The organism is Variovorax sp. MPBD4-3 (assembly GCF_058809745.1).
This window is the reverse complement of sequence record NZ_JBXASW010000054.1, coordinates 1-41,351: the sequence shown is the minus strand read 5'-3', so window position 1 is coordinate 41,351 and position 41,351 is coordinate 1. Positions and strand designations below refer to the sequence as shown.

Here is a 41,351-nt window from a genome sequence, read left to right as displayed (position 1 = left end):
CCACCCAGTCGTTCGAGGTCAAGGCGACGGGGTCGCTCGTTGGCGGCAATGGCGGCAACGGCGGCGGCGTGGTCGCGAACACATCGTCGCTGACCGGTGCCGGCGGCGGGGGCGGCGCGGGCGTGCTGGTGGTGCCCGTGGGCGGCGTGACGATCACCAACGCCGGCACCATCACGGGCGGAAACGGCGGCACGGGCCTGGCGACCCGGGGAACCCACCCCGTCACCAGGGCGACGGTCTACGGCGGCGCGGGCGGCAATGGCGAAGGCGGCGCGCTGGGCGGCACGCAGCTGGGCGCGTATGCGCAGGGCGGGGCCGGCATCGTCGGCAGCAATCTCACCATCGTCAACAGCGGCACCATTTCCGGCGGCCTGGCGGGCGACAAGTCCACCCGCGCCAATTCGATCCAGCTAGGCGGTGGCAACAACTCGCTCACTCTCAAGGCCGGCTCGGTGCTCAACGGCGGCGTGGTCGCCCAAGGCACCGGCAACAAGCTGTTCCTGGAAGGCACGAATACAGAGGACGCCGCGTTCCAGGGCTTCTCGAGCATCAATGCCGCCAGCGGCAGCAAGTGGACGCTGACGGGCAAGTTCCAGCCCACGGGCAACCTCGCGGTCAACGTGGAAGGCACCGGCGCTACGCCTGCGCAGCTCACCATGAACGGCGTCATCTCCGGCGCCGGCAGCCTCACGGCCGACGGCGGCGGCACGCTGGCGCTGGGCGCCACCAACACCTACGCCGGCGGCACCACCATCAGGAACGGCACCACGGTGCAGATCGGCACGGCCGGCGCGCTCGGCTCCGGCACGGTCACGCTCGACGGCGGCAAGCTCGCCGCCACGTCGAGCCTCAGCCTGACCAACAACCTGGCTTTCGCGGCCGGCCAGCGCAGCACCGTGGCCGCCGCTACCGGCCGGACACTCGACATCGATGGCAACCTGGCCTTGAACGGCAGTGCGACCGCCGTCTTCGGCAGCACGACCGAAACCGGCACCGTCCGCCTGGACGATGGCACCACCATCGTCTCCAGCACCGCGGCGGTCGTCGTGGCCGGCGGCACGCTGCAGGTGGCGGACGCCACCCGCGCCGCGACGATCTTCCCCAACGTTGCCTCCACCACGGTCAATACCGGGGCCACGCTGGACCTGAACGGCTACAACGTCACCATCGGCAACCTGCAGGGCGCCGGAACGCTGAAGACCCGGACCGGCAACTTCCCCGCGCAGACCACCACGGTGCAGTCGGGCAACTTCTCGGGCTCCATCACCGGCACCGGCCAGCTCGTGAAGACGACGGCGGGCACGCTGGTGCTCAGTGGCGCCAACAGCTACACCGGCAACACCACCATCAGCGGCGGCACGCTGCAACTGGGCGACGGCGGCACCACCGGCAGCATCGACAACAGCAACATCACCAACAACGCGGCGCTCGTGTTCAACCGCTCCAATGCGACGAACTTCACGCGCACCATCAGCGGCAGCGGCAGCGTGACCCAGAGCGGCACGGGCACGCTCACGCTCTCGGGCGCCAACACGTATGGCGGCGGCACCAGGGTCAACAGCGGCACGCTGCAGGTTGCGGCGGCCAACGCGCTCGGAAGCGGCGGCCTGACGATGGCCGGCGGCAAGCTGGCCGCGACGTCGACCATGAACCTCTCGAACGGCGTGAGCTTCGCGGCCGGAACGGCCAGCACCGTCGCCGCCGCCACCAACCGCACGCTGGCGCTGGGCGGCGCGCTGAACCTGGGGGCGAACGCCACCGCCACCTTCGGCAGCGCCACCGAGACCGGCGTCGTCAACGTTGCCAGCAACAGCGCCACGGTGGACAGCAGCGCCGCCGTGGTCGTTGCCGGAGGCACGTTGCGCGTGGGCAACGGGCCGCTGATGAGCACAGTCCTCGGCAACATCGCCTCGACCACCGTGAACGGCGGCGCCACGCTCGACCTGAACGGCCAGAACGTCTCCATCCGCAACATCCAGGGCGCCGGCACGCTGCAGACCGGCTTCAAGAGCGCGCAGGCCACCACGATCGCAAGCGGCCTGTTCGGCGGCGCCATCGCGGGCGCGGGCAAGCTGGTGAAGAGCGGCGCCGGCACGCTGACGCTGACCGGCACCAACACCTACGGCGGCGGCACGACCATCGACGCGGGCACGCTGCAGGTCGGCAACGGCGGCACCACCGGCAGCATCAGCGGCGACATCGTCGACAACGGCGTGCTGCAGTTCAACCGCTCCGACGACATCGCATATGCCGGCGGCATCACCGGCACCGGCAGCCTGACGAAGTCGGGCGCCGGCAAGCTCACGCTCACCGGCACCAGCACGTACGGCGGCGGCACCACCATCGACGCGGGCACGCTGCAGGTCGGCAACGGCGGCACCAAGGGCAGCATCGCCGGCAACATCACCAACAACGCCGCGCTGGTGTTCAACCGCTCCGACAGCTACACCGTGGCCGGCGACATCGGCGGCACCGGCAGCCTGAGCGACAACGGCACCGGCACGCTGATCCTGGCCGGCACCAACAGCTACAGCGGCGGCACCACCATCGGCAAGGGCGCGACGCTGCAGGTCGGCAACGGCGGCAAGAGCGGCACGCTCTCGGGAGCGGTCACGGCCAACGGCAACCTGGTCTTCGACCGCTCCGACGACTCGAGCTTCACCGGCACCGTCGGCGGCGCGGGCAGCCTGACCAAGAACGGCGCGGGCGAGCTCGAGATCACCGGCGCCAACACCTACACCGGCAACACATTGGTGAACGGCGGCACGCTGCGGGTGAACAACACCAGCGGCAGCGCGACCGGCAGCGGCACCGTGCAGGTCGGCGCCGGCGCCACGCTGGCCGGCGGCGGCACCATCAGCGGCGCGGTCAACGTGGCCAGCGGCGGTTCGCTCGCGCCGGGCAACAGCCCCGGCACCCTGACGACCGGCGACCTGAGCATGGACAAGGGCTCGTTCCTGAACCACCACCTCGGCGCCGTCGGCGAAGACCCGCTCAACGACCTGGTCCAGGTCAACGGCAACCTGGTGCTAGGCGGCACGCTGAACGTCACCGAGACGGCCGGCGGCAGCTTCGGCCCGGGGCTGTACCGCCTCGTCAAGTACACCGGCTCGCTGACCGACAACGGCCTGAATATCGGCAACACCCCGGTCACGGCCGGCGACCTGTACGTGCAGACCAGCGTGGCCAAGGAAGTCAACCTGATCAACAGCACCGGCGTGCAGCTCGGCTTCTGGGACGGCGGCGACACGGTCAACAACGGCAACGTGGGCGGCGGCTCGGGCACCTGGCGCATCGGCAGCCCCGGCAGCCCCAACGACACCTGGACCAACAGCGAAGGCGGCTACAACGCCACCTGGAAGCCCAACCAGTTCGCCATGTTCGGCGGCACCGCGGGCACCGTCACGGTGGACAACAGCGGCGGCGACATCAGCATCGGCGGCGCGCAGTTCTTCTCCGACGGCTACGTGGTGCAGGGCGATGCGCTGACGCTGGGCAACGCGCACACCGTCATCAAGGTGGGCGACGGCACGCGCTCGGGCGCTTCGATGACGGCGACCATCGCCTCGCAGCTCACCGGCGCGGGCGGCCTGACCAAGGACGACTACGGCACGCTGGTGCTGACCGGCGCCAACAACTACACCGGCGGCACCGTCGTGTCGGCCGGCGTGCTGCAGGGCAACACCACCAGCCTGCAGGGCGAGATCGTCAACAACGCCAACGTCACCTTCGACCAGTCGACCGACGGCACCTTCGGCGGCACGATGAGCGGCTCGGGCAGCCTGCGCAAGATCGGCACCGGCGACCTGGCGCTGGCAACCGCCAACACCTACACAGGCGGCACCAGCATCGACGCCGGCAGCGTGAGCGCGAGCGTCAGCGGCGCGCTGGGCACCGGCCCGGTGAACGTCAATGCCAGCGGCTACCTGGCCTTCACCGGCAATGCCGGCGCGGGCGACCTGCGCTTCACCACCGCCGCCGCCAGCCCCGGCATCAACGGCGGCGCCATCGAGTTCAGGGACGACACCTCGGCCGGGCGCGCGAGCTTCCTGAACTACAAGGGCGGCAGCGTCACCTTCGCCGGCAATTCGACGGCGGGCGATGCCGTGTTCGACAACCGCGGCGGCAGCGTCACGGTGTGGAACAACGCCACCGCGGGCAATGCACGCATCGTCAACTCTGCGGGCGGCTCGACCAACATCTGGGACGACGGCTCGGCCGGCCGCGCGACCATCGTCAACGAGGCGACCGCTTCGCTCGACATCCGAGACCGCGCCACGGCCGCGCAGGCCACGGTGGTCAACAAGACGGGCGCGGTGGTCAACATCCGCGGCCTCACCACGGCTGGCACTTCGATCGGCTCGCTGGAGGGCGGCGGCCGCGTGCTGCTGGGCAACAAGACGCTGACCACGGGCGGCCTGAACACCAGCACCGAAATCTCGGGCGTGATCTCGGGCGTCGGCGGCTCGCTGGTTAAGGAAGGCACGGGCACGCTCACGCTGTCGGGCGCCAACACCTACACCGGCGGCACCGCGCTGCTCAAGGGGCGCCTGAACCTCGGCAACGCGCAGGCGCTGGGCACCGGCGAACTGGCGATGGACGACGGCACCGCGATCGGCTTCACCGCGCCCGGCATGACGATTGCCAACGCGATCCGCTTCACCGGCAACAGCGACCCGATCATCGACACGGGCGCCTTCGACGCCGGCCTGAGCGGCGCCATCAGCGGTGCGGGCTTCATCACCAAGATCGGCACCGGCACGCTGACGCTTTCGGGCGCCAACAGCTACACCGGCGCGACCGACGTGGCGCAGGGCACGCTGCGTGCAGGCGCGGCCAACACCTTCAGCGTCGCTTCGGCGCACAACGTGGCCGCGGGCGCGACGCTGGACCTGGCGGGCTACAGCCAGACCGTGGCTTCGCTGAGCAACAGCGGCACCGTGTCGCTGGTGGGCACCGTGCCCGGCACCACGCTGACGGTGAACGGCGCGTACGTGGGCAACGGCGGCGTGCTCAAGCTCGGCACCACGCTGTACTTCAACGGCCCGCCCTCGGACCGGCTGATCCTCAACGGCCCCGCCGCTTCGGCCAGCGGCAACACCACGGTGCAGATCACCAACATCGGCGGCCTGGGCGCGCTGACCAACGGCAACGGCATCGAGGTGATCACCGCGCAGAACGGCGCGAAGACCACCGCGCAGACCACCAAGGACGCGTTCTCGCTCGCGGGCGGCCATGTGGATGCCGGCGCCTTCGAGTACCGCCTGTATGCCGCCGACGCGCTCGGCCAGGGCGAGAACTGGTATCTGCGCTCGGCGCAGAAGGGCGTGACCTACTACCGCCCCGAGACCTCGCTCTACGCCGCGCTGCCCAACCAGCTGCGCCAGGGCAGCCTCGCGATGCTGGGCGACGTGCGCAAGCGCGTGGGCGACGACGACGTGAAGGGCACCGCGCCCAGCGCGACCGGCTCCGACCGCCGTGCCTGGGCCCGCGTGCTGTCGACCGACATCGACATCCAGCAGGGCGGCACCGTCTCGCCCACCAGCAAGGGCCGCCTGACCGGCTTCCAGGCCGGCACCGACCTGCTCGCCACGCCCAACTGGCGCGCCGGCATCTACGTCGGCCAGCTCGACGGCGATGCGCGTGTCAGCGGCTATGCCAGCGGCGTGAGCAACCTGAGCGTGGGCCGCAACGACCTGCGCAGCCAGTACGTGGGCGTGTACGGCACCTACACCAGCGACAGCGGCTTCTATGCCGACGCCGTGGTGCAGTCGGGCCGCCATCGCTACACGGTCGAGCCGCTGATGGGCATCGGCGCGGCCGGCAAGGGCAACAGCCTGCTGGGCTCTATCGAAGTGGGCCAGGCCTTCCCGATCGGCGCCAGCGGCTGGACCGTCGAGCCGCAGTTGCAATTGATCCACCAGCACATGGACCTGAGCAACTCGGCCATCCTGGGCGCGGTGGTCCAGCCCCAGGTCGACAGCGGCTGGCTGGCCCGTGCGGGCGTGCGGGTCAAGGGCGAGATCGATACCGGCATGGGCATGCTGCAGCCGTACGGCCGCGTGAACGTCTACAAGACTTCCCGTGGCACCGACGTGGCGCGCTTCGTCAACGGCGCGACCTCGACCGACATCGCGGCGCCGATCGGCGGCACCAGCACCGAACTGGCGGGCGGCTTCACGCTGACCCTGAACCAGTCGACGAGCCTCTATGGCGAAATCGGCAAGCTGTGGTCTTCGGGTGGCGACACCAAGGTCAGGAGCGGCATCAACGGCTCGCTGGGCGTGCGGGTGAAGTGGTGACGGCCGGGGGCTGAATCACGAGATGAAGAGGGCTACTCCTCGGAGCCCGCTTCGCGGCGCCCCCCCCGCCGGTACGAGCCCGGCGCGCCGCCCGTCCAGGCCTTGAAGGCCCGCTGGAACGCGGCGCTGTCCGCGAAGCCCAGCTCTTCCGCCAGCGCCGCGAGCGGCACGGTGCTGGTGTTGAGCCGCACGATGGCAAGGTCGCGCCGCAGCTGGTCCTTCAGCGACTGGAACGACGTGCCTTCGGTCGCCAGGTGCCGCTGCAGCGTGCTGACCGACATGTGCAGGCTGCTCGCGGCCGTCGCGAGGTCGGCCCATGCCGGCCGGTTCTGCTGCAGCACGGAGCGCACCCGCGCGCTCACCGCCTGCTCCGCCAGCCGGGGCAGTATCACGTTGGCCGGCGCCGCTGCCAGGAACACGTTCATGGCCTGGGTGTCGCGATGCACCGGCGTCTGCAGCGCGCCGGCGTCGAACCACACGGCGGTGCAGGGCTGGCCGAACTGCAGCGGCCCCGGGAACACCTTGGCGTAGCCGTCCGCATAGGGCGGCAGCTCGAAGCCGAAATCGAAGCGCCGCGCCGCCAGCCGGCCGCCATGCAACCAGGCGAGCAGCCGCCAGTACACGCGCAGCATCAGCTCGTGCAGGAAGTTCTGCTGCACCGCAGCGCGATCGTTCAGCCGCAGCCCGAAGCCGGCCAGCGGCCCTTCGTGCAGCAGCACCAGCGTCAGGTCGTCCTGCAGCAGGCCGAAGGTATGGGCCACGCGGCGCAGCGCCACTTCGAAGGTGGGCGCGCCCAGGGTGGCGCGCGTCATCAGCGCGAAGCTGCCGCGCTTCAGGCGGCGCGAGAGGAAGCCCAGCGCCTCGTCGTCGAGCCGCTCCATCAGCAGCGCGAACAGCGCCACGTATTGCTCGGCAGTGACGCGCGCGCCCGGCGCGTCGAGCAGCGCGGGCGCGATGCCCGCGTCTTCCAGCGCCGCGTTCGCATCGACGGGCGCGGCCTGGCCCCGGGCACGGATGCCCGAGAGCATGCCCTGGACGAAGGCGATCGGAATGGTGACTGGCGGTTGCAGCATGGGCGCGAGGCGATCAGGCCCCAAGCATGCCACCGTGTCGATTGACGTTTTCTGCAATGCGATCGAAGCGAAAGGCAATCGCCGCGGCGCGGCCGGCTTCCTACGATGCGGCCACACAAGAAAGAGACGGAGACACTCGCCATGTACCTGACCCAGTCCCTGCACCGCAGCGTGCAGCAGCATCCCGACAAGGTGGCCGTGCGCTTCGCCGGCCGCACCCGCAGCTTCCGCGAATACGCAGACCGGGTGGCCCGCCTGGCGGGCGCCTTGCAGCGGCTGGGCATGCAGCCTGGCGACCGCGTGGCCATGCTGGCGCTCAATTCCGGGCGCTACCTCGAATACCAGATGGCCGTGCCGTGGGGCGGCGGCGTGCTCAACCCCTGCAACATCCGCTGGTCGGCCGCGGAGATCCTGTATTCGCTGGAAGACTCCGGCTCCACCATCCTGCTGGTGGACGAGACCTTCCGCGCGCTGGTCGAGCAGATGCGCGGCCAGGCCACCAGCCTGCGCGAGGTGATCTATTGCGGCGACGGCGCGCAACCCGCCGGCATGCACGGCTACGAGGCGCTGATCGACGCCGCCGCGCCGGTGCCCGACGCCGCGCGCCGCGACGAAGACCTGGCCGGCATCTTCTACACCGGCGGCACCACCGGCTTTCCCAAGGGCGTGATGCTGAGCCACGCCAACATCTGCGCCTCGGGCTTCGCGGCGCTCGGCGAAGGCCTGGCGCCGCCCGGCTCCTGCTACCTGCACGCCGCGCCGATGTTCCACCTGGCCGACATGGGCCTGGCCACGCCGCACTGGTTCCAGGGCAGCACCCATGCCATCGTGCCGGCGTTCAGCCCGGAAGCCGTGCTCAACGCCATTGCCGCCGACCGCGTCACCCATGCGCTGCTGGTGCCGACCATGATCCAGATGCTGGTCGACCACCCTTCGATGCGCGAGCCGCGCGACCTGGGCAGCCTGCGCTGCATCACCTACGGCGCCTCGCCGATTTCCGAGGCGGTGCTGAACCGCGCGATGGAGGCTTTTCCGGGCGTGGAGTTCGCGCAGGCCTACGGCATGACCGAGCTGTCGCCCATCGCCACCATCAATCCGCCTTGCAACCACACGGCCGAAGGGCGCAAGCGCGGCAAGCTGCGCTCGGCCGGGCGCGCGAGCTATTGCATGGAAGTGCGCATCGTCGATGCGGACGGCGCCGAAGTGCCGCGCGGCACCGTCGGCGAAGTGGCCGTGCGCGGCCCCAACGTGATGCAGGGCTACTGGAACAAGCCGGAGCAGACGGCCGCCGCCGTGCGCGACGGCTGGATGCACACCGGCGATGGCGCCTACATGGACGACGACGGCTACATCTTCGTGGTCGACCGGCTCAAGGACATGATCATCAGCGGCGGGGAGAACGTGTACTCGGCCGAAGTGGAGAACGCCATCAACCAGCATCCGGCCGTGGCGGCCTGCGCGGTCATCGGCATACCGAGCGAGGAGTGGGGCGAGGCCGTGCATGCGGCGCTGGTGCTCAAGCCGGGCCAGGGCATACGCCCGGAAGAGCTGATCGCCCACTGCAAGACGCTGATCGCCAGCTACAAGTGCCCGCGCAGCGTGGCCGTGCTCGAAGCGCTGCCGCTGTCGGGCGCGGGCAAGGTGCTCAAGACCAAGCTGCGCGAACCCTTCTGGCAGGGGCGCCAGCGCGGCGTCGCCTGAACCCGGCCTTCTTCCATTCAATCCATCAATTTCCCAGGAGCCTCTTATGAGTCAGGACGCCTATGTAGCCGGGGTCGGCATGATCCCCTTCACCAAGCCCGGCGCGAACCAGCCGTACCCGCAGATGGCCAGCCACGCCGCCAATGCCGCCCTGAAAGACGCCGGCATCGGGTACGAGCTGGTGCAGCAGGCCTACGTGGGCTACGTCTACGGCGACTCCACCGCCGGCCAGCGCGCGCTCTACGAAGTGGGCATGACCGGCATTCCGGTCGTCAACGTCAACAACAATTGCTCCACGGGGTCGACTGCGCTGTTCCTGGCGCGCCAGGCCGTGGCCAGCGGCGCCGCCGACTGCGTGCTGGCTTTGGGCTTCGAGCACATGAGCCCCGGTGCGCTCGGTGCGGTGTTCAACGACCGGCCCAGCCCATTCGACCACTTCGAGAACATCACCGACGAACTGGTCGGCAATGAGCAGGTGCCGCTCGCGCTGCGCTACTTCGGCGGCGCGGGCCTGGCGCACATGCAGCAGTACGGCACGCAGATGTCCACCTTCGCGAAGATCCGCGCCAAGGCCAGCCGCCATGCGTCGAACAATCCGGTGGCGCTGTTCCGAACGGTGGTCACCGAAGGCGAGGTGATGGCCGCGCCCGTCATGTGGCCCGGCGTGATGACGCGGCTGATGGCCTGCCCGCCCACCTGCGGCGCGGCGGCGGCCATCGTGTGCTCGGCGCGCTTCGCCGAGCGCCACGGGCTGGACCGCAGCGTGCGCATCAAGGCGCAGGCCATGACCACCGACCGGCCCATCACCTTCGAGAGCCGCGACATGCGCGAGGTGGTCGGCTTCAGCATGGCGCAGGAAGCCGCACAGAAGGTGTACGACGCGGCCGGCGTCGGCCCGCAGGACGTCGACGTGGTCGAGCTGCACGACTGCTTCGCGCACAACGAACTCATCAGCTACGAGGCGCTGGGCCTGTGCCCGGTGGGCGGCGCGGAGAAGTTCGTGCTCGACGGCGACAACACCTACGGCGGCAAGGTCGTCACCAACCCCTCGGGCGGGCTGCTGTCGAAAGGGCATCCGCTCGGCGCGACCGGGCTCGCGCAATGCACGGAGCTGGTCCAGCAGTTGCGCGGCACGGCGGACAAGCGGCAGGTGGAAGGCGCACGGCTGGCGCTGCAGCACAACCTCGGCCTGGGCGGCGCCTGCGTGGTGACGCTCTACGAGCGCGTTTGAAAGGCCTGGCGATGATCGACAAGAAGTGGATCGGACACGAGCTGCCCGCATCGGTGCTGCCGATCGAGCGCACCCGCCTGCAGTTCTTCGCCAAGGCCATCGGCGAGACCGACCCCGTCTACACCGATGCCGCCGCCGCGCGCGATGCCGGCTACTCCGACCTGCCCGCGCCGCCGACTTTCCTTTTCGCGGCCGAACTGGACTCGGGCGCTTCCGACCGGTTGCTGGCCGACCTGGGGATTCCGCTGTCGAATCTGCTGCACGGCGAGCAGGGCTTCAGCTACCACCGGCCAGCCTGCGTGGGCGACACGGTGACGGTGCGCTCCACCATCACCGACATCTACGACAAGAAGAACGGCGCGCTCGAATTCGTCGTCAAGACCTCGCGCGCCACCAACCAGCGCGACGAACTGGTGGCCGAGCTGCGCACCGTGATCGTCTGCCGCCATTGATGAAGGAGCCCGCGCCCATGACCGCACCGACCTACGACGCCGTGAACATCGGCGACGAGCTGCCCGCGCTGCAACTGCCGCCGGTGACCCGCACCACGCTCGCGCTGTTCGCGGGCGCCTCGGGCGACCACAACCCGATTCACATCGACACCGACTTCGCGCGCAAGTCCGGCATGCCCGACGTGTTCGCCCAAGGCATGCTGGGCATGGCCTGGCTCGGCCGCTTGATCACGCAGTGGGCGCCGCAGTCGCAGCTGCGCCGCTTCGACGTGCGCTTCCAGGGCATCACGCACCTGGGGCACGCGGTGCGGTGCAGCGGGCGGGTGGTCGAGAAGCTGGAGCACGACGGCGAGCGCTGCGTGCGCGTCGAGGTGCTCAGCGCCAACCAGTACGGCCAGACGCGCATCGCGGGCGAGGCGCTCGTCGCGCTGCGCTGAGATCAACCGAAGAAGGACCAGAGACATGACACCCAAGCTCGGCGGCAAGGTCGCCCTCATCACGGGTTCGGGCCGCGGCATCGGCCGGGCCATTGCGCTCAAGCTGGCGTCGGAAGGCGCGCGCATCGTCGTCAACGATCTTGACGAGGCCCCGGCGGAAGAGACCGTGCAGGCCATCCGCGCGGCGGGTGGCGAGGCCGTGGCCTGCGTCGGCAGCGTGGCCGCGCCGGATTTTGCCGAGCGCTTCATCGGCATGGCGGTGAACGAATACAAGGGACTGGACATCGTCGTCAACAACGCCGGCTACACCTGGGACAGCGTGGTGCAGAAGATGACCGACGAGCAGTGGTACGCCATGATCGACGTGCACCTGACGGCGCCGTTCCGCATCCTGCGCGCGGCGCAGCCGGTGATCCGCGCGCTGTCGAAGTCCGAGACGGAAGCGGGCCGGCGCGTGGTGCGCAAGGTGGTCAACATCTCGTCGGTGGCGGGGCTGTTCGGCAATGCGGGGCAGGCCAATTATTCGACGGCCAAGGCTGGCATCGTGGGCATGACGCAGACGCTGGCGAAGGAGTGGGGGCGCATGAACGTGACCGTCAATTGCGTGGCCTTCGGTTTCATCCAGACGCGGCTGACCGCGAGCACGGCCGAAGCGACGACTGCGAACATCGAGGGGCGCGAGATCAAGGTGGGCATCAACCCGGGGTTGTTGTCGATGATGGAGCAGTCGATTCCTCTGGGGCGCGGCGGTACGCCTGAAGAGGCTGCGGGGGCTGTGTATCTTCTTTGCGCGCCTGAGTCGGACTATGTGAGTGGGCAGACTCTGATGTGTACGGGGGGGCTTACGGGGCTTTGAGTTCTTCTTCGCTCGGCTGTGTTCGGGGCGCGCTCACGCCGACGGGGTACCTTGCTCCGCGAATGTCCCCCGGCCTTCGGCCTCCTCCTTTATTTCGCTGCGCAAGGTACCCCGCCAGCGTGAGCGTTGAGCAGGGCGCTTGAACTGCCCGCGCGAGCAGAGTACCCGGTGGCCTGTGCACTCACCCCGAACACAAGCAAACCAAACCTGGAGCAACAGAAATGAACACAGAAGAAGGCGTCGGCTGGGAAGTAGCAGACGACATAGCCCGCATCGTTCTCAAGCGCCCGGAGCGCGCGAACGCGATCGGCCTGAAAAGCAGCCGTGCTCTCGTGCATGCCATCGAAGACGTGCTGCAGCGCAAGCCGCGCGCAATCCTGCTGACCGGTGAAGGCCGTGTGTTCTGTGCCGGTGGCGACATCGAGGAGTTCGTGGCAGCGGGAGAGGGGCTGCCGGACCTGGTGGACGACATCCTCGAACCTTTGCACCCCGCGCTGCTGCGGCTCTCGACGAACCCGGCACCATTGGTTGTGGCGGTGAACGGACCGGCGGGCGGCGCGGGCGTGGGGCTCGCCTTGTGCGGCGACTTCGTGCTCGCGGCCGAATCGATGAAGCTGCGAACCGGCTATGCGGCCATCGGGCTGTCGCCTGACGCCGGGGCTTCCTACTTTCTCTCACGCCGCGTCGGGCCCGTTCGCGCGCAACAACTGCTGATGCTGAGCGACGCCGTCGACAGCCAGCGCTGCCTTGCATGGGGCGCGGTAGATGCGGTGCACGCCGATTCTGAACTTGCAGCCGCCAGCGAGGCACTCGTCGCACGGCTGGCCCAGGGTGCGAGTGCGTCGTTTGCCGGCATCAAGGCCCTGTGCGCCGGCGCGCCCGGCCGGCCCTTTGAAGAACACCTGGCGATGGAGCGGAAGCTCCTGCGCGAGCGTGCCGGCAGCGCGGATGCGCGCGAAGGCGTGGCCGCATTCATGGCGAAGCGGGCGCCGCGTTTTACGGGGCGCTGACAGCCAACGGCTAGGTGTCGCTCCACTTCCTCAGCAGGTTGTGATACGTGCCCACCAGCGTGCGGCGTGCCGATTCGTCGGCGCCGCTCTGGTTCAGCCGCTGGATCGCGTTGTCCATGTCGAACAGCAGTGCGCGGTCGCCGGCGTCGCGCACGAGGCTCTGCACCCAGAAGAAGCAGGCCACGCGCACGCCGCGCGTGATGGGCGTCACCTGGTGCAGGCTGGTGGCGGGGTAGAGCACCATGTCGCCGGCCGCGAGCTTCACGGTCTGCATGCCGTGCGTGTCTTCCATCTGCAGCTCGCCGCCGTCGTAGCTGTCGGCCTCCGACAGGAACAGCGTGGCCGACAGGTCGGTGCGCAGCTTGCGGCCGGTGCGCGGGTCGATGCGCACGCCGCCGTCCACGTGCAGGCCGAAGCGCATGCCTTCGCTGTAGCGGTTGAACATCGGCGGATACAGCAGGTTGGGCAGCGCCGCGCTGATGAACGTGGGATGGCGCTCGAGCGCGCTGGCGATGATCGACTGGCACTCGTGCGCCACCGCCGAGCCCTCGTCGATCTGCTGGTTGAACTTGACCGGCGCGCCCTGGTGGCCCGCCGTCACGCGGCCGTCGACCCAGGCGTCGCCGGCCGCATCAAGGCGCGCGCGAACCGCGGCGAGCGCGTCGCGGTCGAGGACACCGGGGATGCAGACCAGCATGGCGTGGCTTCTTTCTTCGGTTGCAGGCTCAGAGGCGGTAGGTGAAGGTCAGCGTGGCGGCCCGGCCCGAGCCCGGCACCGCGCGCCCGCCGTCCGAGGGGATCAGCGCGTCGTAGTAGTGGCGGTTGGCCAGGTTGAACAGGTTCAGCCGGATGTCGTACTTGGGCTGATGGTAAGCCAGCATCGCATCGAGCCGGACGTAGCCGCCGACCTCCACCAGGTCGGTGTTGTTGGCGTAGCGCTTCGCGCTGTAGGTGGTGCCGCCGCCGACTTCCCATTCGGGCGTGATGGCGTAGGTGGCCCACAGGCTGGCCGCGTCCTTCGGCGTGTTGGCTGGCACCTTGCCGAGCGTGCCGGGGGCGATGCCGTCGATGATGGTCGCGTCCAGGTGCGTGTAGGCGCCGAACAACTGCAGCTTGTCGGTCACGCGGCCGGCCACGCCGGCGCGCGCGCCGTTCACGCGGATCGTGCCGGTCGCGCTGTAGGTGCCGTCGTTGTTCTGCGCGCGGGCGTTGGTCTGCGTGATCTGGAACCCGGCGGCCGTGAGCGAGAGGTTGCCGTCGTTCAGGTCCCACTTGCCGCCGAGTTCGTAGGCCTTGTTCTTCTCGGGCGGCAGCGGCTGCGTGGCGCCCGTGGTGGCCACGAGCTGCTCGAGCGAGGGGTTGAACGACGTGCTGTAAGACACGTAGTACGACTGCTCGGGCGTGGGCTGCCAGATGGCGCCCGCACGCACGCTGGTGAAGTCGACCGTCTGGCTCTCGGAGGCCAGCGTGGTCGCGGTGGGAATGCTGTTGGAGATGCTGGCGCGGTAGTGGTCCTGGCGCACGCCGGCCACCAGCTTCCACTGCGGGCTGAGCTCGATCGTGTCGTTCACATAGCCGGCCACCGTGGTGGCGCTGGCGTTGGCGAGGTTGCCGCGCAGGCTGGGCGCGGTGCCCGGCGTGTTGCCCTGGTAGGGCGCCAGCAGCGGCGAGCAGGCGGCATAGCCGCTGGTGCCGCCCGCCGGGTTCAATGCCACGCCGTTGCAGGTGCCGTTGCGGTAGTAGGCCTGGTTCTCGTAGGTGTCGTGGCCCAGTTCGAGGCCAATGAGCAGCGAATGCTTGACGGAGCCGGTATTGAACCTGGTGCTGAGCTCGGTCAGGTTGAACAGCGACTTGTCGTGGATCGTGCGGTCATGGCTCTGCTGGCGCACCCACAGCGTGTTCAGCGGCAGCGACGAGAAGGCGGCCGCCGGCACGGCGGTGGTGCCGGTGGAGAAGGGCGTGAACACGTTCTTCGACGACAGCGTGCCGATGGACTGCGGCGCGGTCTCGCGTGCGTCGGTGGTCACGTCGTTGTACTGCGTCTGGTTGCGGATCGACGTGTCGGCCGTGATCTTGTGCTGCACCAGGGCACCGAAGGCCTGGATGTCGGAGATCGTGCGGTCGTCGCTGAAGCCGTAGGCCTGGTCGCGGTCGACCTTGGCCGGATGGCCGTTGAGCGGCGGCACGCCGTAGTCGGGCTGGTCGCGGTTGTGCTGCACCAGCGCCGACAGCGTGATCTGCGTCGGCGTGTTGATGCCGAACTTGAGCGACGCGTCCAGGCCGAAGTCCTTCAGCTTCGTCTGCTCGCGCGTGCTGGCGTCGCCCTGCTGGCCCATGGCCGCGATGCGGAAGGCCGAGGTGTCGGACAGCGGGCGGTTGACGTCGACGGTCGAGCGCACCAGGCCCGTGGTGCTGGCAGACACCGACACTTCGCCCGCCGGCGTGAGCGACGGCTTCTTGGTCACCTGGTTGATGATGCCGCCGGTGGAACCGCGGCCGAACAGCATCGACGACGGGCCCATGAGCACCTCGACCGATTCGAGCGCGAAGGTGTCGCGGTAGTACTGGGCGCGATCGCGCGCGCCGTCCAGATAAAGGTCGGTGCGGGCCGAGAAGCCGTTGAGGTTGATGTTGGTGCCGATCTGCCCGCCCTCGGCGCCGCCGATGGTCAGGCCCGGCACGTTGCGCAGCGCGCTGGCCAGCGAAGTCGCGGCCTGCGACTGCATCACGGCCTGGTTGATCACGGTGACGGATTGCGGCGCATCGCGCAGGTCGGCCGGCAGGCGGCTGATGGTCGCGGGGTTGGCGCCGAAGCCGGTCCTGTCCTGCGCGCCCTGCACCTGGACTTCGCGCAGCGTGGTCGGCACCGATGTGCCCGGGGCAGGCGAACTCGCGGTGCTGCTCGGCGCCACCGGTTGCGGGATCTGCTGCGCGAACGCGGCGGGCAGCGAGGAAACAAGGCCGACAAGTGCGAGCGCAACAGGCGTGCGGCGGCGTGTCGAAGACGAGAGACGATTCATTGCGAGCTTTCCGAAGGGTGCGCGGGCGACACGGCCCGGGCCGATGTGGCGCAAACAAAAGCACCACCGACGGAAATTCTTACCGCGAATGAATCTTATTTGAAGTAGTTGTTGGCAAGGTGTTTGGCGCGCGATACAGCCGGATTTCTTTACCTTGCAGGTCAGGTGCAAGACAGCTTTCTTTCGGCCGGCGGTGGAGCCGCCGGCGCCGCCGCTACTTCCAAGGCGTCGGCGGCGGGATCTCGCAGACCGGCTCGACATCGATGCTCTTGAAGTCGGCCGGCGAGACGATTTCCAGGTACTCCATGTCGGGCGAGTAGTCGAACAGGAAGTGCCGTATGCCCGGGCGCTGGTGCACCACGTCGCCGGCCTCGACCAGCGTTTCCTTGTCCTCGTACATGAAGCGGGCCCAGCCCTTGACCATGATCACGATCTGGAAGTCCGCTTCGTGGCGGTGCCAGCCGGTGCCCGTTTCCGGTGCCATGTTGGCCTTGACGAGGTGCGCGATCACCTTGCCGTTGGTGGCCTCGGCGATGCCCAGGTCGCGGTAGAGGAAGAAGTCGCGCAAGCCGCCCGAGACGAACTCGGTGTCACCGGGCTTGACGTGGGAGAACTGGGTGGCGGTACGGTCCAGCATGGGGCGCTCCTTCGCAGGGGGTGATGATGCTGCGCCGCAGCACGCATAAAGCGTTCCCGCCCAGCCGGGCTCAGCGCGCCGCGAAGCCGTCGGTCGCGCGCACCAGCCGGTCGAGGATGCCGGGCTCCGAGTACGCATGCCCCGCGCCTTCGACCAGGTGGAATTCGGCCTGCGGCCATGCCTTGTGCAGCGCCCAGGCGAAGCGCGCGGGGCAGGGCATGTCGTAGCGGCCGTGCACGATCACGCCGGGAATGCCGTGCAGCCGGTGCGCATCGCGCAGCAACTGGCCTTCTTCGAGCCAGGCGTCGTGCACGAAGTAGTGGTTCTCCAGCCGCGCGAAGGCCAGCGCGAAATGATCGCCAGCATGCGTTTCGGCGAGCGCCGAGCTCGGCAGCAGCGTGATGGTCTCGCCTTCCCACACGCTCCAGGCACGCGCCGCCTCGAGGCGCGCCGCCGCGTCGTCGCCGGTGAGCCGCTTGCGATAGGCCGCGATCATGTCGCCGCGCTCGGCCTCGGGAATGGGAGCCTGGAACTTCTCCCACTTGTCGGGGAACATCTCCGACACGCCGAACTGGTAGTACCAGTTCAGCTCGGCGCGGGTCACGGTGTAGATGCCGCGCAGCACCAGTTCGCTCACGCGCTCGGGGTGCTTCTGTGCATAGGCGAGGGCGAGCGTGGAGCCCCAGGAGCCGCCGAACACGAGCCAGCTGTCGACACCCGCGCGTTCGCGAAGGCGCTCGATGTCGGCCACCAGGTGCCAGGTGGTGTTGGCTTCCAGGCCGGCGTGCGGTTGCGACAGGCCGCAGCCGCGCTGGTCGAACAGCATCAGGTCGTAGCGCGCCGGATCGAACAGCCGCCGATGGTCGGGCGAGATGCCGCCGCCAGGGCCGCCGTGCAGGAACACCGCCGGCTTGGCGCCGGGCGTTCCCACCCGCTCGTAGCGGATGCGGTGGCCGTCGCCCACATCGAGCATGCCGCTCTCGTAGGGTTCGATCGGGGGATACAGCTGGCGCAGGTCGGGCATCGATGGTTCTCCTTCGTCGGGTGCCGGTGTGTCGAAGGCGAGCATATCGCCCGGTAGTTGGCCTGCGCGGCCTGCGCGGCCTGCGTGCCCGCCGCAAGGCAACCCGTGTCGCTTGACTGGCCTCCGGGGCCTTCCAGATACTCAACCGCATGGTTCACTCAACCGCGGATTCCGCAAGCGCTGAAGCTGTGGTTCGGGCCGGACGAGATCGTCGCGGCGCATCGAGCCCGAAAGCTGGCTGACCCTGGCCGACCGAGAGCGCGCGCATTGCCGGAGCGTCGACGAGACCCCATACTGGCGACTCCCACGACGCGATCGATCACCGGAGCCTTCCATGAGCAATGAACTGCGCAAGAAGCTGCATGACCTGGCCGAACTCTGCGACAACGCCCCCGACCCGCAGACCCGGGCCATCATCGAGGCGATCCGGCTCCAGACGGCGGTGCTGAACGAGCGGCTGTTCTCCATCGAGCTGCAATTGGGCGCGCTCAGCAAGCGCATGGAAAACACGCCCGAAAGCACGACCGGCTGAGGAGGCGCCGCTTTGTAGGGATAATCCCAGCCATGAGCGGCAACACCTTCGGAACACTCTTCGCGGTCACCAATTTCGGCGAGTCGCATGGCCCGGCCATCGGCTGCGTCATCGATGGCTGCCCCCCGGGCATGGAACTCAGGGAGGCCGACATCCAGGCCGACCTGGACCGCCGTCGCCCCGGCACCAGCCGCCACGTCACACAGCGCAACGAGCCTGACGCAGTGCAGATCCTCTCGGGCGTCTACGAGGGCAAGACCACCGGCACGCCCATCGCGCTGCTGATCCAGAACACCGACCAGCGCAGCAAGGACTACGGGCAGATCGCCCAGCAGTTCCGCCCCGGCCACGCCGACTACACCTACTGGAAGAAGTACGGCATCCGCGACCCGCGCGGCGGCGGGCGCTCATCGGCCCGGCTGACCGCGCCCACCGTGGCCGCCGGCGCAGTCGCCAAGAAGTGGCTGGCCGAAAAGTACGGCATGGTCTTCCGCGGCTGCATGACGCAGATCGGCGAAATCGCCATCCCGTTCGAGAGCTGGGACCACGTGCCCAACAATCCCTTCTTCGCGCCCGTCGCCGACGTGAGCGCGCTGGAGGACTACATGGACCGCCTGCGCAAGGCCGGCGATTCTTGCGGCGCACGCATCCGCGTCACGGCCACCAAGGTGCCCGTGGGCCTGGGCGAGCCGCTGTACGACAAGCTCGACGCCGAAATCGCCTACGCGATGATGGGCCTCAATGCAGTGAAGGCGGTCGAGATCGGCGCCGGCTTCGACAGCGTCGTGCAGCGCGGCACCACGCACGGCGACTCCATCACGCCCACCGGTTTCCTGAGCAACAACGCAGGCGGCATTCTTGGCGGCATCAGCTCCGGGCAAGACCTGGAAGTGAGCATTGCCATCAAGCCCACCAGCTCGATCATCAGCCCGCGCCAGTCCATCGACATCCACAACAACCCGGTCGAGGTCGTCACCAAGGGCCGCCACGACCCGTGCGTGGGCATCCGCGCGACGCCCATCGCCGAGTCGCTGCTGGCGCTGGTGGTGATGGAGCACGTGCTGCGCAACCGTGCGCAGTGCGGCGACGTGGAACTGCAGCAGCAGAACGCGGCCGAGAAGACCGAAGCCTCTTCGCCCAAGGCGTCCTTCCTCTAGTGTCCGCGCCGGCGTCCGTGGCCGCCGGGCGCGGCCATCTGCTGGCGTTCGCTGGCCTGTCGGCCAGCTATTTCGCGCACATCGGTTTCTTCAATCCCTACCTGCCGCTGTGGCTCAAGGACCTGGGGCTGCCGATCTTCACCATCAGCCTGCTGGCCTCGGTGCAGTCGATCACCCGGGTCTTCGCGCCCTATGCCTGGGGTGCGCTGAGCGACCACACCGGGCAGCGCGTGAAGCTGCTTCGCTTCAGCGCGGCGGTGGCGCTGGCCAGCTCTTTCGGGCTCTGGTGGCACGGCGGTGCCTGGTGGCTCGCGCTGGTGCTGCTCGTGATGTTCACGCACACCAGCTCGATGATGTCGCTCACCGAGGCCGCGATGGCACAGCTCGTGGCGGGCGACTGGGGCCGCTACGGGCGCATCCGGCTGTGCGGCTCGGCCGGTTTCCTGGTCACCGTGTTCTTCGCCGGCGAGTGGTTCGAGCGCTTCGGCATGAAGCACTTTCCGGCATGGGCCGCCGGCACGCTGGCCATCGTGCTGATCGCCACGATGAAGCTGCCCGACCTGCGCGAGCCGCCCGCCGCGCACGACGCCGTCAAGGTGCCCATCGGCCCGGTGCTGCGCAACCCCGCGGTGCGGTGGTTCTTCGCGGCGCTGTTCTTCCAGGTGATGTCGCACTTCTCGGTGTACGCCTTCTTCTCGCTCTACCTCGACTCCATCGGCTACAGCAAGAGCACCATCGGCCTGCTGTGGGCGCTGTCGGTGGTGGCGGAGATCGTGTGGTTCTTCCTGCAGGGCCGGCTGATCGGCCTGCTGCCGATGCCGCGCTGGATGCTGGTGTGCGGCATTGCCGCCGTCGCGCGGCTGGGCCTTACCGCGGGGCTGGGCGGCTTCGTCGCGGCGCTGATCGTGGCGCAGTGGCTGCATGCGCTGAGCTTCGCGGCGCATCACACGACCTGCATCGCGGTCGTGTCGCGCCGCTTTCCCGGCCAGCTGCGCGGGCGCGGACAGGCGCTGTTCACGGTGATCGGCTATGGCTTCGGCGGCGTGCTGGGCGTGCTGCTCGGCGGCGCGGTCGCGCAGGCCTTCGGCTATCGCACGATGTTCACCGCGGCGGCCGCGCTGGCGGTGCTCGGCAGTTCGTGTGCTTGGCGCGTGGTGACGCTGGAACGGGTGGAGCGCGCGGGCCGGGTGTGAGCTGACCGCGCTGGAAAGTGTCATGGGCCTTACATGCCCGCGTCACTGCAGATTTCTACGCTGCGCGCTTCGTCATCTTTTCTCCGAATTTCCCATGTCCGCTTCCGATGAATCGCGCGGTGCGCGCGCACCGCGCATCCTTCCGCCTGTCGAGTCGAATTCCCAAGAACAGAACAATGCCAGCAGCACTCCGCCGCGCCGCCAGGTGCTCAAGCTCGGCGCGTCGCTTCTGACCGTCGGCGGCAGCGGCGCCTTGCTCGCGGCCTGTGGTGGCGGCGGTGGCGGGGCACCTGTTCTCGGTCCGCTGCCCGCGCCTGCTCCAGCGCCGGCTCCCGCGCCTGCACCGCCGCCACCGGCTGCCGCAGCCAAGATATCCAGCTTCGCGCTCGCCGTGATGCCCGACACGCAGTTCTACGCGCGCTACGCCACCGCGGCCGAGAGCGACCAATACGACAAGCGCTTTGGCAGCGCTCCCTTCGCCGCACAGACGAAATGGATCGCCGCCAATGCGAAGGCTCTGAACATTCCATTCACCGTCCATCTTGGCGACGTGGTCGACCAGGTCGGAAAGCCCGATCAGTGGAAGGTGGCCGATGCCGCCATGAAGGTGCTCGAAGACGCAAAGCTGCCCTACAGCGTGCTGGCCGGCAACCACGACGTGCTCAGAGACATCGACTACAGCATCGACCCCGTGGGCGGCACCGACGCCAACCGCACTCCCGCCAACGAGCCCTACATCCAGTGGTTCGGCGCCGAGCGCGCGAAGAAGCAGGCCACCTTCGGCGCGCGCGACCCGAGCGGCTTCCACGAATACCACGTGTTCGAGGCGCAAGGCCAGAAGTTCATGGTGCTGTCTTTGTCATGGCGCATCTCCGACGCAGGCATTGCCTGGGCCCGCCAGATGATCGCGAAGAACCCGACGCTGCCTGTGATCCTGGTCAACCACCAACTGCTCAACATCGCACCTGACGGCACCAGCCCGCTAGAAACCGACTACGGCAAGATGCTGTGGGAAAAGCTCATCCGCGACAACGACCAGATCTTCATGACGCTCAACGGCCACCACCACGGTGCCGCCCATCTCACCAAGATCAACAACTTCGGCCGCAAGGTCGAGGAGATGGTGGTCGACTACCAGATGGCCTACCAGGGCGGCAATGGCCTGATGCGTCTCTACGAGTTCGACCTGACGAACAAGAAGATCAAGGTGCTGTCGTTCTCGCCCTGGGTGCCGCAGAAGCCCGCAGCCACGTTGAACGCCTTCGACCAGGCGGTGCTCACCACGCCCAACGAGGCCTTCGAGATCGACATGGATTTCGCACAACGCTTCGGCGGGTTCAACAGGAGCTTCGGCACAGGCAGCGCCACCGTCGACGGTTCCCTGGTCGACAAGGCTCGCGCGATGATTCTTGCCAACTACAAGGAACCTGCCACCGTGGAGCAGCGGCCCGCTGCGAACTCGGAGGACTATCCGAAAGTGGCGAACACGCTGGCGCACTGGCGCTTCTTTGGCGGCACCGTCAACCAGCCGGTGCTGCCGGGTACCGTGGTGCCCGACGTCACGGGCAACAACCCGCTGCATCGCGATGCGCTCAACCAGGGCGGCGTAGTGGGAGCCGCGGACGGCGACATCGTCTGGACGGAAGACCGGCACTACCTGTCGGCTGCGCCAGGGTCGGTGCGATTCCTCAACACCAACAAGAACACCCCAACGCTCAGTTACTTTCTGACCGACGCGGCGGCGCCGATCAATGCCCAGACGCTGGACAACGGATACACCATCGAAGCGTTCATCAAGATCGACAAGAGCTGGACCAGCAACAACCAGGCGTGGATGAACATCATGACGCGCGACGGTCGCCGCGGCGATCTGCCGGGCTTCACGGCGGGCGATGGCGAGTCGCCCCCGATGCTGTTTGCCATATCGAGCCTGCGCGAAGTGCAATGGGAAGTGGTGCCGAGCCCGAGCGCGCCTCCCGACCCCAAGACCAACTGGTCTGGCGAGGTGATCGCAGACCGCTGGGTGCACATCGCGATCGTGAACGACCCGGTGTCCCACGACACCACGATGTACGTGGAAGGAGCGCCGGTGCTGCGCAATGCGACCGCGGCGCGGGGGCTGGCGACGTTGTCGGCCACCTCTGCGTGGGTCGTGGGCGGTGGTTCGTGGGATGGAGCCCGCGCCGATGGCTTCTTCGGGAACATCGGCGAAGTGCGCGTGGTGGCTTCGGCCCTCGCATCTTCGCAGTGGCTCACGGCACGCAAGCCGGGCTGAGCCGAAATGCGGCGCCGTGCGTAGGGCTCCGGTCCTTGCGCATGGCGCTGTTGGCCGTGATGCGGGTGGAGAGGGCGATGCTCGTCAGCTGCCGTTGAAACCATTTATTTACCTGCATCCCGTTATTCGCATTCTTTTCGAATTCTTCGAAGAACAATTCCCCGGTTTTATGAATTGAAGACTTTTCAATTGCCTCTCCCGCTGGCTCCGCAATTAAAATAAAAGCAAATCGTGCAAGGGGAGGTGTATTTGATGTTCAATTTGTTAACGATATTCTTATTAGACGAATTGCGGTTAGGCGATTCGGCTTATAGCCTCTACGCGGCGCCGCAATGAGCAGCCGCCGCGTCACCATCCAGACTCCAGCCGGCGATGCATTGCAGTTCCAGCAACTGGTGGGCCGCGAGGCATTGAGCCAGCTCTATGCGTTCGACGTTGACCTGTTCGGCACCAGCAACGCGGTCGATGCCAAGGTGCTCCTGGGCAAGCCCGCGACAGTGGTCGTGGAAACCGAAAGCGGCGTGCGCCATCTCGGCGGCATCGCCACCCGCTTCGGCCTGCAGCAGGAAGACGCCCGCCATTCGTTCTACCGGCTGCGCCTGCGTCCGTGGCTGTGGCTGGCCACGCGGCGCAGCGACTTCCGGATCTTCCAGGCCAAGAGCGTGCCCGACATCATCGGAGAGGTCCTGGGGTCTTACGGCTACCCCGTGGAGCAGAAGCTCGCGCGCGGAGACTACCGGCGCTGGGACTACTGCGTGCAGTACCACGAGAGCGACTTCGACTTCGTCTCGCGGCTGTGCGAGCTCGAAGGCATCTACTACTACTTCAGGCACGAGGCCGCGCAGCATGTGCTGGTGTTCGCAGACGACATCGCCGGCTCGCACGGCCCGCTGCCGGGCGGCGAAGAAGTTCGCTACCACCCGCTGGAAAAGTCGGGCATGGGCCAGCGCGAGCGCATCTACGCGTGGGAGATCGCCGAGGAAGTGCGCTCCGGCCACCACTACAACGACGACTACGACTTCGAGAAGCCCAAGGCCGAGTTGTCCCACCTGCGGCAGATGCCGCCCGGGCACGACCACGACAGCTACGAGAACTACGAATGGCCCGGCGGCTTCACGCAGCACGGAGACGGCGAAACCTACGCCCGCATCCGCAATGAAGAGCAACTGAGCCAGCGCAACCGCGTGACCGGCCGCGCCAACCTGCGCGAGCTGGCCACCGGCCACACGCTGCGCCTCACCGGCCATCCGCGCGCCGACCAGAACCGCCAATACCTGCTGTTGAGCGTGAGCTACCACCTGCGGGAGAACCTCCAGGCGAGCGAGGGCGCCGAGGGTGCCGAGGGCTCGGTGCAACTGTTCGCCTTCGACGCGCAGCCCACCAGCTACCCCTGGCGCCCCGTGCGCACCACAACCAAGCCGCGTACGCGCGGCCCGCAGACCGCGATGGTGGTGGGCCCGGCGGGCGAGGAGATCTGGACCGACAAGTACGGGCGCATCAAGGTGCAGTTCCACTGGGACCGCCTCGGCCAGGAGAACGAGCATTCGAGCTGCTGGGTGCGCGTGTCCACCGCGTGGGCGGGCGCCACTTTCGGCATGACCAGCGTGCCGCGCGTCGGCATGGAGGTCATCGTCGACTTCCTCAACGGCGACCCCGACTACCCGATCGTCACCGGCTGCGTGCACAACGCCGACACCATGCCCTCGTGGGAACTGCCGGGGCAGAAGCACCTGTCGGGCATCAGGAGCCGCGAGCTCGGAGGCGGGCGCGGCAACCATCTCGTGCTGGACGACACGCAGGGCAAGATCCAGGCGCAGCTGCGAAGCGACCACCAGGCCAGCCAGCTGAGCGTGGGGCACATCGGGCGCATCGAGGACACCGCGGGGCGCAAGGAGCCGCGAGGGCAGGGGTTCGAACTGCGGACCGACGGGCATGGCGTGTTGCGCGCGGCCAGGGGCCTGCTCGTCACGACCGAGACGCGCGCCAACGCTCAGGCCCACACCACGGACATGGGCGAGACCGTGGCGCGGCTCACCCAGGGGCGCGATCTGCACGAGAGCCTGGGAGACGCCGCGCGCAACGCCAATACGCACCAGGCTGGCGACCAGGACGAGGTGGCGCGCGGCCTGAAGGAACAGATCGACGCCATCAAGGGCCAGGGCGGCAACAGGGAGCAGGGCGAGTTCCCCGAGTTCCAGGAGCCGCACCTCACGCTGGCCAGCCCGGCGGGCATTCAGACCACGGCGCTCGCCTCCACCCACATCGTGAGCGTGGAGCACACGGCCGTCAGCAGCGGTGCGCATGCGAGCTTTGCCGCGGGCAAGAGCTTCCTGGTGAGCGCAAAGGATGCGGTGCGCATGGTCGCGTTCAACAACGGCATCCGCATGGCGGCAGCGGCGGCCGACATCGACATCACCGCGCTGAAGGACAGCATCAACGTGCTGGCCAAGCTGAACATCAAGCTCGAAGCCAACCGCATCACCATCACTGCCAAGGAAGAGGTGCTGATCAACGGCGGCAGCAGCTACACGCGCTGGAACGCAGGCGGCATAGAGAGCGGGACCGGCGGCTTGTGGCGCGCGCATGCGTCGTCGCATTCGATGGTGGGGCCGAAGAGCGACGGGCAGCCACGGTTGCCGCAGCCGCCGCAGTTGCCGCGCGGGCAGCTCGACCTGTACCACCAGTACGTCAAGGCGGACGGTGCCAGGCGCCGGGGTGTGAAGCAGGGCGACTACACCGTGGTGGATTCCGAAGGCGCAACGCATACCGGCAAGCTCGATGCCAACGGCTTTGCCTCGTTGTCCGGCCTGCCGCTCGGGCAGGCCAAGGTCACTTTCGGCGGCGACCCGAGCGACCCTTGGGACAAGGGCAGCTACTTCGGCGAAGCAGACCGTTGGCCCGCGCGGGCGGCGAGCGACAAGGCAGTCGATTCGCAAGGCGGCGGCGGCAGCTTTCTGGGCGGTGTTGGAGGAGGTTCGATGGCGGGGCTCGCAGGCGCTGGTGCCGATGCACTCGGCTCGCTCGGCAGCCTGGGCGGTGCTGCCAGCGGTGCGCTGGGCAAGGCAGGCGGCCTCGTGAGCCAGGTCGGCCAGGCAGCGGGCGCGGCGCAGCAGGCTGTGGGTGCCGTGCAGGCCGTCCGGCAGGGCGGTGCCAAGGCGCTGCTCGGACAGGTAGGCCAGGCCGCCACCGGCATGGCTGCACAGAGCGTGGGCGCGATGGTGCCCAAGCTGCCTGCGCTGCTGCCGGGCCAGATGCCGGGCTTCGCTGGCTGACACAGCCGGCGCCGCTCGGCAACCACAAGAAATCAAGGGAGAGATTCGCGCATGGCTGACCAGCCCCCACAGAACAACGACGCGCAAGGAGCGCAAGCCAAGGAACGCGAGCGCCAGGTCGCGGTGGCGCCGCTCAACACCATCGGCGTGGAAGACATCGGCGCCGGCGCCGCCAAGATCGACAGGTGGCTGCGCAAGCTCACCAACGACTACGTCACGCTGAATGTGCTGACCACTTTCGCGGGCAGCCTGCCGATCATCGGCAACATCATGGCGCTCATCGACGCGGTGTGGGACATCGTCGAGATGGTCACGAAGAAGGCCTACTCCGACGTGCTGCAGTGGGTGAGCCTGGCGATCAACCTGCTGGGCGTGATTCCGTTCCCGCCCGCCACGGGCGCGGCGCGCATGAGCCTTCGGCCCATGCTGCACCTGCTGAAGCAGGAAATCGCCAAGTCGGCCAAGAACGTGGCGCCCAACCTCGGCGAGGCGTTCATGGCCGTGGTCATCACCCACCTGAACGACACTATCGCCGGCACGCTCGACAAGTTCGTGGACGAGGCGCTCGGCTACCTCGACGGCTTCCTGAAGTCTTGCGCGGAGAAGGTCGACGGCATTGCCGATGCGCTGATCGGTGCGCTGCAGGTGGCGCTGGGCGAGAAGCCTGTGTTCTCGACCGGCGCCGTTGCCGAGAAGAGCACCTACGACCCGAATACGCAGAGCACCTGGAGCCGCATGATGGCGGCTGCCGCCGAGGCCGCGAAGAAGTCCGCCAACTACGTCGCCGCAACCGCGAGCCACTACGCGTTGCCCGACAGCGCCAAGCTGCTGATCCGGGACACCGTCTCCAGCCTGACCGACATCAAGGGCCTGGCTCGCCAGCAGATCATGCGGCTGGGCGACGAGAGCCTGCAGTACGGCATCAAGTGGATGATCAAGATCCTCAAGGATGCGCTGCTCAAGCGAAGGGGAAAGCACGGCGCGACCCTTTCAGCAACCAACGGGGCGCAGGTCCAGGACAAGAAGCCCGGCGGCGAGCAAGGCGCAACGACCGCCCAGGCCCCGGCCAGTGGCGACCCGGGCTGCAAGAGTTGCGCGACGGCTGCCGCCGGCGGCGCCATCAGCCTGGCCACCGGCTGCGAGAGCTTCAGCCACACCGACTTCGTGCTGAGCGCGCCCTTGCCCATCGGCTGGACGCGCACCTACCGCAGCAACCTCGGCGCCTTCGACCAGGGCAGCCTCGGCGCGCGCTGGATCACGCCGTACAGCACGCGCGTGGACATTGCCAAGGCCCTCAAAGGCCGCCGCCAGGGTCGGATGAGCTTGATCTATCACGGCATCGACGGCCGCAGCCACGCCTTCCCGTTGCTGGCCGTGGGCCAGGGCCATCACGACCCGATCGAGGAGATCACGCTTACGCGCCTGAGCGAGCGCTTGCTGGTGGTGGACTTCGGCAAGCCCGTGCCCTCCGGCCAGGCTGCCGACTGGCGCGAGACCTACGAACTGGTGGACACCGTGCCCGCCAAGGCCGCTTCGCAGGGCAAGCAGCATTTCCGGCTGGTGGCGCAGCACACGATAGGCGGCGCCGCCATCGGCCTGCGCTACGACCATGTGATTGCCGCGACCGGCGAGCAGGTGCTCAGCGACATCGTCAGCAAACAGGGCGAGGTCGTCATCGCCCACGTCGGCACCCAGCCCGACGCCCGCACCGGCCTGATCAAGTCCCTGTGGGAACTGAAAGACGGCCAGGTGGTCCGCCAACTGGCCGCCTACACGCACGACGCCGAAGCCGACCTCGTCATCGCACAGGACGAGAACGGCGCCGGCTGGCAATACAGCTACAGCCATCACCTCGTGACCCGCTACACCGACCGTACCGGCCGGGGAATGAACCTGCAGTACGACGGCACCGGCGTCGACGCCAAGGCCATGCGCGAATGGTCCGACGACGGCAGTTTTGCACTCAGGCTCGAGTGGGACCGCAACATCCGCCTCACCTACCTGACCGACGCCGTCGGCGGCGAGACCTGGTACTACTACGACGTGCTGGGCTACACCTACCGGATCATCCATCCGGACCAGCGCGAGGAATGGTTCCTGCGCAACGACGCCAAGAACATCACGCGCCATATCCATCCTGACGGCACTACCGACGACTACGTCTACGACGCCAGGGGCAACCTCAAGACGCACACCCGCGCGGACGGCAGCAGCATTCACTACGAATACGACGTGCGCCACCGCGTCACGGGCATCCTCGATGCCGAAGGCGGCGTCTGGAAGCGCGAGCATGACGCGAAGGGCAATCTCACCGAAGAGATCGATCCGCTCGGCCACAAGACCGGATACGCCTACGACGAGGCCGGCCAGCCCGTGCGCATCACCGATGCCAAGGGTGGCGTGAAGACACTGGCCTATACGCCCGCTGGCCAACTGGCGAGCTACACCGATTGCTCCGGCAAAGTCAGCGCATGGGACTACGACAGCCGTGGACGCCTGACCAAGGCTACCGACGCTGCAGGCCAGGCAACGCGCTATCGCTACACCCCCGTGGGCGAGACGGCCTCTCGCGGCGACGGCAACCATCCGGGCCAGCTCGAAGAAGTCATGCTGCCCGACGACACCAGTGAGCACTTCGTACACGACGCCGAAGGCCGCCTGCTTGGGCACTCCGATGCGCTGGGACGCCGCACGCGCTACAGCTACACCCGCGCCGGCCTGGTCGCGGGCCGCGTCGATGCCGCAGGCCACACGCTGCGCTATCACTGGGACCTGATGGGACGGCTCACCGAACTGCACAACGAGAACGGCAGCCGCTACGACTTCAGCTACGACCCGGTGGGCAGGCTGCTCGAAGAAGTCGGTTTCGATCGCAAGGCCACCCAATACCGCTACGAAGCAAGTACCGGCGTGCTGGCCGAGGTTGTCGAGGCGGGCCACAGCACCACGCTCGAATTCGACGCGCTCGGCCGCCTGGCCGAACGCCGGGCTGGCGAGCAGTCGGAGCGCTTCGCATACGACGGTAACGGACGCCTGGTCGACGCCTCCAACAACGACGCCCGGCTGCAGTGGTTCTATGACCGCGCGGGCAACCTTGTGCGCGAACATCACCACTACCAGGATAGCGGACGCACGGCGGTCTGGCGCCACGGCTATGACGAACTCAACCAGCGCGTGACCACCATCCGGCCGGACGGCCACATCACGCAATGGCTGACCTACGGATCGGGTCACGTGCATGGGTTGCTCATCGACGGGCACGACGTCCTGGGCTTCGAGCGCGACGACCTGCATCGCGAGATTGCGCGCGAGCAGGGCAACGGACTGAGGCAAATGCAGCGCTACGACCCGGCCGGCAGATTGCTGGAGCAGCAGATCGCGCAGACCAGGCCCGCCGCGGCCGAGGCCGTTGGCATTCGCCGCAGCTATGCGTACGACAAGGCGGGGCAACTGATCGCCATCGGCGACAGCCGCCGCGGCAACCTGAGCTACCGGTACGACCCGGTGGGACGCCTGCTCGAAGCCAACAGCCGACTGGGACGCGAGACCTTTGCGTTCGATCCGGCGGGGAATATCGGCAGTCCGACCGATGTCGGCGCGGATGCGCAGGCATCGGGCCGAATCACCAACCGTGTTGCCGTTCGCCTCGACGGTGACGGCCGCAGCCTGGCCGGTAGGCTGATGGACAACCTGCTGAAGGACTATGCCGGCACCCACTACAAGTGGGACGAGCGCGGCAACTTGATCGAGCGCAGCCGCAACGGTGACAAGACTGCGTTCACGTGGGACGGCTACAACCGCTTGCGCAGCGCCGAAACATTCGGCGAGACCACGAGCTTCAGCTACGACCCGCTGGGCCGGCGCATCGCCAAGCGCACGTCACGCGCGACGACCCTGTTCGGGTGGGACGGCGACACACTGGCGTTCGAGAGCACGCAGAGCACGGAAGCGCGGCAGGAACAAATGTGGCGCGGCGACAGCGTCCACTACATCCACGAACCCGGTTCGTTCGTCCCCCTGATGCAGATCAGGCAGGCGCATGCCGTTGCGTTGAGCGAGACCACCGATGTGAAGGCGCTGGTCGCGGACAACGGGGGACGCTACGACATCGAGAAGGACCCGTTATGGAATGGAGAACAGAGCCGACCACCCGCGCCGTTCGGCAAGGAAGAGATCGCCTTCTACCAGTGCGATCACCTGGGTACGCCGCAGGAGCTGACGGATCACGAGGGGCGTGTGGCCTGGTCGGCGAGCTACAAGGCTTGGGGGGAGGCGAGGCAGGCGATCAGTGAGGCGGGCAGAAGGGCTGGCTTCCGGAACCCTATCCGCTTCCAGGGGCAGTATTGGGATGACGAGACGGGGCTGCATTACAACCGGTATCGGTATTACGATCCACACTCTGGGCGATTCGTTAGTTCTGATCCAATAAAAATATTGGGTGGGCTGAATATTTTTGCGTACGCAAAAAACCCAAATAGTTATGTTGATCCGCTGGGACTGACGACAACACCGTCAACGATCACCGCGTCTGAAATTACTGACAAGACGCGATCCGAAATAAGAGCGCTGGCAACTGCCAAGGGATTAACTCCTACTGGGCAGCCCGATTCCTCTGGATTGCCTCGAAAATGGAAATGCCCATGCACCGGAAATCAACGATTGCGCTTGGATCGAGGTCACATTGACCAGCAAACGGGACTACCTTATAACGATCCTAAAGCAGCGGTTGATCATGTGCATGCTTATCAGCCAGATGGAATAACGAAGGTTGTATCGCCAGTTGATGGGAATGCACATTTTCCGACGAAAGGACCATGAAAGTGAAAGAATCTATGAAGCGCTATACATTGGCGGACGGTTGTGTTGATGTTTGGATTGAGCAAGACTCGTCTATTCAATTAAAGGCGATATCGAAATTCGGAGATCCTGTTGAGCTTACGGTCGATGAAGTTCGGGTGTTGGCTGAAAATCTAAGACGTTTGGCTGAGCTCTTGGATGAAATGGATCGGTAGTTTTAATTCTTTGGAGTTTTTGGTATTGATCGAGAAATTTGAATGATTGTGCAATAGTGCCTGTCGGATGTGTTTTTTTTGGGGGGCTGCATTATGCATTCATTGAATTTGAACTATCTACGCGGCCTCTATGAATTTTTGCTTGGCAAAAGTGATGAGTGGTTGGAGTCGTTTGACATTAACTCGGCCACCAATCAGGCTGATTTGATTGAGAAGATGAAGATTGGATTTTCGAAATTTGGTCCGACTTCAAAGGCAAATGTAGTCCGTGGGCTGCATTTCATGTTGATCAACTACTCGGATGACTGTTTGTGGAGGAAGGCAATTCCACATGATCTTCCTCTTGACCGGGTGGTAGATAGGAAAGCCTACCTGGAGAAGATAATCCTTGGGTTGACGGGAAGTCTTTCGTGTTTAGAGGACTTGGGGAATTTTTTGTTAATCGATGAAATTGGAGTAAATGGATTGAATTACTCGGAGTAGCCGAGATTGAGTGAATTTTGGCGACGCGTATTTTTGATGAATGCAGAAAATGAGTGCTCAAATAATCATCCTCAACCACGACCTCTGGCGCAAAGGCACTGGCGGCGCGCCCGCTGGCTTGACCGGCCAAGCCGACAGCTCCGTCTACGTGGGCCTCAACCTGAACCTTGCGCAGTTCGCATCCAGCACCTTCTCTGCAAGCAGCTTCACGAGCACCACGTTCAAGCAAGCGGGCTGGACTGCGTGCCAATTCAGCAACTGCACTTTCAGGGCATGCGACTTCGAAGGCATCGCCATTTCCGGCTGCACGTTCGTCAATTGCACATTCAGCCATTCGCAGTTCAACGCAGCCCGGCTCAGCGACTCAGCCTTCAGCCGATGCACCTGGACCGATCTCAATTTCGACGGCAACACGTGGTCGAGCCTCGACGTGCTCGACTGCCGCGGTAACCGAATCCAGGCCAGCAACCTGCAAGGGGAGCGCGTGAACTTCGCGGGAAGCGAGTTCGAAGACATGAGTTTCGAGAACGCCCGGATCAACAGCTGACAGCGATCCAGGCTAGGGCCTGCTAACACAACCGCAAGTCATCAGAGATGAGAGCGAAGCCGATGAATGCGGTGAACATGACGTCGAGCTTCTCGAATCGGGAGAAGATGCGCCGATAGGAGCCGACGGAACAAGCGCTCGACTTCATTGCGGCGCTTGTACATGGCACGGTCGTATTCCCACGGTTAGACGCGAGTGCGCAGTGGCGGGACGACAGGGATAAAGCTCAGATCGAGCGCAAGCTAGCGAGTCTCGTTGCCTTCATATATGGCATCGAGTACCTGCAAGTTCGACAAGCTGACATTGCCTCGCTGAGTCGGCAAGAAGTCTTCGATCTGCTCAAACTGCGCTCGTGTGATCTCCATGCCAGCAATGTCGCTCGAACACGCAATGAGCCCAAATAGTGTTACAGGCCGTAGAGGCAGGTAGGAAAGATGGCAGTAACAGAAGGCCCGCAACAACAAGGCCAGAAGCCGACCGTGCGCGAACCCCAGACGGCGGTGGCGCCGCTGAACACGATCGTGAAGGAAGACGTCGCGGCTGCGAGCAAGGCGGTGGATGAGTGGCTGCGTTCGTTCAGCGGCGGCTACGTGACGCTGGAGCGCCTGACGATGGTGCTGGGCAGCATCCCGATCGTCGGCAACATCATGGCGCTGGTGGATGTGTTCCTGGACATCATCAACATCGTCGAGAAGAAGGCCAAGGACAGCGTCGATGCGTTCCTGAACTGGGAGCCTGCGGCCCACGCTGCACCTGGTGAAGCAGGAGCTGAAGACGGCGGCGTCGAACCTTGGCGAGGCCATCGTCACGACGCTGGTGGGGCACCTGAACGCCACCATCATGGGCGAGCTGGACAAGTTCATCGACGGTGCGATCGCCAAGCTCGACGGCATCCTCTAGAGCTGCGCGGACCTGGCCGACAAGATCATCGACAACCTGGTGGACGTGATCAAGGCGCAACCGTCTTACACAGAAGGCCAGAAGGTGCAGCTGATATCGTGCGAGACCGGCAAGGGCGCCGACCCCTACGCCCAGAAGCTGGCCAACGAGCTCAATGCGCCTGTCGTGGCGCCCGACAAGCTCCTGTGGATCTGGCCCCACGGTGCCTACAAGCCCGCCGGCCAGAAGGCCGACGGCACCATGGACACCGCCGATCCCGGCGTCTGGCATACCTTCAACCCAAAGTCATGAAGAACATCGATCTCAGGTTCGGCGCGAAGCTGGCAGTGCTGCTTCCTCTTCTTCTGAACCTTCCAGTCTCTTACGCAACGGAGAACCGAACCATGGACAAGCCCGACGCCGCACCAGCCTCTTCCTCGTCGCCCATCTCGGGCGCGCGGTCCTTCGCATTGACGGACGCGCAACGAGCCGAACTGGTCACGAAGGCCGAGGCCGGCGACGCCGAAGCCGCGTTCCGTCTCTCGCTGTACTACACCTTCGCGTCTTCCGACGACGTTCAGCGCACCCGCTGGCTGACGGCAGCGGCCAAGGCCGGGCACGTCGTGGCGCAGCACAACCTGGCCTACGACCTCTACATGAGCGGCAAGGACCTCGCCGAGGCCGCGCACTGGGCGGCGGAGTCGGCGAAGAACGGCAATGCGGAGGCGGGCGACCTGCTCAAGGAAATCGAAGCGGCACGCGCGAAGGCCCGGGGCTCGCGTCCGTGAGTTCGGTCTTGCCGCTGTTTGAAATCGAATCGCCGGGGCGGCTGGTGCTCAACACTCCAATCGTGATGGCATTGGCGAACGCTTTCGGGCTGTTCGAGAAGGCGGACCAACCGAGGGGCATCGAATGTCTTCCCAAATCATCATCCTCGCCCACGACATGTGGCGCAAAGGCGCAGGCGGCGCTCCCGCCGGACTCGTCGGCCAGGCCGACAGCTTTGCCTACGCCGGGCTCGACCTGGGCCTTGCCCAGTTCGCCTCGACGACCTTCGCAGGCACGAGTTTCACGGCCACGAGCTTCAGGCAGGCGGGCTGGAGCGGCTGCCAGTTCACGGGCTGCAGCTTCAGCCAGTGCGACTTCGGCAGCATCTCGATCACGGGGTGCACCTTCGTCAACTGCAGCTTCACGCGCGCGAACTTCGACGGCGCGAGCATCGGAAGCAGCACCTTCAGGCAGTGCCAGTGGGACGACATCAGCTTCGCCGGCGGCAGCTGGAACGACGTCGGCGTTCTGGACTGCAGCGGCACCGTAGTGCACGCGCAGGGGCTGCAGGGACGCAGCGTTGACTTCACGGGCAGCACCTTCGAACAGCTCGAGTTCCAGGGCGCCAACATCAACTGAGCCCTCACCGGCACCTCATCACTTCATCTATTCCATGATCATGAAAAACATCAAGCCCACCCTTGTCGCCGCTGTCTTCCTGGGCGTCGCTTCTCTATGTGCTGCGCAAGCGGAAACGAAAACCACGCTGACCAAGCTGCACCAGAGTTACGAGAAGCAGGGCCGTCGTGCGCTCGGCATGCCTGAATACGGCAAGCGCGTGCAGTTCGCGGCGGTGGTCATCGAAGCGTCCGATTCCTTCGGCGGTACGTCGCTGATCCGCGTTGCCGACGTGCGCGGCAGCCAGGAGCTGGCGCGCCTGACACCTACGGACGACGCGCAGAGCCAGAGGATGGGCGAGATGCGCAGCGGTGCGAAGTTCACCGCGAGCTGCGAGGTCGGCTTCGCGATGGGGTCGGCATTTCTCACGATGAAGGACTGCGTGATCCAGCCTTGAAGAGCATCGATTCACAGCACTGACAAGACAAGGCATCAGCCAGAGGCAGGGAGAGAAGATGGCAGAAAAAGAGGGCCCGCAACAGCAAGGCCAGAAGCCGACTGAGCGCGAACCCCAGACGGCGGTGGCGCCGCTGAACACGATCGTGAAGGAAGACGTCGCCGCGGCGAGCAAGGCGGTGGACGAGTGGCTGCGTTCGTTCAGCGGCGGCTACGTGACGCTGGAGCGCCTGACGATGGTGCTGGGCAGCATCCCGATCGTCGGCAACATCATGGCGCTGGTGGATGTGTTCCTGGACATCATCAACATCGTCGAGAAGAAGGCAAAGGACGGCGTCGATGCGTTCCTGAACTGGGTGAGCCTGGGCATCAACCTGATCGGGCTGATTCCGATACCGCCGAGCATGGCGGCCGCGCGCATGAGCCTGCGGCCCACGCTGCACCTGGTGAAGCAGGAGCTGAAGACGGCGGCCTCCAACCTTGGCGAGGCGATCGTCACCACGCTGGTGGGCCACCTGAACGCCACCATCATGGGCGAACTGGACAAGTTCATCGACGGTGCGATCGCCAAGCTCGACGGCATCCTCAAGAGCTGCGCGGACCTGGCCGACAAGATCATCGACAACCTGGTGGACGTGATGCGCCGGGTGCTGGGCCAGAAGGACCTGTTTGCGGTGGGCACGCCGGCGTCGCCGGAGACCAAGGTATACGACCCGAAGACGCAGAGCACGTGGAGCCGGATGTGGGGCACGGCGGTGCGCTACACCAAGCAGTCGGCGAACTACGTGGCGAAGGCGGCGGCCAGCCAGCTGCCCGATGGCCTCGCGAGCAGGGTCAACGGTGTGATCGGGCAGATGCTGGACTTCAAGCAGCAGCTGCGTGGGCAGCTCTCGAGGCTGGCGGACAAGGAGTCGCAGGCCAGCATCATGTGGCTGCTGCACAAGTTGCGTGATGCGCTGCTGAAGAGGAAAGGCCAGCGCGCGGCGATCGTGGCTCCGCAGGCGGGAGCCAAGGCAGAAAAAGAAAATCCCGGGACGCAGCTCAGTCACATCAACAAGCAAGCCGATGCACAAGGAACCGCAGGCTGCAAGAACTGCCCCGCGCCGGCACGCAAAGGGGCTTCCATCAGCCTTGCCACAGGCAACGAGAGCTTCACCCACACAGACTTCGTGCTCGCAGCACCGCTGCCGATCGAATGGGCGCGCACCTACGCCAGCGACCTCGATGCCTTCGACCGGGGCAGCTTGGGCGCTCGCTGGATCACCCCCTACAGCATGCGCGTGGACATCACCACGCCCGCGCGAGGCGCACGCCAGGGCCAGCCCAGCCTGCTCCACCACGCCGCAGATGGCCGCAGCCATGCGTATCCGGTGCTGGCCGCGGGCCAGAGCTACTTCGACGCGATCGAGGAAGTCCGCGTCTTGCGCCTGAGCGAGAGCCTGCTGGTGCTGGACTTCGGCAAGCCGTTGCCCGAAGGCGAGCAGAGCGATTGGCGCGAGATCTACGAGTACGTCGACGGCAAGCAGCCCCACTTCCGCCTTGTCGCCCAGCAGGCGAAGGACGGCATGGCCATCGGCCTGCGCTACGACCACGTCATTGCAGAGACGGGCGAGCGCGTGCTCAGCGACATCATCAGCAAGCATGGCGAAGCCGTCATGGCGCACGTGGGCACGAAGCCCGATGCGCAGACCGGACTCATCCAGTCGCTGTGGGAGCTCAAGGACGGCCAGGTCGTGCGTCAATTGGCCGCCTACACGCACGACGCGCAGCGCGACCTCGTCGCCGCGCAGGACGAGGACGGCGCGAGCTGGCGCTACACCTACAGCCACCACCTCGTGACCCGCTACACCGACCGCACCGGCCGGGGCATGAACCTCGAGTACGACGGCACCGGCCCCGACGCCAAGGCCGTGCGCGAGTGGTCCGACGACGGCAGCTTCGCGCTGAAGCTGGAGTGGGACAGGAACATCCGGCTGACCTACGTGACCGATGCGCTGGGCGGGGAGACCTGGCACTACTACGACATCCAGGGCTACACCTACCGCATCATCCATCCGGACGGTCTGCAGGAGTGGTTCTTCCGCGATGACGCGAAGAACGTCACCCGCCACGTGCATACCGACGGCACGACCGACGACTACACCTACGACCCCGACGGCAACCTGCAGACGCACACGCGCGCGGACGGCAGCCGGGTCCACTACGAGTACGACAGCCTGCATCGCCTGACGGGCATCCGCGATGCGGAGGGCGGCGTGTGGAAGCGCGACTACGACGCGCAGGGCCATCTCACCGAAGAGATCGATCCGCTGGGGCACAAGACCGAGTACGCCTACGACAAGGCCGGCAGGCCCGTGCGCATCACCGATGCCAAGGGCGGCGTGAAGACGCTCGCCTACTCCGCGTCGGGCCAACTGCTCAGCTACACCGACTGCTCCGCAAAGACCAGCCGCTGGGATTACGACGAACGAGGCCGGCTCACCAAGGCTGCCGACGCCGCCGGCAACGCGACCGGATATCGCTACGCTGCCGGCCAGCTCGAAGAAATCGTGCTGCCCGACCAGACGAGCGAGCAGTTCGAGCACGATGCCGAAGGCCGGCTGCTGAAGCACACCGACGCGCTGGGGCGCGCCACGCGCTACAGCTACACGCGCGCCGGCCTGATCGCCGGCCGCACCGACGCCGCGGGCCGCTCGCTCAAATACCACTGGGACCTTCTGGGCCGCCTGACAGAACTGCACAACGAGAACGGCAGCCGATACGACTTTCGCTACGACCCGGTGGGCCGCCTGCTGGAAGAAACCGGCTTCGACCGCAAGGCTACGCAGTACGTGCACGAAGAGACGACGGGCGTGCTCGCCGAAGTGGTCGAGGCGGGCCACCGCACAGAACTCGAATTCGATCCACTCGGCCGCTTGAGCGAACGCCGCGCCGGTGGCCAATCCGAACGCTTCGCCTACGACCGCAACGGCCGCCTGCTGGAGGCGACCAACAGCGACGCGCGCCTGCAATGGTTCTACGACCCGGCCGGCAACCTGACGCGCGAGCATCACCACTACCTGCAGCGCAAGCGCACGGCTGTCTGGCAGCACCGCTACGACGAACTCAACCAGCGCATCGCCACCGTGCGGCCCGACGGGCACGTCATCCAATGGCTGACATACGGCTCAGGCCACGTGCACGGCCTGATGATCGACGGCCAGGACATCCTCGGCTTCGAGCGCGACGACCTGCACCGCGAGGTCGCACGCGAGCAGGGCAACGGCCTGAGCCAGCGGCAGAAGTACGACCCGGCAGGTCGGCTGCTCGAGCAGCAGATCTCGCGCACCAGTTCTGGCGCCATCGAATCGACCACAGGCATCCAGCGCCGCTACAGCTACGACAAGGCCGGCCAGCTGATTGGCATCGGCGACAGCCGCCGAGGCAACCTGAGCTACCGCTACGACCCGGTGGGCCGTCTGCTGGAGGCCAACAGCCGAGTGGGGCGCGAGACGTTTGCATTCGACCCGGCGGGCAACATCGTCGACCCGCCGGCGACCAACGACCCGCTCAGGCACCCTGCCAACAAGTTGCTGGACAACCTGCTGAAGAACTACGCCGGCACCAGCTACCGCTACGACGAACGCGGCAACATGACCGAGCGGGTGCGCCACGGCTGGCGCACCGTCTTCGCATGGGACGGCTTCAACCGCATGACGGCGGCGACCGACCAGCGCGGCATCACCACCTCCTTCAGCTACGACGCGCTGGGTCGTCGGCTCTCCAAGAGTTCTGGCGAGACCACGACACTGTTCGGCTGGGACGGCGACGTGCTCGCGTTCGAGAGCACGCAGAGCAAGTCAGCGATGGAGGAAGGCGGCGAGCACGGCTGGAGCGTGCACTACATCCACGAGGCGAACTCGTTCGTGCCGCTGGTGCAGGTGCGCCGGGCGCGCGCGATGGCGCTGAGCGAGACGACGGATGCGAAGGCGTTGATGGAAGCCAATGGCGGCGTCTACGACATCGAGCAGGATCCGTTGTGGAACGGCGAGCAGAGGCAGGTGCCGCGGGCGTTCGACAGAAGGGAGATGGCGTTCTATCAGTGCGACCATCTGGGCACGCCGCAGGAACTGACGGACCATGAGGGAAGCATTGCCTGGTCGGCGCAGTACAAGGCGTGGGGGGAGGCGCGGGAGGCGATCAGCGAGGCGGGGCTAAGGGCGGGGTTCAGGAATCCGGTTCGGTTCCAGGGGCAGTACTGGGATGAAGAGACGGGGCTGCACTACAACCGGTATCGGTACTACGACCCGCAGGCTGGGCGGTTCGTGTCGAAAGATCCAATCAAGCTCGCCGGTGGTAATAATATTTATCAATATGCGCCTAATCCAATAAGGTGGTTTGATCCACTGGGATTAATAAAGCTCGGGTATGACAAAAATGATAAATCTTGGAGTACGCCGAATGGTTTGATTTATGGTCAGGGGTCGGCGCATGGCAATCGAATTAAGCATGTTTTGGAGCATGAGTCACCAGATGCAAATAAATCGACTCATTCAGTGTTTTGTACCTGTAAGAGAGGTGGCTCGTTGGATTTGGTTGATGAGGCTTGGGCGAAGCGCGGCCAGCCTTTGGCCAACGATCCTGGTGCTTATGTTATTCCAATGGGTAGGGCGGTGGGGACCAACGGAGAGAAGAATATAAAATTAATTACTCGTCCAGGAACTAATAGGGTTATTACGGCATATCCAGTGAATTGAAGGGTTGATATGATTTGTCCGCGTTGTGAGCAAGATGAAATTGTTGAAGCCAAAATCAAAGCTACCGGGAGTTCTATTTTTATCTGCCCTGAGTGTGACGCGATGTGGTTGTCAAGTAATCGAATTGACTCTGCTAACTTTCTTGACTATGGGACTTATATGGAGTCGATAGGATTGACTCAGTTGTGGGACGAGTTGAGCGTAATGAGGCGAATTTAGTGCATAGGTGACTTCGAATCATTTTGTTAAACTTTTTCCTAAATGATTTAAGTTAATAGCTATTGGATTTAAGGCGAGATTCGGGGGTGATGGTAGATTTCATGTTCAGTCTTTAAATGTGCAGTCGCTCAGTCTTGGTGGTTTGTTTCCGCCCACTAAATAGGTCTGGAGAAGTGTGCAGTGAGTTAATAGGTGATGAGGGGAGCATGCCTGGTGGCGTAGCATAAGACTGTGAAGGAGACTGAACGGCGTGAAAGCGAATTCAATTGGGTGCGAAGAAAACGATGCCGCTCGCCGACTCGAGTCTGATGAAAAATTATGGATTTCGCTTTGCTTGAATTTTCAGGATGGACTGGAGAAAATGTAAGAAGTCAAGGGGTGAGTAAATTATATTTCGGTCGTCCCGAAGGCCCTGTTGATTTTTTCAATAGAAAGAGCTGGGAGAATTATTGGAAAATTGAAAATCAATTTATCGTTTAAGGGCGGCTCTAAGTGCTGCTGGGCCAACACTCCAAGTGCTCGTCGCCTCGCTTTTAAAGGCTCGCCCTAGACATGCCAAAATCGGTTTGCTTGAACGCCTATTTCAGATTGTTGCGGCATCTACTGCGGAGGTCGCCAAAAAGGAATACAACGAGATGCAGCGGCGAGTTCGACTTCGCGCTCTCGAAGGGTTGTGGGTTTTGTTCCTGGAGTTGAATGGAGAGCATGCGAAAGTCGTTTGCTCGAAGCCAACAGCCGCCTCGGGCGCGAGACTTTCGCCTTCGACCCCGCAGGCAACATCGTCGATCCGCCCCCGGCCAACGAACCACTGAGGCACCCGGCCGGCAAACTGCTGGACAACCTTTTGAAGAACTACGCCGGCACCAGCTATCGCTACGACGAACGCGGCAACATGACCGAGCGGGTGCGCAACGGCTGGCGCACCGTCTTCGCATGGGACGGCTTCAACCGCATGACGGCGGCGACCGACCAGAGCGGCATCACCACCACCTTCAGCTACGACGCGCTGGGTCGGCGCCTCTCCAAGAGTTCGGGCGAGACCACGACGCTGTTCGGCTGGGACGGCGACGTGCTCGCGTTCGAGAGTACGCAGAGCAAGTCAGCGATGGAGGAAGGCGGCGAGCACGGGTGGAGCGTGCACTACATCCACGAGGCGAACTCGTTCGTGCCGCTGGTGCAGGTGCGCCAGGCGCGCGCGATGGCGCTGAGCGAGACGACGGATGCGAAGGCGTTGATGGAAGCCAACGGCGGCGTCTACGACATCGAGCAGGATCCGTTGTGGAACGGCGAGCAGAGGCAGGTGCCGCGAGCGTTCGACAGAAGGGAGATGGCGTTCTACCAGTGCGACCATCTTGGAACACCGCAGGAGTTGACGGACCATGAAGGCAGTGTTGCCTGGTCGGCGCAGTACAAGGCGTGGGGGGAGGCGCGGGAGGCGATCAGCGAGGCGGGGAGAAGGGC

General features: G+C 65.9%; 27 protein-coding genes and 1 pseudogene. 22 read left to right on the top strand and 6 right to left on the bottom strand.

The genetic code is table 11. The annotated features are described in order from the left end of the window. Positions 1 to 68: 68 nt before the first annotated feature. The gene (locus AC1RVW_RS24435; protein WP_493203094.1) at positions 69 to 6,302 is read left to right on the top strand and encodes an autotransporter-associated beta strand repeat-containing protein; all 6,234 of its coding nucleotides are present in this window, start codon (positions 69 to 71) and stop codon (positions 6,300 to 6,302) included. A 32-nt stretch (positions 6,303 to 6,334) separates the two neighbouring features. On the opposite strand, the gene AC1RVW_RS24430 is transcribed toward AC1RVW_RS24435, so the two are convergent. Further along, entirely contained in the window at positions 6,335 to 7,375 is a 1,041-nt protein-coding gene (locus AC1RVW_RS24430) for an AraC family transcriptional regulator (protein WP_493203092.1), read from the bottom strand. 141 nt (positions 7,376 to 7,516) lie between these two features. Here AC1RVW_RS24430 and AC1RVW_RS24425 point away from each other — a divergent pair, with 141 nt between their 5' ends. From AC1RVW_RS24425 to AC1RVW_RS24400, 6 genes are all read left to right on the top strand, one after another. Next, positions 7,517 to 9,076 carry an acyl-CoA synthetase gene (locus AC1RVW_RS24425; RefSeq protein ID WP_106937399.1) on the top strand — a complete coding sequence of 520 codons (1,560 nt, stop codon included), beginning with the start codon at positions 7,517 to 7,519 and terminating at the stop codon, positions 9,074 to 9,076. Between the two features lie 46 nt (positions 9,077 to 9,122). Next, positions 9,123 to 10,307 (top strand): lipid-transfer protein, encoded by a 1,185-nt coding sequence (locus tag AC1RVW_RS24420; protein WP_493203090.1) that lies wholly within the window; start codon positions 9,123 to 9,125, stop codon positions 10,305 to 10,307. 11 nt (positions 10,308 to 10,318) lie between these two features. Beyond that, on the top strand, positions 10,319 to 10,759 hold the full coding sequence (locus AC1RVW_RS24415; protein ID WP_493203088.1) for a MaoC family dehydratase N-terminal domain-containing protein: 441 nt from the start codon (positions 10,319 to 10,321) through the stop codon (positions 10,757 to 10,759). A gap of 17 nt (positions 10,760 to 10,776) precedes the next feature. Continuing rightward, on the top strand, positions 10,777 to 11,196 hold the full coding sequence (locus AC1RVW_RS24410) for a MaoC family dehydratase (RefSeq protein ID WP_081267114.1): 420 nt from the start codon (positions 10,777 to 10,779) through the stop codon (positions 11,194 to 11,196). A gap of 25 nt (positions 11,197 to 11,221) precedes the next feature. Then, on the top strand, positions 11,222 to 12,052 hold the full coding sequence (locus tag AC1RVW_RS24405) for an SDR family NAD(P)-dependent oxidoreductase (protein ID WP_493203086.1): 831 nt from the start codon (positions 11,222 to 11,224) through the stop codon (positions 12,050 to 12,052). A 221-nt stretch (positions 12,053 to 12,273) separates the two neighbouring features. Beyond that, on the top strand, positions 12,274 to 13,062 hold the full coding sequence (locus AC1RVW_RS24400) for an enoyl-CoA hydratase/isomerase family protein (RefSeq protein WP_493203084.1): 789 nt from the start codon (positions 12,274 to 12,276) through the stop codon (positions 13,060 to 13,062). A 10-nt stretch (positions 13,063 to 13,072) separates the two neighbouring features. Here AC1RVW_RS24400 and AC1RVW_RS24395 read toward each other — a convergent pair whose 3' ends face one another. The 4 genes from AC1RVW_RS24395 to pip all read right to left on the bottom strand — a co-directional run bounded on the left by AC1RVW_RS24395 (position 13,073) and on the right by pip (position 17,743). Then, on the bottom strand, positions 13,073 to 13,759 hold the full coding sequence (locus AC1RVW_RS24395; RefSeq protein WP_081267018.1) for a Fe2+-dependent dioxygenase: 687 nt from the start codon (positions 13,757 to 13,759) through the stop codon (positions 13,073 to 13,075). 28 nt (positions 13,760 to 13,787) lie between these two features. Further along, on the bottom strand, positions 13,788 to 16,082 hold the full coding sequence (locus AC1RVW_RS24390; RefSeq protein ID WP_493203082.1) for a TonB-dependent receptor: 2,295 nt from the start codon (positions 16,080 to 16,082) through the stop codon (positions 13,788 to 13,790). A gap of 214 nt (positions 16,083 to 16,296) precedes the next feature. Further along, the gene (locus AC1RVW_RS24385; protein ID WP_081267020.1) at positions 16,297 to 16,719 is read right to left on the bottom strand and encodes a cupin domain-containing protein; all 423 of its coding nucleotides are present in this window, start codon (positions 16,717 to 16,719) and stop codon (positions 16,297 to 16,299) included. 70 nt (positions 16,720 to 16,789) lie between these two features. Further along, on the bottom strand, positions 16,790 to 17,743 hold the full coding sequence (gene pip / locus AC1RVW_RS24380; RefSeq protein ID WP_493203079.1) for a prolyl aminopeptidase: 954 nt from the start codon (positions 17,741 to 17,743) through the stop codon (positions 16,790 to 16,792). Between the two features lie 334 nt (positions 17,744 to 18,077). Between pip and AC1RVW_RS24375 the strand changes: the two genes are divergently transcribed. The 8 genes from AC1RVW_RS24375 (at position 18,078) to AC1RVW_RS24340 (ending at position 32,214) form a co-directional block, all read left to right on the top strand. Then, on the top strand, positions 18,078 to 18,275 hold the full coding sequence (locus AC1RVW_RS24375) for a hypothetical protein (RefSeq protein WP_081267022.1): 198 nt from the start codon (positions 18,078 to 18,080) through the stop codon (positions 18,273 to 18,275). Between the two features lie 32 nt (positions 18,276 to 18,307). Next, complete coding sequence (gene aroC / locus AC1RVW_RS24370; protein WP_493203077.1) at positions 18,308 to 19,432, top strand: chorismate synthase; 1,125 nt, start codon at positions 18,308 to 18,310, stop codon at positions 19,430 to 19,432. Then, positions 19,432 to 20,625, top strand: coding sequence for an MFS transporter (locus tag AC1RVW_RS24365; protein WP_493203075.1), 1,194 nt, complete (start codon positions 19,432 to 19,434; stop codon positions 20,623 to 20,625). Before aroC ends, AC1RVW_RS24365 begins: the two co-directional genes overlap by 1 nt. Positions 20,626 to 20,719: 94 nt before the next feature. Continuing rightward, positions 20,720 to 22,900 carry a LamG-like jellyroll fold domain-containing protein gene (locus AC1RVW_RS24360; protein WP_493203073.1) on the top strand — a complete coding sequence of 727 codons (2,181 nt, stop codon included), beginning with the start codon at positions 20,720 to 20,722 and terminating at the stop codon, positions 22,898 to 22,900. Positions 22,901 to 23,232: 332 nt separating this feature from the next. Beyond that, the gene (locus AC1RVW_RS24355) at positions 23,233 to 26,172 is read left to right on the top strand and encodes a type VI secretion system Vgr family protein (protein WP_493203071.1); all 2,940 of its coding nucleotides are present in this window, start codon (positions 23,233 to 23,235) and stop codon (positions 26,170 to 26,172) included. Positions 26,173 to 26,223: 51 nt separating this feature from the next. Further along, the gene (locus AC1RVW_RS24350; RefSeq protein ID WP_493203069.1) at positions 26,224 to 30,990 is read left to right on the top strand and encodes an RHS repeat-associated core domain-containing protein; all 4,767 of its coding nucleotides are present in this window, start codon (positions 26,224 to 26,226) and stop codon (positions 30,988 to 30,990) included. Beyond that, positions 30,987 to 31,184, top strand: coding sequence for a hypothetical protein (locus tag AC1RVW_RS24345; RefSeq protein ID WP_493203067.1), 198 nt, complete (start codon positions 30,987 to 30,989; stop codon positions 31,182 to 31,184). The genes AC1RVW_RS24350 and AC1RVW_RS24345 overlap by 4 nt, the downstream gene beginning before the upstream one ends. A gap of 523 nt (positions 31,185 to 31,707) precedes the next feature. After that, positions 31,708 to 32,214 (top strand): pentapeptide repeat-containing protein, encoded by a 507-nt coding sequence (locus AC1RVW_RS24340; protein WP_493203065.1) that lies wholly within the window; start codon positions 31,708 to 31,710, stop codon positions 32,212 to 32,214. Positions 32,215 to 32,236: 22 nt separating this feature from the next. On the opposite strand, the pseudogene AC1RVW_RS24335 reads toward AC1RVW_RS24340, so the two are convergent. Continuing rightward, positions 32,237 to 32,495, bottom strand: a pseudogene (locus AC1RVW_RS24335) (IS5-like element ISCARN85 family transposase); the annotation flags it as partial. Between the two features lie 475 nt (positions 32,496 to 32,970). On the opposite strand from AC1RVW_RS24335, the gene AC1RVW_RS24330 reads away from it, so the two are divergent. From AC1RVW_RS24330 to AC1RVW_RS24300, 7 genes are all read left to right on the top strand, one after another. Next, entirely contained in the window at positions 32,971 to 33,114 is a 144-nt protein-coding gene (locus AC1RVW_RS24330) for a hypothetical protein (protein ID WP_493203063.1), read from the top strand. Positions 33,115 to 33,153: 39 nt separating this feature from the next. Further along, a complete protein-coding gene (locus AC1RVW_RS24325) occupies positions 33,154 to 33,405 on the top strand; it encodes a DUF8616 domain-containing protein (RefSeq protein ID WP_493203061.1) in 252 nt (83 codons plus the stop codon). 92 nt (positions 33,406 to 33,497) lie between these two features. Then, the gene (locus tag AC1RVW_RS24320; RefSeq protein ID WP_285412876.1) at positions 33,498 to 33,881 is read left to right on the top strand and encodes an SEL1-like repeat protein; all 384 of its coding nucleotides are present in this window, start codon (positions 33,498 to 33,500) and stop codon (positions 33,879 to 33,881) included. A 124-nt stretch (positions 33,882 to 34,005) separates the two neighbouring features. Then, complete coding sequence (locus AC1RVW_RS24315; RefSeq protein ID WP_493203059.1) at positions 34,006 to 34,500, top strand: pentapeptide repeat-containing protein; 495 nt, start codon at positions 34,006 to 34,008, stop codon at positions 34,498 to 34,500. 40 nt (positions 34,501 to 34,540) lie between these two features. Next, positions 34,541 to 34,936, top strand: a complete 396-nt coding sequence (locus AC1RVW_RS24310) for a hypothetical protein (protein WP_493203057.1) — start codon at positions 34,541 to 34,543, stop codon at positions 34,934 to 34,936. 58 nt (positions 34,937 to 34,994) lie between these two features. Continuing rightward, positions 34,995 to 39,671 carry an RHS repeat-associated core domain-containing protein gene (locus tag AC1RVW_RS24305; protein ID WP_493203055.1) on the top strand — a complete coding sequence of 1,559 codons (4,677 nt, stop codon included), beginning with the start codon at positions 34,995 to 34,997 and terminating at the stop codon, positions 39,669 to 39,671. 937 nt (positions 39,672 to 40,608) lie between these two features. Continuing rightward, on the top strand, positions 40,609 to 41,351 hold a 743-nt coding region (locus AC1RVW_RS24300), incomplete at its 3' end, for an RHS domain-containing protein (RefSeq protein WP_493203053.1).

Bases quoted from the DNA above. Each gene is read 5' to 3' on its own strand.
- AC1RVW_RS24430 (WP_493203092.1), bottom strand. From the start codon at position 7,375: ATGCTGCAACCGCCAGTCACCATTCCGATCGCCTTCGTCCAGGGCATG.
- AC1RVW_RS24425 (WP_106937399.1), top strand. From the start codon at position 7,517: ATGTACCTGACCCAGTCCCTGCACCGCAGCGTGCAGCAGCATCCCGAC.
- AC1RVW_RS24420 (WP_493203090.1), top strand. From the start codon at position 9,123: ATGAGTCAGGACGCCTATGTAGCCGGGGTCGGCATGATCCCCTTCACC.
- AC1RVW_RS24415 (WP_493203088.1), top strand. From the start codon at position 10,319: ATGATCGACAAGAAGTGGATCGGACACGAGCTGCCCGCATCGGTGCTG.
- AC1RVW_RS24410 (WP_081267114.1), top strand. From the start codon at position 10,777: ATGACCGCACCGACCTACGACGCCGTGAACATCGGCGACGAGCTGCCC.
- AC1RVW_RS24405 (WP_493203086.1), top strand. From the start codon at position 11,222: ATGACACCCAAGCTCGGCGGCAAGGTCGCCCTCATCACGGGTTCGGGC.
- AC1RVW_RS24400 (WP_493203084.1), top strand. From the start codon at position 12,274: ATGAACACAGAAGAAGGCGTCGGCTGGGAAGTAGCAGACGACATAGCC.
- AC1RVW_RS24395 (WP_081267018.1), bottom strand. From the start codon at position 13,759: ATGCTGGTCTGCATCCCCGGTGTCCTCGACCGCGACGCGCTCGCCGCG.
- AC1RVW_RS24390 (WP_493203082.1), bottom strand. From the start codon at position 16,082: ATGAATCGTCTCTCGTCTTCGACACGCCGCCGCACGCCTGTTGCGCTC.
- AC1RVW_RS24385 (WP_081267020.1), bottom strand. From the start codon at position 16,719: ATGCTGGACCGTACCGCCACCCAGTTCTCCCACGTCAAGCCCGGTGAC.
- pip (WP_493203079.1), bottom strand. From the start codon at position 17,743: ATGCCCGACCTGCGCCAGCTGTATCCCCCGATCGAACCCTACGAGAGC.
- AC1RVW_RS24375 (WP_081267022.1), top strand. From the start codon at position 18,078: ATGAGCAATGAACTGCGCAAGAAGCTGCATGACCTGGCCGAACTCTGC.
- aroC (WP_493203077.1), top strand. From the start codon at position 18,308: ATGAGCGGCAACACCTTCGGAACACTCTTCGCGGTCACCAATTTCGGC.
- AC1RVW_RS24360 (WP_493203073.1), top strand. From the start codon at position 20,720: ATGTCCGCTTCCGATGAATCGCGCGGTGCGCGCGCACCGCGCATCCTT.
- AC1RVW_RS24355 (WP_493203071.1), top strand. From the start codon at position 23,233: ATGAGCAGCCGCCGCGTCACCATCCAGACTCCAGCCGGCGATGCATTG.
- AC1RVW_RS24350 (WP_493203069.1), top strand. From the start codon at position 26,224: ATGGCTGACCAGCCCCCACAGAACAACGACGCGCAAGGAGCGCAAGCC.
- AC1RVW_RS24345 (WP_493203067.1), top strand. From the start codon at position 30,987: ATGAAAGTGAAAGAATCTATGAAGCGCTATACATTGGCGGACGGTTGT.
- AC1RVW_RS24340 (WP_493203065.1), top strand. From the start codon at position 31,708: ATGCAGAAAATGAGTGCTCAAATAATCATCCTCAACCACGACCTCTGG.
- AC1RVW_RS24320 (WP_285412876.1), top strand. From the start codon at position 33,498: ATGGACAAGCCCGACGCCGCACCAGCCTCTTCCTCGTCGCCCATCTCG.
- AC1RVW_RS24315 (WP_493203059.1), top strand. From the start codon at position 34,006: ATGTCTTCCCAAATCATCATCCTCGCCCACGACATGTGGCGCAAAGGC.
- AC1RVW_RS24310 (WP_493203057.1), top strand. From the start codon at position 34,541: ATGAAAAACATCAAGCCCACCCTTGTCGCCGCTGTCTTCCTGGGCGTC.
- AC1RVW_RS24305 (WP_493203055.1), top strand. From the start codon at position 34,995: ATGGCAGAAAAAGAGGGCCCGCAACAGCAAGGCCAGAAGCCGACTGAG.